This window comes from Cellulosimicrobium funkei, from assembly GCF_004519295.1.
GTDB classification, from domain to species: Bacteria; Actinomycetota; Actinomycetes; order Actinomycetales; family Cellulomonadaceae; genus Cellulosimicrobium; species Cellulosimicrobium funkei.
Genome location: NZ_SOZH01000015.1, coordinates 1 through 42,519 on the forward strand (window position 1 = coordinate 1; position 42,519 = coordinate 42,519).

The window sequence follows — 42,519 nt, forward strand, 5'->3', positions numbered from 1 at the left end:
CGCGGCGGCCTCGCGCCTGCAGCTCGGCGACTACTACCGCCAGACGTACGCGTCCAAGCCCGACTGGCAGGGCCTCTAGCCCGCCGCCCAGGCGGCTCGACACCGCCCGGACTTCACCCGCTCGAGAACTGGACGCCTGTCCAGTTGGGTGTCTAGGTTGAGGCCCAGCCGATGCCCGCACCACAGCCCCCTGCAGGTGCGGGCATCGGCGACGACGGCGGTGCCGCCTCTCGTGTCCGACACGCCCGTGCCCCTGCCGCTCCGGTCCCGCTGGTCCGCGGGGGTACGGCGGCGCCCGTGGACGACGCCCGCCGAGACCCGACCGACCACGACCCGACGGGAACCACCATGAGCACCTCGACCGGGCGCCGCGCCGCCGGGCGGGCCACCGCCGCCGCCGCTCTCGCCGCCACCGCCGCGCTCCTCGCGGGGCCGGCCCACGCGGCGGAGGGCGACACCTACGTGCCGACCGAGCCGTCGATGCGCCTCACGACCCTCGCGCCCGTGTGCGAGAGCGACGCCGCGTACCTCGACTACGCGATCGAGGTGGAGGGCACCGACCACGACACCGCGACGGTCACGTGGATCAACCCGGACGGCGAGAGCGTCGTGCAGAGCGGGCTCCCGCTCTCGGGCCGCCTCCTGTGGCCCGGCGCGGTCGTCGACGACTCCGGCCGCGGAGTCGACTGGCCCGGCTGGCGCCTCGAGGACGGCCGGTGGGTCGAGGGCGACGAGTACGACTGGGTGCGCCCCTCCGTCGACGTCCGCTTCGAGGTCAACCCCCACGTCGTCGTGACGACCGTCTACCCGCCGGCGTCGCCCGACTGCGCGACGAACCCGCCCGGGCTCGGCGACCCGGCCGGCGTCGTCCCCGTCTCGAGCACGGTCAGCGCCTCCGCGGCGAACCCGGGGCTCGCGGAGACCGGCGTGAGCGCCGCCCTGTACGCCGGGATCGCCGCGGCGCTCGCCGCCGCGGGCACCGCCGTCGTGATCGCGTCCCGCCGGACCCGCCGCGGCTGAGCCGCCGGAGAGCTCCGACCCCCACCGACGCCCGTCGGCCGCGCACCCCGCGCGGCCGGCGGGCGTCGTGCTGTCCGCGCGCCGCCCTTGACCCTGCCGACCCGCCGGGCTACCTTCCTGACGTCAGACATCTGACATCATCTGTTCAAGCGTTCTCGGCAGCGTCGCCGCGTTCCCCCGTGACCGTCCGCCCGCGCCGAGCACCGACCGGAAGGAACGGCATGATCGGACACCTCCGCAGACCCGCGCACCGCGCGGTGACCGTCGCCGCGACGCTCGCGCTCGCGGTGGGCGGCGTCGTCGCCCCCGTCACGACGGCGTCGGCCCACCACACGACCCTCGCCCCCGACTTCGACCTCGCGCCCGCCACCGGCGGACCGGGCTCGTACACCGAGCAGCAGCTCGCGACGAACGGCCAGGGCGGCTTCCCCAACTACCGCATCCCCGCGCTCACCGTGGCGCCGAACGGCGACGTCCTCGCCTCGTACGACGGCCGCCCCACCGCGGCCGACTCCCCCGGGCCGAACTCGATCCTCCAGCGCCGCTCCACCGACGACGGCGTCACGTGGGGGCCGCAGGAGGTCGTCGCCGCCGGGAAGACCACCGCGCCGATCGAGGGCTACTCCGACCCGAGCTACGTCGTCGACCGGGAGACGGGGACGATCTTCAACTTCCACGTGAAGTCCTACGACCAGGGCTTCGGCGGCTCCCGGCCGGGCGTCGACCCGACCGCGCGCGACGTCATCCACGCCAACGTCTCCGCCTCCACCGACGACGGCCGCACGTGGACCCACCGCACCATCACCGCCGACGTCACGGCGGACCTCGGGTGGCGCTCGCGCTTCGCCGCGTCGGGCCAGGGCATCCAGCTCCGGTACGGCCCCCACGCGGGCCGGCTCCTGCAGCAGTACACGATCATCAACGGCTCCGGCCAGTTCCAGGCCGTGTCCGTCTACTCCGACGACCACGGCGCCACCTGGAAGGTCGGCACCCCCGTCGGCACGGGCATGGACGAGAACAAGACCGTCGAGCTCTCGGACGGGCGCGTCATGCTCAACTCGCGCGACTCCGCCGGGTCGAAGTACCGCAAGGTCGCGTACTCGACCGACGGCGGCGTGACGTACGGGCCGGTCACCCTCGACACCGAGCTGCCCGACCCGACCAACAACGCGTCGATCGTGCGCGCGTACCCGAACGCGCCCCAGGGGTCGGCCGAGGCGAAGGTGCTGCTCTTCTCGAACGCCGCGTCGCAGACCGGGCGCGTCAACGGCACCGTCCGCGTCAGCTACGACGACGGCGAGACGTGGCCCGTCGCGCGCGTCTTCCAGCCGGGAGGCATGGCGTACTCGACGCTCGCCACGCTCGCGGACGGGACCGTCGGCCTGCTCTACGAGCCGGGCGGCGGCGGGGGCGGCATCCGGTTCGCCAAGCTCGACCACGACTGGCTCCTCGCGGCCCCCAGCAGCACGCCCGGCGAGGTCGAGGTCACCACGGCGAGCGTCACGAGCGCCACGCCGGCCGACGGCTGGAAGGTCGGCGACATCGTCACCTACTCGTTCACGGTGACCAACCTGTCCGACGCCGTGACGACCGTCTCGCCGACGGGGAACCTCGAGCGGTTCGACCCCGCGCAGGGCGCGCCGAACTGCCGCTACCGCAACCTCGGGGCGCGCGCGGCGTACACGTGCACGTCCGCCCGGCACACGATCACGCAGGCCGACCTCGACGCGGGCTTCTTCGCGCCGCGCACCACGTGGACGTCGACGTCCGGCACGACCGTCACCACCGTGGAGCACGAGGGTCCCGGCGTGTACTTCGGCGCGCCCGGGAACATCAGCGTGCGCGGGACGCACGCGAACCTGCAGCAGTCGTACGCCGTGGGCGACCGGCTGAGCTTCACGTTCGACGTGCGCAACCTCTCGACGGCCGCGACCCAGGTGGTGCCGACGGGGAACCTCGCCGGGCTCGACCCCGCGAACGCCGCGCAGAACTGCCGGTACCGGAACCTCCCGGCCGAGGGGTCGTACACGTGCACGTTCGCGCACCACGTCGTCACGCAGGCCGACCTCGACCGCGGGTCGTTCACGCCCGCCACGACGTGGACCTCGACCTCCGGGTCGAGCGTGACGGTCGTCGAGCTCGACGGTCCGACGGTCGAGCTCACCGCCGCCCCGGCCGCGCTCGCGGTCCAGGCGACGAGCCGCTGCCTCGCCGGCGGCGCCTACGTCGCGGTCACGGCGCGCAACACCGGCGACGAGCCCGCCGACGTCACGCTGCGCACGCCGTACGGCGAGCGCACGGTGGCGGACGTCCAGCCGGGCCGGGCGGCGTACCAGTCGTTCGCCGTCCGCGCGGCGTCGGTCGACGCCGGGAGCGCGAGCGCCGGGACGGCCACCGCGGCCGTGGACGCCGACTACGCGGCGACCGACTGCTCCTGACACCCGGAGCGCCCGGCCGGGTGACGCGGGGGCGTCACCCGGCCGGGACGGCGTCGGCGCGTGCCGGGGCACCGGCCGCCCGGCGCGAGAGCAGCGCGGCGGCGAGGAAGCAGACGGCGCCGAGGAGCGTCCCGGCGTCGTCCCACCACGCGCTCACGTACGTCCCCGTGGACGGGTCGACGTACGCCCCGACGGCGGACGCCGCGAAGGCGACGGAGCCGATCATGTTCAGCCACGTGCCGTGCCACGTGCGCGCGTCGGTGTCCCACAGGTGGCCCCGGTCGCGCGTCGCGAGGACCGCGAGCGCCGACGACACGAGGAACGCGACCGAGCCGTAGGCGTCGGGCCTCCACCCCACCCACAGCGCGGTCGGGGCCTTCACGGCCGCGACGAGGGCCGCCGTCGTGCTCACGTTGAAGCACAGCGTCCCGACGAGCTGCACGGCCGCGGACCACCAGTCCCAGCGGTCGGCGGGCGGCGTGCCCGTGCGGGGCGGGCGGCGCCCGCTCAGGCCCAGCTGGACGAACGCCGCGGCCGTGAAGAACACCGAGCCGACGACGAACGTCACCCCGGTCGCCACGGCGCCCACCGCGCCCGCGAACGGCGGGAGCGCGCCGACGAGGAAGCACAGCGACCCGGCCGCGAACCCCCAGGCCTCGCGCCGCAGACGACGCCCCGGGTCGGCGGTGCGGGTCCGGGTCATGCTCGTCCTTCCGCCGTGCCGGGCCGGCCCGCGCGACGGCGGACCGGCCGTGTCAGGCGAGGATGCGGGCCTTCTGGGCCTCGAACTCTGCCGGGGTGAGCACGCCCTGGTCTCGGAGCGCGGCGAGCTGCGTGAGCTGCTCGATGCGCGCGTCCGTGGCCGCCGGGGCGGGTGCCGGCGCGGCGTACTGCGGCGGCGGGGCCGCGTACTGCGGCTCCTGCGCCGACTCCTGGGCGGCCCAGCGGCCCGCCTGGCGGCGCGAGACACGGTTCGAGACGGCGGTCGCCGTCCCGGCGACGACGGCGGTGCGGGCCACGCCGCGGAGCAGTCCTGGCACGGTGGTCTCCTTCCTGGCGCCGGTCAGCCGACCGGCTCGGTGGCGTCCAGCGACGCGATGAGCGCCTGGACCGGGATGCGCCCGCTCGCGACGAGCTGGGCACCGTTGCGGCGCAGCGCGGTCGCGAACGGCGCCGCCCACACGTTCTCGTACACCAGCACGACGGCCGTCATGCCGGGCTCGACGGCGTCCACCGCCTGCGCGAGGTCGTCGTCGTCGAGCAGCCCCGACCGCGCGCCCTCGAACACGGCGAGCTCCGTCGACCCGTCGTCGAGCTCCTCGAGCCCGACGGCCGTCACGCCGCCGTCGTCCTCGCGGCGCACGACCACGAGGTCGAGCACGCGGATGATGCCGCGGTCCACGAGGTCGACGAGGTAGGGGAACGCGCGGTCACCCGTCGCGCGGTCGGTGGGGAGCTCGACGACGAGGAAGTCGACGGGCCCGCTCTCCCGGAGGTCGTCGAGCCCTGCACCAGGCCCGTCGCTGAGTTCCTGCGTCATCGTCGCGTCCTCCCCGCGTCCGTCCCGCGCGGCGCACGGGCTCGACCCCCAGGCTGGCCCCCGGGCCCCGTCCGCGTCCTCACCCGGGAAGTGTGAAGTCGCGTCACAGGTACGCGACGTGCATGCCGTCGATGCGCCCGTCGAGCGCGAACGGCATCCGGTCCGCGTACGCGCGCGACACCGCGCCGCCGTACGCGCGTCCCACGTCGAGGCAGTCGTTCGCGGAGAACAGCAGGGGCGCGCTCACGGGCACCGTGCCGGAACCGACCTCCTCGCCGTCCACCCGCAGCACGACGTCGAGCGGGCCGCCCGGCCGCGGCTCGGCGTACGTCGTGACGATCTCGACCGTGTGGTCGCCCGCGGTGAGCGGCGCGCCCGACCGCACCACGGTCCGCTGGACGAGGAACAGGTTGTACTCGTAGGTGAGGACGCCGTCGAGCAGGAAGCAGGTCAGCCCGCCGCCCGCGCCCCCGAGCTTGTAGAGCACGCCGTTCGCAGCGTCGGGGACGGAGAGCCGGATCTCGACCCGGTTCGGGCGGTTGCCCAGCGCCGGCGCGCAGAACTCCGGGATGCGCACGGTGTCCCCCGCGAAGTCCCACGCGGTGTACGGGGGACTGATCCGGTCCTCGGGGTGCATGACCGGCACCCACAGCCCGCCGCCCACCGGGAGCGCGTCGTTGCGCGCCGCCTCGATCGCGAAGAGCTCCTTGAGCTCGGCGAGCTTCTCGGGGTGATCCGCGGCGAGGTCGTGCGCCTGGCTCCAGTCCTCGTCGAGGTGGTAGAGCTCCCACCGGTCCTGGTCCGGGGTCCACGTCTGGATCCCGGCCGGCATCCCCTGGACCCACGGCAGGCGTGGGCCGGTCGCCGACGCCATCCAGCCGTCGGAGTAGATCGACCGGCTGCCCATGATCTCGAAGTACTGCGTCCGACGGCGGCCCTCGGCCCCGGCGTCGTCGATCGAGTACGCGAGGCTCGTCCCGTCGATCGGGTCCTGCGGGACGCCGTTCACCGTCTCCGGGTGGGAGATGCCGAGGATCTCGTAGATCGTCGGCACGAGGTCGACGACGTGGTGGAACTGGGTGCGCGGCACGGGGTCGGGCTCGATGTGCCCGGGCCAGCTCACGAACATCGGGTTCCGCGTGCCGCCGAGGTGGGACGCGAGCAGCTTCATGCCCTGGTACGGCGACGACCCGGCCCACGCCCACGCGGCGTGGTACTGGTTGTCCGTCGCGGGGGTGCCGAGCGCGTCGAGGCCCCCGAGCTCCTCCAGGGCGGCGATGTGCTGCTCGACCGTCGAGGGGATGCCGTTCTGCGCGAGCAGCTCGCTGATCGTCCCGTTCTGCCCCTCCCCCGACGAGCCGTTGTCGCCCCAGATGTAGACGACGATCGTGTCGTCCGCGTAGCCGAGCCGCTCCACCTCGTCGAGCAGACGCCCGGCCTGCACGTCCGCGTGCTCGCCGAACCCCGCGGCGACCTCCATGAGCCGCGCCTGGAACGCCTTCTGGTCGTCGGGGATGTCGTCCCACCCCGCGAGGCTCTCGGGGCGGGGCGTCAGCTCGGCGTCCTCGGGCACCCAGCCCGCCGCCTTCGCTCCCGCGAGGGCCCGCTCCCGATAGGCGTCCCACCCGTCGTCGAACGCGCCGGCGTACCTGTCCGCCCACTCCTTCATGACGTGGTGCGGCCCGTGCAGCGCGCCGGTGGCCCAGTAGACGAAGAACGGCTTGTCCGGCGCGTTCGCCTTGTGGTCGCGCAGCCACCGCATGGCGTCGTCGGCGATGTCCTCGCTGAGGTGGTACCCCTCCTCGGGGGTCCTCGGCGGAAGGGTCGGGGTCGTGTTGCGCACGAGGTGCGGCTCGTACTGCGACGCCTCGCCCGCGAGGAAGCCGTAGAAGTACTCGAACCCGTACCCGGTGGGCCAGCGGTCGAACGGGCCGGCCGTCGTCGTCTCCTCCGCCGGGGTGTTGTGCCACTTGCCCCACGCGCCGGTCGCGTACCCGTACTGGCGCAGCACCTCCGCGATCGTCGCGCTGCTCTTCGGGATGTGCCCCGAGTAGCCGTCCCAGTCGTTCGCGAGCTCCGCGATCTGGCCGTTGCCCACCCGGTGGTGGTTGCGCCCGGTGAGCAGGGACGCGCGCGTCGGCGAGCACATCGCGGTCGTGTGGAAGCGGTTGTACCCGATGCCGTTCGCGCGCACCCGGTCGAGCGTCGGGGTGCGGACGGCGCCCCCGAGCGTCGTCGGGAGCGCGGGCCCCGCGTCGTCGATGAGGATCACGACGACGTTCGGCGTGCCCGGGGGCAGGTGGCGTTCCGGCGGGCGAGGGGAGTACGTCGACTCCTGGATCGTCCGGCCCGCGACGCTGCCGGAGCGGCGGGGCGGGAACGGCAACGACCGCTCCGTGGGCAGGGGCGGTCCGACGACCGTCCGGCGGGGCTCGGTGCTCATCCACTCTCTCCCGTCTGTCCTGGGCCGTGCGGACCGACGCCGTGGCCCGCCTCGGGTGCGGACCTGCCGAGGTGCGGTGGGCGGGTGCGACGTCGTCGCCGACCGGCGCGCAGCAGGACGGCGCGGCGGAGGGCATCGGCTCGACCGTACGGACGACGAGCGAGGCGCGGCATCACCCGCGGCGGGCGAACCGGGTGGGGTCCACGCCGCCACACCCGGCTCCGCGAGGAGACGCGGACCTGCGGGGACGGGTGCGCACCGCCTGACCGGGCGGCGGATCGGCCATGATGGTCCTCGATGTCGCGCGCGGCCAGGGTCGTCCTCCGCGACGTGCACGGTACCGGGACCGGTCCCGCGACGAGGGGGGCACTCATGGAGGAGCAGGACGTCGACCGGGCGCACCGGCCGACGAGACCTCGGCGCGTGCGCCTGCCCGTCTGGGCGGGGACGAGCCTCGTGGTCGTCGGGGCGCTGGTCGTCGTGGCGCTCCTCGTCTCGCGGCTCTCCGGCGGCGCCGAGGTCTGCCCCGCGATCGCGTACGCCGATCTCCTCGAGGTGGTGCTGACCGGCGACACCGAGGAGGTGCACCATCTTCAGGTGCGCGATGGCGGAGACGCCGGGTGGCAACCACCGCTGCCGACAGGTCCCGACGCGCAGGAGCCGGCCATCGCGACCTCACGGGAGGGTGACACCTGGTCCTTCACGGTCTTCTCGCGGACCAACCCGGTCGGGCTGCGCGCCCTCGACGAGACCGGAGCAGTCCTCGCCGAGACCGAGAAGTCCGTCGACTGGGTCCGCGTCGGAGGGTCGGAAGCGTGCGGCGGCCCGATGGAAGCCCGGGTGGGCTGGACGCTCTGATCACCTCCGAGCACGGACCGGCCGTCGACGGCCCACCCGTGGGGCCCGAGCGTCGTCCGCGTGCCCTGCCGCCGGCCGATCAGCCAGCCAGGCGACGCAGAGCAGGACGGTCGCGATCGCGAACAGCTCGACGGCCGGGCGCGCAGCGCGAAAGCCCCACGTCCAGGCTCGTCCGTCGTCCATGCCTGAGGAGTCTGGCAGAGGCCGGGTGTCGTCTCGGACGGATCGGCGCGCGGGTGTCGGCCTACGGCGTGGTGGGGGTGTCGAGCGCCTTCTCGGGCAGGACCTCACCGGTGCGCGCGCCGCTCCCCCGAGCGACAGGGGTACGGCACGACGACGCCTCTGCTGCTATCCCCTGGGCCGGTCGAGGCTCGTCGCTCCCGGACTCTGCGGCGCTCGTTGGCGTCATCCCAGAGCCACGACCGCCCTTCCCGGCCTTCGCGCGCGAGCCGTCTCAGCTACAGCTGTTCTTGACGTGCTCGGTGACCGCGCTGAACGAGGCCTGGTAGTCGTCGTCGAGCAGGAGCTCGGTCCCGTCGTCGCCGTCGGCCAGGGCGTCCGCCACGTCCGAGGCCGTCGTCGTCACGCGGTCCCAGTCCGCGCTGAGCGCGTCGGGCGCGGTGACCTCGCGCATCGCCTCGGCGTCCTGCGCGAACGCGTCCGCGGCCTCGTCGCGCGTGAGCGACTCCGTGCTGGCCCTGACGGTCGCTTCGTACGACCGGGCGGCGTCGCAGAAGCTCGGCTCGTCCGCCGAGCAGGCCCCGACCGACACCAGCACCACACCCGCCGCGGCGACCGCCGCGACCCGGGACCGCAGAGCTCTCATGACCGTCCTCGCCTCGCACCCTGCCCGGCCTGGCGGTCGGGCCTCCCCGGGCGGGCCGAGGAGCACTGCCGATGATGCCCCAGGCCCTCCGGCACCGCCCCCGGACGCCGCGCACGAGCCGCGGCGGCGCCGTCTGCGTAGCGTGGTGCCCATGACACGCGTCGAGAGCTCGAAGGTCACGGTGGTGGGCGCCGGGAGCGTGGGGACCAGCCTGGCGTACGCCGCGCTGATCCGTGGCTCCGCACGGACGGTGGCGCTCTACGACATCAACCGCGCGAAGGTCGAGGCCGAGGTGCTCGACCTCGCCCACGGCACGCAGTTCACGGGGGCGAGCCAGGTCGTCGGCGGTGCGGACCCGTCGGTCGCGGAGGGGTCGCACGTCGTCGTCATCACCGCCGGTGCGAAGCAGGACCCGGGCCAGAGCCGCCTGGACCTCGCGGGCACGAACGTCCGCATCCTCGAGACGCTGCTGCCGCAGCTCCTCGAGCACGCGCCGGACGCCGTCTACTGCATCGTCACCAACCCGTGCGACGTGCTGACCGTCGCCGCGCAGCAGATCAGCGGCCTGCCGACGTCGCGCGTCTTCTCGTCCGGCACGGTGCTCGACACCTCCCGGCTGCGGCGCCTCATCGCCGACAAGGCGCAGGTCGCGACGACGAGCGTGCACGCCGACATCGTGGGCGAGCACGGGGACACCGGGTTCGCGCTGTGGTCGCAGGCGCGCATCGGGCCGGTGCCGATCCTCGACTGGGTCTCGCCCGACGGCCACCACTTCACGCACGGCGAGCTCGACGAGATCACCGACCAGGTGCGCCAGGCCGCGTACCGGGTGATCGAGGGCAAGGGCGCGACGAACTACGCGATCGGGCTCGCGGGGGCCCGGATCGTCGAGGCGGTCGTCAGCGACCAGCACGCCGTGCTGCCCGTCGGCACCGTGCACGACGACTACCGCGCCATCGGCGGCGTGGCGTTCTCCGTACCGAGCGTCATCAGCTCCGGCGGCGTCCAGCAGGTCCTCGACCTCACGATGTCGGCGGCCGAGGAGCGCCAGCTCCGCGCGTCCGCCGACGCCCTGCACGCCGCGCAGCAGGACCTCGGGCTCGAGTAGCCGCCGGCCCCAGGCCCCTCCGCTTGCGGGTGGAGCCCGGCGCACGGAGCGTGGTGCTCGTCCGGGACGCGCCGTGAGGCCGTCCACCGACGCGAGCGTCGTGCGCCGAGGCGACGCCCACCGAGGAGGCCGCCATGACCGACAGCAGCGGACGCCACGCGTCCGGCACCGCACGGGACGAGGAGTCGCGGCCCGCCCCCGACGCCGACCACAAGCCCGACTCCCCCACGGACCTGCGCAAGCCGTCGTGGGGCTTCGCCGTCAAGGGCGCGGTGCGCGAGTTCATGGACGACCAGTGCACCGACCTGGCCGCCGCGCTGACGTACTACGCGGTGCTGGCGTCGGCGCCCGCGCTGCTGGCGCTCGTGTCGATCCTCGGGCTCGTAGGCGACGGCGAGAAGGCCGTCGAGTCGGTGCTCCAGAGCGTCGAGGGCGTCGTGCCGCAGACCACCCTCGACATGATCAAGCCGCTCGTCGAGAACGCCGCCAACACGGACAAGGCCGGGTTCGCGCTCGTCATCGGTGTCGTGCTGGCCCTGTGGTCGGCGTCCGGCTACGTGGGCGCGTTCTCGCGGTCGATGAACCGCATCTACGAGATCGAGGAGGGGCGCCCGATCTGGAAGCTGCGCCCCGTGATGCTGGGTGTCACCGTCATCACCGTGCTGCTCGCGGGCCTGGTCGTGGGGAGCCTCGTCCTGTCCGGGCCGATCGCGCGCCAGGTGGGCGAGCTCGTCGGCCTCGGGGACACCGCGATCGCCGTCTGGCAGGTCGCGAAGTGGCCGGTCGCGCTCCTGCTCGTCGTCGTCCTCGTCGCGCTGCTCTATCACCTCACGCCGAACATCAAGCAGCCGAAGTTCCGCTGGGTCAGCCCGGGCGCGATCCTGGCGATCCTCGTCTGGGTCGTCGCCTCGGCGGCGTTCGGCCTCTACCTCGGCAGCGGGCTGAGCAACTACGGCGCGACCTACGGCACCCTGGCGGGCGTCATCATCTTCCTCCTGTGGCTCTGGCTGACGAACCTCGCGCTCCTGCTCGGCGCCGAGCTCGACGCCGAGGTCGAGCGCAGCCGCGAGCTGCAGAGCGGCATGCCCGCGGAGGAGCGCATCCAGCTCCCGCCGCGCGACACGCGCGCGAGCGAGAAGAAGGCCGCCAAGCGGGAGGAGGCCGTCGAGCAGGCGCGCGCCCTCCGCGAGTCGAACGGCCGGTCGACGGACACCGACACCGACTCTCCCGGCACCGGGCGCACGAGCGCGGACGACGACGCCACCGACCCGGGCACGACGCCGCGCCGCGACTGAGCTCACCGGCGACGACGGGCCGCCGCGCCCGGCGGCCCGTCGTCGGCCCGCTCCGCCCGGCTGCCTGCGCGCCCTGTTCGTCTTCCCACACGGCCCGACCCGGGTTGGGCGCGCCCGGCGACGCGCCCGCGGTTACGGTCGTGGCGGGTCGAGACGAGGCCCGCCCTCGACCCTCGGGAGCCGCGACATGCCCGACCTCGCCCGACCCACCACGCCCGACCTCGTCCCGCTACACCTGGGGCCGCTGGCGACCCCGCCCGCCGACCGGTCTGCGCTCGTCGGGCCCGACGAGCTCGCCGCGATCGACGCGGCCGGGACCGACGTCGCCGCCCTCCTCGACCACGCGCGGACGATCGGCGCCCGGGCGCCGTTCCCCGGCGACGGGCGGACCGCCGAGCTCTGGGGCGCGCTCGCGTCGCTCGCCGCGACGGACGTGGGCGCCGCGCGCGTCGTCGAGCCGCACCTCGACGCCCTCGCGATCCTCGGTCAGGTCCCGGTCCACGTGGCGCTCGATGCCGTCGGGGCGGGTCCGGACAGCACGTGGGGCGTGTACGCGGCGGAGGGTCCCGGCGTCCGGCTGGAGGCGCACGAGCGCGACGGCGCGTGGGTGCTGTCGGGCACGAAGCCGTGGTGCTCCCTCGCCGCCGACCTCTCGCACGCGCTCGTCACCGCGTGGACCGACGCCGGTCGGCGGCTGTTCGCGGTCGGGCTGCGGTCGCCGGGTGTCGTCCCCGCCGACGGGCCGTGGGTCGCGCGCGGGCTCGCCCAGGTCGTGAGCGCCGCGGTCCGGTTCGACGACGTCCCGGCCGTGCCGGTCGGGGCGCCCGGCTGGTACCTGGAGCGGCCGGGGTTCGCGTGGGGCGGCATCGGCGTCGCGGCGTGCTGGTGGGGCGGCGCCGTCGGGCTGGCGCGGACGCAGCGCGACGCGCTCGCCGCGCGCGAGCCCGACCAGCTCGCGCTCGCGCACCTCGGCGCGACGGACCGCGCGCTCGCCGCCGGCCGGGCGGTCCTCGCGGAGGCCGCGAGCGCCGTCGACGCGGGCGTGGACGGCCCGGACGCCTCCCTGCTGGCGCGCCGCGTGCGCGGGGTCGTCGCGGAGGTCGTCGAGGAGGTGCAGCGCCGCTGCGCCCACGCGCTCGGCCCGGGCCCGCTGACCACGGACGAGCGGTTCGCGCGGCGCGTCGCGGACCTCGGCCTGTACGTGCGCCAGCACCACGCGGAGCGCGACGACGCGTCGCTCGGCCGCGCCCTCCTCGCGCACGGGACGACGGCGTGGTGACGTTCGACCACCGCGAGCCCGGCACGTCGGAGGACGCGTGGGTGCGCGCCGGGATCCTGGACGTCCCACGCCTCGACGTGGGCGAGGTCGCACACCTCGTGGTGCTCGCCGCGCACCCCGACGACGAGTCGTTCGGCGCGGCGGGGCTCGTGCACGAGCTCGCCGGTCGCGGCACCGCGGTCACCGTGGTGGTCGCGACGGACGGCGAGGCGTCGCACGCGGGCTCGGCGACGATCTCGCCCGAGCGGCTCCGCGCCGTCCGCCGCGCGGAGGTGGCCGAGGCGGTGGGCGTCCTGGCGCCCGCGGCCCGGCTCGTGCTGCCCGGCCTGCCCGACGGCGGTCTGCGAGAGCACCGCGGCGACCTCGCCCGGGTGCTCGGCGACGTGCTGGACGACGTGCTCGCCGGACCCGGCGGCGGGAGCGTGGCGGCGTCGTCGGTCGTGCTGTGCGCGCCGTGGCGCGGCGACGGGCACCGCGACCACCGGATCGCGGGCGAGGTGGCAGCGGAGGTCGCCGACCGCCTCGGCCTGCGCCTCCTGGAGTACCCGGTGTGGCTGTGGCACTGGGCGGACCCGGGCGACGACGCGGTGCCGTGGCCGACCCTGCGCGCCCTCCCCCTCGGCGCCGGGGCTCGCGACGCCAAGCGGCGCGCCCTCGCCGCCCACGTGACGCAGGTCGAGCCGCTGTCCGCGGCGCCGGGCGACGAGGCGACGCTCGGCCCGGAGATGCTCCGGCACGCGGACCGCGGGGTCGAGGTGCTCGTCGACGCGTCGGGCCGCCGGGTCGCGAAGGAGCCCGCGGACCCGGGCGCGAGCCTCGACGCAGGGTTCTTCGAGCGCTTCTACGCGGGCCGACGCGACCCGTGGGGGTTCGAGACGCGCTGGTACGAGCAGCGCAAGCGGGCCGTCCTCCTCGCGAGCCTCCCGCGGCCGCGGTTCCGGGCCGCGCTCGAGCTCGGGTGCTCGACGGGCGTGCTCACGGCCGAGCTCGCCGCGCGCTGCGACCGCGTGGTCGGGGTGGACGTCGCCGAGGCTCCGCTGGCGGAGGCGCGGCGCCGCCTCGGGCCGGAGGTCGAGCTGCTGCGTCTCGACACCCCGGGCGAGTGGCCCGACGGCACGTTCGACCTCGTCGTGCTCTCGGAGGTCCTCTACTACTACGGTCGCGACGACCTACCGCGCGCTGGACCGGGCGACGGCGTCGCTCGCCGCCGACGGCGTGCTCGTCGCGTGCCACTGGCGCCACGACGTCGTCGAGTACCCGCTGGGCGGCGACGAGGTGCACGCGCGTCTCGCCGCCCGCCCGGAGCTCGACCGGCTCGCGCACCACGTCGAGGAGGACTTCGTCCTCGACGTGCTCGTCCGCCGTCCGGCGGTGTCGGTCGCGCGCGCGACGGGGCTGCTGTGAGCGCCCCGGGGAGCCGGCCGGTGGGTGCAGTCGAGCGCGTCGTCGTGGTCGTCCCCGCCCGCGACGAGGAGGAGCTGCTGCCGCGCTGCCTCGCGGCGCTCGGGCGGGCGACGGCCGTCGTCGCGCGGGACCGGCCGGACGTGCGGGTCGCGGTCGTCGTCGTGCTCGACGGCTGCACGGACGGGAGCGCGCGCGTCGCCCGCGCCGCGGGCGTGCGCGTGGTGGAGGTCGCGCACGGCAACGTCGGGCGCGCCCGTCGGGCGGGGGTGCACGCCGGCGTGGCCGACCTTCAGGTGCGCCGGGACGGCGCCGCGTCGCGCACGTGGCTCGCGTGCACCGACGCGGACTCCGCGGTGCCCGACCACTGGCTGACGCGTCAGCTCGACCTGGCCGACGCCGGCGCGGACGTCGTGGTCGGCACGGTCCGCCCCGAGCTGGCCGCGCTCTCGCCGGACCGGGCGCGCGCATGGCTCGCGACGCACCGGCCGGGCACGGCCAACGGGCACGTGCACGGCGCCAACCTGGGCGTACGCCTCACGGCCCACGACGCCGCGGGCGGGTTCGCGCCCGTCGCCGAGCACGAGGACGTGGGCCTGGTGGAGCGCGCCCGGGCCGCGGGGGCGCGCGTCGTCGCCGACGCGTCCGCCGAGGTCCTGACGTCGGCGCGCCTCGTCGGACGCACGCCCGGCGGGTACGCCCGGCACCTGCGCGAGGACCTGCTCGCGCACGACCTCCCCGCCTGAGGCGCCACCCCCTGGCGAGCGGGCGAGCGCAGTCCCGACGGCCGGGTCAGGCGCTCGTGCGCCGCACGACGACGGACGGGAACGTCCGCTCGTCGTCGTGCCGCCGCCCGAGCAGGGCCGTGGTCGCGGCGGCCGCGATGCGCTCCACCGGGTGCGTGGCCGTCGTCAGGCCGGGCCCGGCCTGCTCCGCGAACGGCTGGTCGTCGAACCCGGTGACCGCGACGTCGTCGGGCACGCGGACGCCGTCCTCCGCGAGCGCGCGCATCGCGCCCACGGCGAGGGTGTCGCTCATCGCGACGAGCGCGTCGACGCCGGGCCAGCGCCGCCGCGCCTCGCGCGCGGCCTCGGCGCCCGCGAGCCACGACAGGTCGGCCGCGACGACGCGCGCCGGGACCCCCGCCTCCCGGACCACGTCCTCGTACGCCTCGACGGCGCGCCGCGAGCCGGGCAGCCAGCCCGGACCGGTGAGCATGACGACGTCGCGCCGCCCGGCCGCGAGCACGTGCTCGACGAGCGCGGCGATCCCGGCGGCGGCGTCGACGTCGTACGAGGCGACGCGGCCGTCCGCGGGGCCGATCGCCGCGACGCGCGCCACCAGCTCGAGCGGCACGCTCGCGAGCACGTCGGCCGAGTAGTCGACGAGCAGCACGCCGCCCACGCCGGGGTCGCGCGCGAGGCGTCGCAGCTCCCCGCCGGGGTCGCGGCCGAGCCAGCGCAGCGCCACCCCGACGCCCTGGGTGTCCGCGGTGCGGCTCGCCGCCGCGACGACGCGCGCGACGTAGGGGTCGGCGAGCAGGTCCGCCGACGGCGACCCGACCGCGACCACGACGCGCTCGCCCCGCCCGCTCGCGAGCGCCCGCGCGCCCGGGTGCGGTACGTAGCCCAGCTCGTCGACCGCCGCGAGGACGGCGCGGCGCGCCTCGTCCGACACGCGGCCCGCCCCGCGCACGACGCGCGACGCCGTCGACCGCGAGACGCGCGCGGCGGCCGCGACGTCGTCGAGCGTGGTGGTCGGCATGGCGTTCTCCTGGGCGGGGTCGTGTCGGCGGTGACGGGCGACGCGCCCGGACCACCACGCTAACCCGGTGAGCACGCTCCGTGGAAGCGTTCCCACACCGTGTCCGCGCTGGAGTTCCCGTGTCCGCGCTGGAGTTCCCCGGCCGAGGTCGGGCGCGCGGCCGCGTCGTCAGGAGGCGCGGGTCGCGGCCACGCGGTCGTCGTCCGTCGTGCGCGCCCGCCGGGCGGCGAGGCGCAGCGCGACGACGGCGATCCCCGCGCCGACGAGCGCGCCGATCGAGTTGGAGAGCCAGTCGTTCGTGTCGCACGACCGTCCCAGCGCCGGGACGAGCGCCTGGAACGCCTCGACGAGCGCCGACGCGACGACCCCGCCCAGCAGCGCGACGAGCGGCCGGCGGAGCAGCAGCGCCGCGAGGAGAACAGGCGGCACGAACAGCACGACGTTCGCGAACAGCTCGACCCGGGCCGGCGTCGGCAGCACCCAGCCCACCGTGCAGACGGCGTACAGCTCGCGGTCGACCGGGACGAGCGTCAGCAGGAGCAGCGGCACGAGGGACAGGGCGAGCAGCGCGCCGGTGAGCCGACGGCGCCCGACGAGCCACGAACCCAGGAACGGGCCGACGACGACGAGGGCCGCGAGCGCGAGCGGCGACATCCAGGGGTGCGCGACGAGGAGCGTGGAGATCATGGGGGCGACAGTCTGTCAGGAGACGCGTGTCGGCGGGGCACGGTAGACCTGTGCCATGACGACGACGCCCGCGCCCTCGCCCGCCCCGACCCCGGACGCGGGCTGGTGGATCTGCCGCACGTGCGCCGTCGAGCATGCCGAGCGCCCCGCGGTGTGCGCGATCTGCGCCGACGAGCGCCAGTGGGTGCCCGCCACGGGCCAGGCGTGGACCACGCTCGCCGAGCTCGCCGCGGCGGGCGAGCGCCTCGTGCTGGAGGAGCTCGAGCCCGACCTGTTCGGCCTGACGAGCGAGCCGACCGTCGGCATCGGGCAGCAGGCCAAGGTCGTGCGCACCCCGGCAGGCACCTTGCTGTGGGACCCGCCGGGCTACGTGGACGACGCCGCCGTCGAGCAGGTGCGCGCGCTCGGCCCGGTCGTCGCGATCGCCGCGAGCCACCCCCACATGTTCGGCGTCCAGGTCGAGTGGAGCCGTGCGCTCGGCGACGTCCCCGTGCTCGTCGCCGAGGCGGACGCGCACTGGGTCGCGCGGCCCGACCCGGTCGTCGAGACGTGGACCGGCGAGCGCGAGGTGCTGCCCGGCGTCGTGCTCTCGCAGCCGGGCGGCCACTTCCCCGGGAGCGCCGTCGTGCACTGGGCCGCAGGCGCCGACGGTCGGGGCGTGCTGCTCTCGGGCGACACGATCTTCGCCAACCCCGACCGCACCTCCGTGAGCTTCATGCGGTCCTACCCGAACCGCATCCCGCTCTCGGCGGCCGTCGTGCTGCGCGTCGCCGAGCGCGTGGCGCGGCGCCCGTTCGAGCGGCTCTACAACAACTTCGAGGGCGTGATCCCCGCCGACGCGCGGGCGGTCGTGCTCCGCTCCGCGCAGCGGCACGCCGCCTGGGTCCGCGGCGACTTCGACCACCTCACCTGACCGCACCGCCAGCCAGGGCTGCGACCGCGCGCAGCCCGGCCGAGGATGGGAGCCGGAGGTGACGACGATGCCGAGACGTGTCTCAGGAGCCGCGGTGGCTGCGACGGGGACGTGGGTCGACCCGGACGGCGTCCGCATGCCCGCCGGCGAGGTCCACGCGTGGGAGCGCGGCACCAACGCGACGGTGTGCCGCCTGCAGCTCAGCCGCCAGGGTCTCGTCCGGTTCCCCCACGTGACGTGGGCCGACGTCCAGCCCGCGACCGGGCGGGACGCCGACGCCGTCACGTCCGTCTGCCGCCGCTGCGCCGCCGGGACGGGCGCCCGGCGCGACGAGAAGCCGTGGCGCCGGGTCGACCCGCGGCCGTGACGGCGTCCTCCCCGCCCGGCCGTGGACAGGTCGCCCGCAGGGCGCTCTGCGGGCTGGCCGTCGTCGTGGCCGTGGCGTCCGGCTGCGCTCTCGGGACCGGCGAGCCGACGGCGTACTGCCAGCCCGACGACCCGCTGGTGACGCCGCAGCGCGTCGCTCCGGGCGACGACCTGCACGTCGAGGTGGCGGGAAGCAGCGGCAGCACGGGGTGCGAGCGCGAGCTGCCCGCCCGCGCGCGCTACGAGGTGCTGATCACGGTCGCGGGGCCCGCGGACGATCCCGCCACCGGCCGGTACAGCGTCTCGCTCGGCGTGCTCGAGCCCGACGACGAGGGCGACGCGGTCGGCACGTTCCCGGTCCCCGACGACGCGCCGACCGGCGAGGCCGAGGTCTGGGTGAACCTCCGGCACGCCCCTACCGCGTGCGAGGTCGACCCGACGATCGGGTGCGCTGCGCCGCCGTCCGCGCTCGTCGACGTCGTGCCCTGACGCCGGCGCTCGCCGGGACTCAGGCCGAGACGGCCACCGGGGTGCCGGGGACGTCGCGCCGCACGACCGCCGCCTGCGGACCGGTGCGGAGCGCGACGAGCGCGACGTCGTCCTCCCCGTCGCCGGGGAGGACCTGGGAGAGCGCCGTCCGCACCACGTCGTCCAGGCTCGCGCCCGCCAGGCCGCGCAGCGCGTCGGCGAGCGCGGCGACGTCGTCGCGGATGCTGTGCCCGCGGCGCTCCACGAGGCCGTCCGTGTACAGGACGAGGGTGTCGTCGGTGCCGAGCTCGACCGTGTGGTCGTGCCGGCCCGCACCCGGGCGCAGCCCGAGCGGGAGGTCGTTGCGCACGGTGAGCACCTCGACCGTGCCGTCCGCGCGGACGACGACCGGGGGCAGGTGGCCCGCGCTGGACCAGCGGACGGTCCGCACGCCGCGCGAGCGCTCGTCGTCGCTCTGCTCGATGCGGGCGACGACGGCGGTCGCCACGGCGTTGATCCCCAGGGCGAGGCCGTCGATCGCGGCGTCCACGCGCTCGAGCAGGCAGGCCGGGGTCGCGCCGCTGTCGTAGCCGATGGCGCGCACCAGGCCGCGGAGCTGGCCCATCGTCGCGGCGGCGCCGAGGTCGTGCCCGACGACGTCCCCGATGACGAGGGTCGTCACGCCGTCGGACGCCACGAACGCGTCGTACCAGTCGCCGCCGATGTCACGGTCGTTCGTCGCGGGCTGGTAGTGCACCGCGACCTCGAGGTCCTCGGGCTGCGGGGGCTCGGTGAGCACGGCCTGCTGGAGCACGAGCGCGAGCTCGCGTGCGCGCGCCGTCTCCTCCTCCGACCGCTCGGCCCGACGGCGCAGCTCGTCCAGGGTCGTCCGCATCCGCGCGGCGTCGCGCAGCGCCGCACCGATGGTCGTGGCGAGACCCGTCAGGTAGCGCGCGTAGTCGTCGTCCCACGGACGCCCGGGCGCAGCCTGGAGGACCAGCACGCCCGCGGCGCCCCGCGGGCTCGCGTCCCGCAGGGGCTTCACGACGCGGCCCGCCGCGACCTCGCGCTGCCCGGTGGTGAGCGTGCGCCCGACGGCCTCGGCCTCCGTACCGTCGGGCGCGGCGCCCGCCTCGAGGAGCACGCGCGGGCGCGGGCCGTCGATGGCGTAGAACGCGACGCGCGCGACGTCGGCGCTGCGGGCGAGCACCTCGACGACCGGGCGGGCGAACGCGGCCAGGCTGCCGGCCGTCGTCGGCAGGACGGCGTGCAGCTCCCCGAGCGTGAGCAGACGGCGCTGGTTCACGACCTCGCGCGTCGTCTCCGTCACGATGTCGAGGACGCCGGCGATCCGTCCGTCGTCGTCGACGAGGGGGCTGTAGGAGAAGGTGAAGTAGGTCTCCTCGTCGAAGCCTGAGCGGTTCATGACGAGGGGCATGTCCTCGCTCCAGGTGGACCGGCCCTCGGTGAGCACCACGTCGAACAGCGGCTCGATGTCGTCCCAGATCTCCGGCCACACCGCACGGACCGGCGCGCCGAGCGCGCTCGGGTGCTTGTCGGTGCCGAGGAGGTCCCGGTACCCGTCGTTGTAGAGGAGCGTCAGCTCCGGGCCCCACACGATCATCGCGGGGAACCGGGTGGAGAAGCACAGCCGCACCGCGTGGCGGAGGGCGACCGGCCAGGTCGCGGGCTCTCCCAGCGGGGTGTCCGCCCACACGACCTCGCGAGCGAGGCGACCGACGTCGCTGCCCGACGTCGCCTCGTCAAACCAGCTCGCGTCCGCGTTCACCTCCGCATCGTAGTGGGCGCCGGGGCCTCGCGACCGCACCTGGGGCGTGCTGAGACGGGCCGTTAATCGCTGTTCCACGCTCCGCGCACCGCGCAGGATCGGGGCCATGGACGACACGACGGAGCAGGAGCTCACCGGCAGCACCGTGAACGACGTCGTGCGGCGCGGGGACACGGTGCGGCGCTCGGCGGGTCCGTGGACCCCGACCGTCCAGGCGCTGCTGGCGTGGGTGCGTGCGCAGGGCGTCTCGTTCGTGCCCGCCCCGCTCGGGCTCGACGAGCAGGGCCGCGAGGTGCTCGGCTGGATCCCCGGCGAGACGGGCGGCTGGCCCGTCCCGGACTGGGTGTGGACAGCCGCGGCGCGCGAGCAGGCCGCCCGGATGCTGCGCGCGGTGCACGACGCCTCGGTCGGCTTCGCTCCCCCGGGAGCCGTGTGGCGCTCGCCGGAGCGCGAGCCCGCGGAGGTCGTGTGCCTCAACGACGTCGCGCCGTACAACATGGTGCACGACGGCGAACGGGTCGTCGGGTTCATCGACGTCGACATGGCGGCACCTGGGCCGCGCGCGTGGGACCTCGCCTACCTGGCCTACCGGATGTGCGGGTGGTGCGAGGACATGCCCGCTCCCGCGGACGCCCGGCCCGAAGAACGGCTAGCGCACCTGCTGGAGGCCTACGGGCCGGACGCGGCGCCGGGGGCCGCCGTCGTGCTCCGCACGATGCGCGAGCGCCTGCTCGACCTCGCGGACTGGACCGAGGAGCGTGCCCGGACGACGGGCCGCGACGACCTGCGGGAGCACGCCGCGCTCTACCGCCGGGACGTCGAGCGCCTGCCGTGGGGGTGAGGGGGTGGTTGCCGGTGCCGCACCAGCAGGGGGCAGAGATGCGGCACCGGCTGCCCCTCACGCTAGATGCGAACTGGACAAGCGTCCAGTAGCAGGAGCGGGTGAAGTTGACGAAGGTCCCTTCCGCTGACAGCGCTTTCCGCTGAAGATGTGGCCCATGGGGCTGAACTGGGGGAACACCGGACCGGACGTGTACGAGGCGCACGCGCCCGAGGGCGTCTACCGCATCGTCGCGCGGGGCACGGAGTGGTGCCTCGAGAAGCCGTTCCCGACGCCGGGCCGCATCGGCGGATTCCCGTCGACCGCCGAGGCCATGGCCTGGGGCGACGACCTGCACCTCGCCGCGAGCGGCCCGCGCGTCCGCACGCCGCAGCCCGCGTGGCCCACCGTGGACGAGTTCGCGCGCGTCGTCGACGTCCAGCCGACGGTGCTGCGCTCGTGGATCGCGGTGCACGCCGGCGGCTCGACGAGCCCTCGCCGCCGCATCGACCCGGCGACCCAGCAGCGCATCCGCACGTTCTACCAGCTCGACGCGACGCCCTGACGCCGCGGCCCCACCGCCCCGTACCCCCGCGTGACCGCGCGCGGTGACCTGCCCCCAGCCTCTCAGCCACCCAGCAGCAGGGACACCCCGATCGTTGCCATGACGAGGGCGATCACGCCGTCGAGCACGCGCCACGCCCCGGGCCGGGCGAAGACCGGCGCGAGCAGCCGCGCGCCGAAGCCGAGCGCGGTGAACCAGACGACGCTCGCCACCATCGCCCCGGTGCCGAACAGCCACCGGGCGGTGTCGGCGCCTCCGGCCCCCGCCCCTCCCGCGTGGGCGGCGGCGTAGCCCGCGGCGAGCGACCCCAGCAGCAGGACCGTGTCGAGGTACACGTGCGGGTTGAGCCACGTGAGGGCCAGCGACGTGCCCACGGCCGACCGCGCCGACGTCGCCCCCGCGCCCGACGCCGGGTCGAGCCCTCCGGGGCGCAGCGCCCGCCGGGCGGCGAGCGCCGCGAGCGTCAGGAGGAACGCGGCGCCACCCCAGCGCACGACGGTGAGGAGCACGGGCGCACCCGTGACGAGCGCGCCGAGGCCGGCCGTCCCGGCCGCGATGAGCACGAGGTCCGAGAGCGCGCAGACGAGGACGACGGGCACCACGTGCTCGCGCCGGAGCCCCTGGCGCAGCACGAACGCGTTCTGCGCGCCGATCGCGACGATGAGAGACAGCCCGGCGGCGACGCCGGCGGCAAGGGGCGCGAGGGGGGCGAGCACCCCTCGACGGTAGGGACGCCGCTCGGTGAAGTACAGCGACAGATTCTGCAGAACCGTAAGATCCGCTCATGGTGGACCTGCAGCCCGACCAGCTCCGCGCGCTCGAGGCGATCGCCGCGACCGGCACGTTCGACGCCGCGGCGCGCCGGCTCGGCGTCACGCCGTCGGCCGTGAGCCAGCGCATGCGCGCGCTGGAGTCCGCCGTCGGGCAGGTGCTGGTGCGGCGGGGCAAGCCCGCGGCGCTGACGCCGCCCGGGCGCGTGCTCGTGCGGCACGCACGCCACCTCGCGCTCCAGCAGGCGGACGTGCTCGACGATCTGGGCATCGGGCGGGGCGGGCAGGACGCGGGCGACCCGGCCGCGCTGCCCGAGATCACGCTCGTCGTGTCCGGGGACGCCCTGACGACGTGGGCGCTGCCCGCGCTCGCCGAGGCGGCGGGGTGGGCGCGGCTGGAGGTGCTCCGCGAGGACGAGGAGCACTCGATCGGGCTCCTGCGCGACGGGACGGCGGTCGCGGCCGTGACGTCGGTCGCGGACGCGGTGCCGGGCTGCCGGTCGACCCTCCTGGGCCGGATGCGGTACCGGCCGTGCGCGAGCCCGGCGTTCGTCGAGCGCTGGTTCCCCGACGGCCCGACGGCCGCCGCGCTGTCCCGGGCGCCGGTCCTCGCGTTCGACCGCAAGGACGACCTCCAGGAACGCTACCTGCGGCTGCGGGCGGAGGAGGCGGACACCGCGCTCGACCCGCCGCGCCACTACGTCCCGGCGTCGCACGAGTTCCGCCGGGCCGTCGAGCTCGGCATGGCGTGGGCGATGCTGCCCGACCTGCAGAGCGCCCGGGCCGAGCGGGCCGGGCGCCTCGTCGGCTTCGACGACGAGCGGGCGGTGGAGGTGCCGCAGCACTGGCAGCAGTGGCGGCTGCACTCCGCCTCGCTCGACTGGCTCGCGGCGGCGGTCGCACGCGCGGCGCGCGACGCGCTGGGATAGCACGTCGCGCGCCGCGGGCGTCGGTCAGCCGGCCAGCGCACCGGCCGGTTCGTCGGGCGGGGGCACCTCGGGGCCGACGATCTCGACGAGGTCGAGGGCGTGGCTGAACTCCAGGATCTCGAGCACCTGGGGCGGGACACCGAGGAGCCGCGGTCGCGACTCCTCGGTCACCTTCATGAGGAGCAGGTGCAGCCCCGACGAGTCCATGAACGTCACGGCCGAGAGGTCGACCGTCTTGGGGCGGCCGTCGATCGTGGCGGCGAGCCGGGCCTTGACGGCGTGCGTGACGGCGAAGTCGATCTGACCCCACATCACCCAGCGACGGCCGCCGTCCTCGATGCGGACTCCCCCGTTGCCAGTGCTCCCCACGACGCTCCCGTCCCCGACGTCACCGACGGTGCGCCGTGCGCACGGTCAGCCCCGGTTGTTCCGGGTGACCGCACCGTACACGCCGAGGGTGATGAGCGAACCCAGGATGGCGAGGAGCCAGGTGCGGAAGTCGCCCAGGTCGCCCAGCGAGGTCCCGAAGAACACCGAGCCGAGCCACCCACCGAGCAGCGCGCCCAGGATGCCCAGCAGGATGGTGATGATCACCGAACCGGTCTGCTTGCCCGGCAGGACGGCACGGGCGATGAGACCGGCCACGAGGCCGAGGACGATGTACGCGATCCAACCCATGAGTACTCCTCCGATACGTCGGTTTCCCTGCGGACGTGAACACTCCCAGGCTCCGGCACTCCTCGCACGCGCTGGCGCCGTCTCACCCGCACCCCGTTGCGGACGTCACACCGCCCGACGCGCGGGCGTGGCCCTCGCTGCCCCGGTCAGGGGGCGGTAGGCCGAGGGCCGCGTCGGGGCGACGACGGGGTCGGGGCCCGGGACGCCGCCAGGACCGTGCGCTCGACGTCCCGCACCACGGACGCCGCGGTCGCGTCGTCGAGGCGCGCCGCGTCCGCCGTGAGCACGACGTCGACGCCGCCGTCCGGCGCGTCCACGAGGTGCAACGTGAGCGTGACGCCGCCCTGCTCGTCGGACGCGTCGGCGCACGCCAGCCGCCGCGACCGCGTGGGTCGTGCGCGCAGCGTCCGGTCGGGCCCGGTGCCGCGCCGGTCGTTGTACCAGCACGTCCCGTCGTGCACGGTCGTCGGGTCGGCGGCGGCCTCGCGTCGGAGCAGGTCCTTGTCGTAGTACGCCGAGCGGTACGCGGTCATCGCGGCCCGCCAGACGCGCGGCCCGACCTCCTCGAACGGGGCGTCGAGGCCGTCGACGTGGAGCAGCCCCTCCATCGCCGTCGTCACGACGGCGTCCGCGAGCGCCGGCCGGAACCGGTTGCTCACCATGACCTGGAGGGCGAGGTCGTCGCGGCCCGCGGCGGCGGCCAGCGCCCGGCACGACGCCGCGAGCAGCACGCCGGACGTGCTCGTGCGCCACCGCGCGGCCACGCGCTCCGCGGCGGGCACGAGGCGGAGCGAGCGCAGGACGGTCTGCCGGTAGTGCGGCCGCGCGGCGGCCACCGCCTCGCCCGCGCCCCCGGCCTCCTCGCCTACGCCTCCTGTGCCCTTGCGGACGGTGCTCCCGCGGTCTGCGTCCCCGCCGTCCGGGCCCTCGGCGTCGGCGCTGCCTCGCGGGAAGACGACGACGGGCGCCGCCCGCATCGTGCGCAGGGTGCGGGCTCGGGCGGCGGCGTCGTGCCGGCGGCCGTCGTGCGACGTCTGCCAGGCCGCCTCGTCGAGCGGCGTCCATGCGGCCCGCTCCGGCGGGGCGCTCCCCGCGGCGAGGGCCGTGAGGTCGGCGTCGAGCACGGGCAGGCCCCAGCCGTCGAGGGCCGTGTGCGCGACGACGAGCACGGTGTGGTGCACCGCGCCGTCGACGGTCACGAGACCGGCGCGCACGGGCAGGTCCGTCGCGTAGTCGAACGCCCGGCCCCAGAGCTCGTGACGCATCCGTGCGCTGCGCACGGCGACGGCGGCGAGGTCGTCGACGCGCTCCTCGACCACCTCGACCGTCCCGGCGCCGCAGAGCTCCTGGGCGTAGCCGTCGCCCCGCGCGTGGATCCGCGTCCGCAGGGAGTCGTGGCGCTCGACGAGCGCCCGCACCACCTCGACCGCCGCGGCGGTGGGCAGCGGTCGGTCGAGCGGACCGCCCCACACGAGGTTGAACTGGTGGTCCTGCGGCGCGAGCGCCACGAGGGCCCGCCGGATGGCGGTCTGCCCCCACGTGGCGGGCCCCTCGCCCGCGCTCCCGCGGACCTCGACCCGGTGCACGACCCTCATCGGGCCCCCTCCCCTGCGACGACCGGTCGTGGCACGCGGACCGGGCGGTCGCGCTGCTCCCCCGGCCACGCCCGGACGCGGCACACGTGCGGGCGCGCGCCCGGCGTCGCGCACGCGGCGACGGCTCCGTCCGGGGCCGGCACGTCGGACACCCACCACTCCTGCCCGCGCCACGCGCCGTCGTCGGCCCGCACGACCCCGGGGGTGGTGACGTCGAGCCCGAGCACGTCGAGCAGGCGCCCGCCGACCGCCTTGGCGCACGCCTCCAGGCGCGCGAGGCGACGCCAGTCGTCGGCGGCTCCCGCGGTCCGTGCCGCGGGGGCGAGGTAGCGCGCCGCGACGCGGGCGACGTCCACGCGGGGGTCGCGCACCTGCACGTCGACGCCCACGTCGTCGGCCGCGAGCGCGACGAGCGCGTGCCCCCCGCTCCGGCTGAGGTTCCACCGCTGCCCGACGACGGGCCCCGGCTTCCCGTGCGGCCCCACCTCCCACCGGACGTCCGTGGGCGCCAGGCCCGCGCGTCGCGCGAGGATCACGCGGGCGGCGACGTGGGCGTGCACGTACCGGGAGGCGTCGACCGCGGACACGAACCGCCGGGACCGCGTCCGCTCCGCCGCGCCCAGCAGGGCGTCCCCGCCGAGCACGGGGACCGTCGTGTCGACGTACCAGGCCTCGACGTCGAGGGCTCCGCTCATGCCACGACCTCCAGGCTCGCGACGCGCAGGGGGCGGTCGGCCCGCACGAGGACCTCCAGCCCGCCGCGCAGGGGTCGTGCCGCCACCGGCCGCAGGTCCGGCACGCGGTGGTGCGCCCCCGGCACGGGCTCGGGCCCGACGGCGAGCACGGCCGCCGTCGCCTCGCGCCCCGCCGCGACGCCCGCCGCCGAGTCCTCGAGCACGAGGCACCGCCGCGGGTCGACGCCGAGCAGCCGGGCCCCGGCGCGGAAGCCCTCGGGGTCGGGCTTCCCGCGCGTCACGTCCTCCGAGCACACGAGGCGCCCCGGCACCGGCAGCCCCGCCGCGGTGAGGCGCGCGAGCGCGACCTCGCGCGCCGCCGACGTCACGACGGTCCACGTGCGCGGGTCCAGACCGGCGAGCAGCTCGGCCGCGCCCGGCACGGCGACGACGCCCTCGGTGTCGTCGCACGAGAGGCGGTGCAGCCACGCGACCTCGCGCGCGACGGCGGCGCCCGGCGCGACGAGACGGACGACCTCGACGTCGCGCCGTCCGTGCGACGCGGCGACGACGGCCTCGCCGTCGAGCCCGAGGCGGGCGGCCCACGCGAGCGTGTGGCGCTCGATCGCGGCGGACGAGTCGACGAGCGTGCCGTCGAGGTCGAGCAGCAACGCGTCACCGCGCCACCGCCACGCGCCCGCCGGGCCGCCGCTCACAGCAGCTCCGCCGCACGCGCGGAGAGCACCGCGGCGTACCGGTCGGCGTACTCCTGCGCAGCGCCCGTCGCGTGCTGGAGACCGAGCGGCGCGCGGCTCGGGCGGCCGAGCGGCTCGCCCACCGCGCGGGCCACGACGGGCAGGCCGGCCGCCTCGTCCGCGAGCGCCACGAGGAGGTCGGCGGCGTCGAGCCGCTCCCCGCCCGCGGTCGATGCGCGGCGTGCCGCCCACAGCCCGCGCGAGACGTGCCGTCCGCCCGGCACGAGGCCGAGGAACCCGCGCACCTCCAGCCGCTCGCACGCGAGGACCTCCACCGTCGCGCGGGCGTCCGGGGTCCGTCCGTCGCCGTGCACGGGGTCGGGGCCGCCAGGCGCCGGGCGAGGGCAGCCCGTCCCGTCGACCGCAGGGGACGCGTTGTCGTCCGACCCGACGGCGGTCGCCGCTACGCCGTGCTCGTCCACGACGCCGTGCTCGTCCACGACGTCCTGTTCGTCCGCCACGAGGTGCTCGGCCGCGCCGTCGAGGTCGCCGTGCGCGGCGAGGTCGGCGACGGCGTCCGCGGCCTGCGCGCCGCACGACGCGCAGCCGTGCACGACGACCCGGACTGGCACCGCGGGACCGGCCGCGCGGCAGACGACGACCGCGTCCCGCTCGGCCAGGACCCGCACCGCGTCGAGCGCGGCCGGGTCGAGCCGGTCGTCGCGAGCGGCCGGATCGAGCCGGTCGTCGCCAGCGGTCGGGCCACGACGGTCGTCACGTGCGGCCGGGTCGGGCCGGTCTCCGCGCGCGCCGGGGCCCGGCCGGGCGGGCCCGGCAGGAGACGCGTCGTCCGCCCTGGCGTCCCGCGCCGTGGCCGCCCAGGCCGCGCCCGCGGCGAGCGCGTCGAGACCGAACGCGACGAGCTCGTCGACGCGGTCCTCGGGGCGGTCGGCGGGGAGCAGCCCCGAGAGCACCCACGTCCGCACCGCGGCTGCCCGGTGCGCCGTCGTCCCGGGGCCCTCAGGCGGTGGCCAGGCGGTCCGCGCGACGTCGGACCCGAGCAGCCAGCACGCCGCGCCGAGCTCGACGAGCGCGGCGGGCGCGACGCCCCCCAGCCGCGGGCAGACGCCCGCGGCGAGCGCCGCGACGTCGTGCGCGACGACCGCCGGGTCGACGCCGAGCCACCCCGCCCAGGCGTCCCAGGCCCACCCGAAGGGGTGCTCGAGCGGCTCGCCCGCCGCGGGTCGCAGGACGCGCAGCGTGCAGCGCGACCGCTCGAGCGTGACGGCGACCGGCCGCAGGGTCGCCGGGACGCGCGCCGGCGTGCGCTCCGGCCCGGGCCGGTCCCACGCGTCCGGGTCGACGACGTCGTCCGCCGGGACGGTGGCGTGCCGGGCGCCGTGCGCGTCGTTGCCCGCGAGGCTGGGGCCGTCGCCGTGCTCGAGCAGGTGCGGCAGCGTCGCGACGACCGGGTATCGCTCGCGCGCGCAGAAGGTCACGACGGCCTCGTCGTCGTCGCGCGCGTCGTCGGGCAGGGTCGTGAGGTGCGCGGCGAGCCGTCGGGCGCCGTCGGCGGGGAGCACGAGGCCGAGCGTCGGCACCCACTCGTCGTGGCCGAGCGGCGCCCAGGCCTGGCCCGCCGCCGCGGCGGCGCGCACGAGGTAGGCGTTGCGCGGGCTGTTCCAGTTCGAGTACAGCGCGACGGCGTGCCGCGGCCGGGCCCGCACCGCGCGCCGGACGAGCTCCGCGAAGCCCGCGACGGGCGTGACGTCGTCCTGGAGCACGAGGTGGTGCGTCGCACCGGGCGCGACGGCGGCCCAGGCGCGCTTCGCGGTGCGCAGCGGGCTGGGCGGACCGTCCGGGTCGGGGTCCTCCACGACGCGGACGTCCAGCGGCGCGCACGCGCGCACGAGGGCGGACACGTCGCCCCGCGCCGGGTGATGCATGACGACGACGCTCAGCACCGGGTCGCGGACCTCGCCCCGCGCGGCCACCCGCCCCGGCCCGGGTTCCCCGGTGCGCACGACCACCGGTCCGGCCGTCACGACGTGACCTGCCGCGCCCGGCCGCCGCCCGCGCGTCGTCGCACGAGACGCACCGCGACGGGGAGCAGGACGGCCAGCCCGACGACGTTCGCCACCGCGATCGTCGCGTACAGCGCGGTCGGCCCGCCCCCCGCCCGCGCGAGCGCCCCGCCGACCCCGAGCGACACCGCGTGGTAGAGCACGTTGAGCGTCACGGCGACGCGCCCGTACCCGAGCTGTTCCAGCAGCGTCACGAGGTACAGCACGAGGCCGACCCCCGCGTACGACGGCCCGACGACCCGCAGGTACAGCGCCGCCTGCGCGGCGACCTCCGGGTCGGCGGAGAGCTGCCCTGCGAGCAAGGGCGCCGCCGCGAGGACGAGGGCGCCCACGACGACGTACGTCCCCGCGACCACGACCGTCCCGGCACGGAACGTGCGCGGGAGGAGGCCGAGCGCACCTGCGCCCCACTGCTGGTTCATGACGATGCTCACCGCGGCCGCGAGGCCGATGGCCGGCACGACGACGAGCGTCTGCACCGTCGCGGCGCCGCCGAACCCGGCGACGACGTCGGTCCCCGACGGCCCGAGCACCCACACCATCACGAGGTTCGTCACGGTGAGCAGGAGGTAGGACAGACCCACCGGCAGGCCGACGCCGAGGAGGAGCGCGCGCACGTCGACGCCCCGGCCGTCCCCCGCGCCCGGTCGCGAGGCGCCGCGCGTCGGCCGCCCCGGGCGCGGGAGAAGGCGCGCGCGCACGAGGAGGGCCCACGCGACGCCCGCGCCGACGAGCGTCGACCCGGCGATCGCGACCGGGACGGCGAGGACGCCGAACCCGCCGACCAGCCCGACGAGCCACACGACGAGCACCTGGAGCCCCGCGACGAGCAGCGCCACGGTCGCCGACGCGCCCGTGCGGCCCCAGCCGCGCAGCGCGGCGGCCGCCACCGCCGTCGGCACGGACAGGACGCTCGCGAGCACCGTCCAGCGCGCGAACGCCACGAACTCCGCGACGAGCGGGCCCGGCACGGAGAGCACGGTCGCGAGCGCCGGGGCGGCGAGGACGACGAGGAGCGCCACGGCGCCGAGCACCGCACCGCCCGCGGCGACGAACCGCCCCAGGAGCGCCGTCGTCGCGGACGCCGGTACGTCGTCCCGGCCGCGCGCGCCGCGCAGTCGCGCGAACCCGACCTGCGTCGAGACGTCGAGACCCTCCTGGACGGCGAGGACGAGGAACGTCACGGGGATGAACAGCGAGCGCACGTACAGGGCGTCGTCACCCATGTGCCCGAGGAGCGCCGCGACGACGAGCTGCGCGAGCGCTCCGACGACGAGCGCGGCGCAGATCGGGCCCGCGAGCCGCAGGACGCGTCGGCGCAGCTCCGCGACCGACGGCGCCGACGCGCCCGGCAGCCCCGACCCGCCCGGCGGCGCGGCGTCAGGATCGGGCCCGGGGACGGGCAGGGCCGGTGCCGTTCCTGCCTCCCTAGACGAGCTCGACATGCCGTGCCCTGCCCTGCAGCCAGCCCTGGGCGAGCGTGAGCCGCTGGACGGTCCGCGTGCCCTCCATCATCTCCAGGCCGGGCACGTCGCGGACGAGCTTGTCGAGGTACGGGTGCTCCCACCGCGCGCCGGGGCCGAGCAGCGCGGGCACCGCGCGCGTGACCTCCTCCGCGAGGTCCAGCGCCGTGGCCTTCGCCGCCGCGGGCAGCGTCCCGTCCGCCGCGTCGGCGTCGGCGCCGCGCGCCGCCTGGAGCACGAGGGCCCGGGCCGCGTGGAGACGGTCGTCGAACGTCTCGAGCATCAGGCGCTCGTCGGCCAGGAACGACGACCGCGCGGCCCGCACGTAGTCGAGGGCCGCCTGCGTGACACCCACGGCGAGCGCCGCGACGACGGGCCGCAGCCGGTTGAACGTGCGGACCGCGCCGAGGAGGCCACGGCGCGACGGCGAGAGGTGCCGGCCCAGGGTGTCCTCCGGGCGGAGCGGCACGTCGCGGAGCCGGACCTCGCCGAGCTGCACGGCCCGCATGCCCGTCGTCACGAGCGGCGCGGCGTCGAAGCCCGGGCGCGCGGTGTCGACGAGGTAGACCCCGACCCCGAGCGGGCCGGGTCGGTGCCGCGCGAACACGACGCCGAGGCTCGCCCGGGCGACGTTGCCGACGTACTTCTTGTGGCCGCGCAGAACGGCGCCCGGGCTCCCGTCGTCCGCAGCTGCACCGCCCTCGGTCGCGCCATCCGCCGTCGCGCCGCCCGTGGGCACGCCTCGCGCGACCACCGCGGTCTCGAGCGCGGCGGCGTCCGAGCCGCGGTCGGGCTCGGTGAGCCCGAAGAACGTCCAGGTGCGCGGCTGCGCGACGTGCCGGTAGAAGCGGTCGCGCTGCTCGTCGTCCGCGAGGTCGTCCACGACGACCCCGGACATCGACGGCCCCGGCGCCCCGACGACGACGGACGCGTCGCCCCACGCGAGCGTCTCCGCGACGACGGCGCGCTCGACGCACGTCCGCACGAGCACGGGCACGCCCCGCACGCGCAGCGGGTCGTCGAGATAACCGGGCGGGAAGCCGCCGAGCTGCCGGTACGGCAGCACGCCGGCGTCGAGGAGCGCGTGCAGCGCGCCCGGGTCCGCGTCGACCGCGAGCGCGCGCTCGCGGAGCGCGACGGCCACGGGGCGCAGGTGGTCCCGCAGCGCGACGAGGTCGACGGTGGTCATGCGTCCTGCCCTTCCCCGCCGCGGGTCGCCCCGGTCGGCAGCGTGCCGCTCGCGTGGCCGAGCAGGTCGATCGTGCGGGCCAGCCGGGCCGCGTCGCCGTCGACGAACCCGGAGGCGCCGAACAGGTTGTGGACGGTGCGCGACGTGCGGTCGAGCACCGCGGTGACGCGCGCGAGCGTCGTGGCGGGCACCGGTCGGTCGTCCGCCCGCTCCCCGGGTTCCGCGGTCACGCGCGCCAGCAGCGCTTGCGCCTCCAGGTGCGCGAGCGCGGCGTCCGCGAGGACGAGGCGGACCGGCGGCAGGTTCACCGTCGCCGTGCCGCCGACGCTCCGGCCGCGCAGCCGGTCGACCGCACGGTCGGCCAGCCGTTCGCACAGGCCCGTCCGCGCCCAGGCGACCCCGACGCGCCACGCGGCGTCCGCGGCGCGGCCGCGCCGGTCGTCCACCGGCCCGGACGCCGCCGCGCGCCAGGCGAGCAGCGGGCCCGCGTCGGACACCACCTCGCCCAGCAGCACCGACCCGGGCGGCGGGGCGACGTCGTCGGGCAGCAGGACGCACTCCCCCGGCAGCACGGCGACCGGCAGCACCGCGGCGAGCGCGACGAGCGCCGCGACCGCGCCCTGCTCGCGCGCGACGTCGCGCACCCCGGGGACCCCGGTCGCCACGACGTCGGCACCCACCGCGCCCGCGTCCCGCGAGACGACCCCCGCGCTCATGCGATCACCACCTCGCGGGCGCGGCCGCCGGCCTCCAGGGCCGTCGCGGCCGACCGCGGACCGAGGGCGAGCGAGCAGCGGTAGCCGAGCTCGACGCACCGCTCGTGCAGCACGACGGGCGCGTCCGGGGCGTCGTCGTCCGCGAGCACCTCCCAGACGCCCGTCGCCGCGGCCCCGGGGTCGGCGTGCCGCACGACGTCGCCGTCGAGCAGGGGCACGTCGGCCGGGTCCACGTCGACACCGAGGACGACGCGCCGGACGTCCGGGCCCGCCGCGCGGGGCGCGTAGGACGAACCCGTCGGCGCGCCGCGGCCTGCGTGGCGCGGCCCCCGCGGGGCGCGCGCGACCGTCAGCTCCTCGACGGGCCGCCCCGCGCCGTCGCGCGCGACGACGAGCGCCACCACGCGGTCCCGCGCCGGGACGCGCGTCTCCGTGGGCGGGAGCGTGCACTGCTCGAGGACGAGCACGACGGCCGTCCCTGCTGGCCCGGCCCCGTCCGGCCCGCCGCCCGGCCCGCCTCCCGGTCCGCCTCCCGGTCCGCCGCGCGACCCGACACCCGACCCGCCGTCGGCGAGCAGCTCGCCCGCGAGGCGCAGCGCGGTGAACGGGCCCGCGAGCCCCTGCTCCGTGACGCAGAAGGTGGACGGGCCGCCGTCGAACAGGTCCGCGACGAACCCGCCGAGGAGCCGTTCGTGCTGGAGGTCGGGCGTCGTCACGACGAGCACGACGAGGCGCACGTCGTCGAGCAGGCCGCGCCCGCCGAGCGCCGCGCGCGCCGCCCGGATCATCGTCGGGTAGTCGCGGCCCGGCCCGTCCTCGAGCCAGTCCGTCGGCTGGTCCTCGCCGTAGACGTACCGCAGGTCCTCCGCGACCGACCGCCGCGTCCCGTCCCCGACGGGCGCGAGGTCGTCGACCGGAACGTCCACGACGGCCCGCACCCGCAGCGCGTCCTCGCGCGGACCCGACACCGGCGAGGCTCCGGGCCCCGCCCCGCTGCCCCCGAGCGGCACGTCAGTTCCGGGTCGAGTGCTCGACGACGAAGTCCGTCAGCGAGCCGACCGTCTCGAGGTGGTGCTGCTCGAGCGACTCCGGGTCGACCTCCATGTCGAGGGAGTCCTCGAGGGCCATGAGCAGGCCGAGGACGCTCGTGGAGTCGAGGTCGAGGTCGTCGAACAGGCGCGTCGCCGCGGTCACGTCGGGCAGCGGTCGTCCGAGGACGCTCGACAGTGCCTCGACGACGGCCCCGACGACGCGCTCGCGGCCGAGGGCCTCCTGCGGCTCGGTGCTGGTGCTCACGATGGTTCCTCCGGGTGGTGGGTCGGCGCCCGCGGGGCGGGCGGTGGCTGGACGACGGCGGACGGGCGGTGGGTCAGGGGACGGCGCCGACGGCGACGGGCTCGACCCGCGCGCCGAGGTCGTGGAACACCTGTCGCGCGAGGAGGTCGTCGGGCGTGTCCGCGTGCCGGACGAGGAACGTCTCGTCGCCCAGGGTGAGCACCTCGGCCGGGTACCCGTGGCTGAGGAAGTGCACCGGCGACGCCGTCGCGCCGTACGCGCCGGAGCGGTCGACCGCGACGAGGTCGCCCGGCGCGAGGTCGGCCGGGAGCGGCACCGCCTTGCCGATCGTGTCGTTGGGGGTGCACAGCGGGCCCGTCACGTTCCACGCGACGTCCTCGGCGGTCGACACGGGCCCCACGCGGCGCATCGGGAAGTTGCGCTTGACGAACGACCCGATGCCGACGGCCGCCATGTGGTGGTTCGTGCCGCCGTCGGCCACGGCGAACCGCTCGCCCATGGACTCCTTGACGTAGCGCACGCGCGCGACGTACGTGCCGCACAGCGCCACGAGGTAGCGGCCGAGCTCCATGACGAGGTCGGTCCGGGGGTGGCGCTGCACGAACGCCTCGACGACGGGGTTGAGCGCCGCGGTGAGGACCTCGACGTCGAGGTCCCGCTCGCGCTCGAAGTACGCGACGCCCAGGCCGCCGCCGACGTCGACGAGCTCGAGCGGGAACCGCAGGCGCTCCGCGAGCCGTTCGGCGAGCTCGAAGATCCGCGTCGTGTTCTCGACGATCGTGCCCTCGTCGAGGATCCGCGTCCCCATGTACACCTGGACGCCCACGACGCGGACCGCGGCGAGGCCGTCGCAGAGGTCCGGTGCGTCGAGGAGCTGCTGCTCGTCGATGCCGAACTGGCGCGGCTTGCCGCCCATGGTGAGCCCGGAGCCCTTGACCGAGAACGACGGGTTGACGCGCAGCACGACGCGCGCGGGCCGTCCCACCGCCTGCGCGAGCTCGTCCACGAGCGCGAGCTCGGGGAGCGACTCGACGATGATCGCGCGCACGCCCGTGTTGAGGCACGAGACGAGCTCGTCCCGGCTCTTGCCGGGACCGAGGAACAGGACGTCCTGCGGTGCGACGCCCGCGGCGAGCGCGGTGCGCAGCTCGGCGAGCGACGACACCTCGGCGTTCGCGCCGAGCGCGTGCAGCAGCCCGCAGACGCTGACGTTCGGGTTCGCCTTGAGCGAGTAGAAGATCCCCAGCGCGGGGTGCAGCCGCTCGCGCAGCGCCCGGTAGTTCGCGGCGAGCACGTCGCCGTCGTACACGTACACGGGGGTCCCGTACCGCTCCGCGACCGCGGCGAGGTCCGCGCTCCCGGGCGTCGTCGGCCGGGTCGGGGTCGTGGTCATCGGGCGTCTCCTTCGGTGGGGCGGCCGGTGGGCCGCGAGGCCAGCCGCTCCGTCACGGCGCGGTCGAGGCGGGTCAGGGTGTCGTCGTCGGGCGCGACGAGGAGGCCGTGGAGCCGTCCCGCGAACGTCGCGCCCGACGTCGGCCCGGACGCGCCCGACGCCCCCGCGTTGACCGTGCCGGTCCCCTGGACCACGAGGCCCGCCTCGCCGGGGGCGCCGGGCAGCAGGTCGCCGAGCAGGCCGTGGAGCGCCGCGAACGGGAGCGGCGCGTCGAGCACCAGCGGGTACTGGCGCGCGAGCGCGACCCACCCGTCGGGCTGGAACCGCTCCTGGAGCGGGACCGTGTACGTCGACATGTTGCTGCGCGCGTTGATCTCGAGGACGGGCAGGAGCCGGCCGTCGGTGCGCACGAGCGCGTCGACCCCGACGAGGCCGTGGAAGCCGTCGGCCGCGAGGCGCGCGCCGAGGCGGCCCGACAGCTCGGCCAGCGCGTCGACCTGGTCCGCGGGCAGGCGCGACGGGATGCGGTGGCCCTTGTGGACGCCGCCCTCCGTGATCGCCTCCTTGACGAAGTCGAACGCGACCGAGCCGTCCCGCCCGACGGTGAAGTGGTAGTTCAGGTCCGTCGCCTTGTCGGCCCAGACCTCCACCACGACGGCGAGGCGGTCGTCGCCCGAGCGCGCGGCCCGGCGCGCGACCATGCGCACGAGCTGGTCGAGCCGGCGCGGGTCGTCGACGACGAGGATCCCCTTCCCGGAGACGCCGTACGCGTCCTTGACGCCGACGGTCGCGCCGTCCGCGACGAGCCGCGCGGCCTCGGCGCACGCGCGCTCGAAGTCCTCGACGGTGCGGCACGCCCAGCCACGCGCCTGCTCGACGCCCAGCTCGTCGCACAGACCGCGGCTGTAGACCTTGCTGTTGACGGTCTTGGTCGTCGCCGCGTCGGGGAGCACCGAGCGCAGGCCCGTCGCCGTCGCGAGGTCCTCCTCGGCCGACGACGTCCCGTGCGCGAGGAGCCGCACGCCGTCCGCCGCGAGCTCCCCCAGGCGCGCGAGCAGCGCGGGCGAGTCGAGCGCGTCGAGCGTCACCGTGCGCAGCGGGTCGCTCGACCCGGCGACGTGCACCGTGGGGAGCCCGACGCCGAGCGCGTCCAGGTGCGCGAGGTGGTCGGGGTCCGGCTCGGCCTTGAGCACGACGTGGTCGCGCGGGCCCGCGAGGAGCAGCGCGAGCTCGTCCATGCGGTGGACGAGCGCGGCCGTCGCCGACGCGCCGCCGACGGCGGGCAGGCCGACCTCCCCGGCCGCCCACGCGTCCTCGACCTCGATGTTCGCCAGCAGCACGAGCGGCGCGTCGGGCGCGCCCGCGAGCGCGCGCTTCGTCCGCGCGAGGAACGGCTCGCGGTGGGCCGTGGTGGTCTGCGGGGCTCTCCTCGTCACCTGGTCGACCGTCATACCCGCTCCTTCGTGTCGTGGGCCGTGGCGCCTTCGGAGCCCTCGGAGAGCCCGGAGACCTCCGAGGCGTCGTGGCGCAGGACCATGGCGGAGAACGTCGCGCCCAGCCCGACGGCGACCATGAGGAACGGGTCGCCGGGCCGCAGCCGACCCTCGGCGCGCGCGGCCGCGTAGCCGATGAACGAGTCCGCCCCGAAGCAGTGCCCGGTCACCGGGACGTCGTCGAGCCGGACGCGCGCGAGCGGGAGGTCGAGACGCGTGCACAGCCGCCGCCAGGACACGCGGTTGACGTTGTGCGGCAGGACGAGGGCGAGGTCGTCCAGCGTGAGGCCCGCGCGTCCGACGGCCTCCAGCACGACCTCGGCGAGCACCTCGGTGTACGCGACGCCGAACGGGCCCGCGAGATCCTCGGGGAGCGGCACCTGGTGGTACTCGCCCAGCGTGCGGGTCGCGTAGGCGAGGACGGGGCTGCCCAGCGCGGGCCCGTCGGCGGACGAGCCTGCCGGTCGCGACGCCGCGACGAGGCACGCCGCCGTGCCCTCGCCCATGATCGTCGTGCCCTCGATGAGCCGGGAGCCCGGGCTGAACGCCTTCTCCCCCGTGAGCACGAGGGCGAGCGCGTCCGGGTCGCCGTCCGACGCGAGGAGGCGCCCCGCCAGGTCGACCGCGAGCAGCGCCGACGCGCACGCGTGCTGGGTGAGCGTCCACACGACCGCGTGGTCCAGGCCGAGGCGCGTCGCGGCGTCGTGCAGGGGGTTCACCCCGACCGGGGCGACCGTCGCGATGGTCCGCGCCCCCAGCACGTACCGGACGCGGTGCTCGTTGCCCGCGAGCCCGGGCACCGCGCGCGCCGCGGCGACGAGCAGGTCGGTGAGGGTCTGCCCCGGCGCCGTGCACACCTCGCGCAGCCCGAAGAACCGCTCGAACACGCCGAGCTCGAGGTGGTCGAGGCCGAGCTCGTCGGCGAGGTCCCGGATCGGCACGCGCGTCGCGGGCACGTGCGCGCCGACGTCGACGAGGGTCGTCATGCCGCCGTCCCTGGGACGTCGACGACGCTGCGTAGGTGCGCCGCGAGCGCGCGCGGCGTCGGGTTGTCGACGACGGCCTCCGGGTCGAGGTCGACGCCGAGCGCGTCCTCCAGGTCGCCGAGCAGCGCCAGCACCTGGACCGAGCCGAGGCCGAGCCCGGCGAGGTCGGCCCCCGCGTCCACGTCGGCGGGGGCGACGCCGAGCGCGGTGGCGACGTGGCGCAGCACGAGGTCGTCGAAGGCGTCGGGGCGGGGTGCGGTCATGGTCGGGTCCCTGCGAGCTCGGGGTGCGCGCGGTCCCGGGCAGCGCGCAGGGAGCGGAGCGCAGCCAGGTCGCCCCGGCCGTGCAGGTCGCGCGCCCGGCCGCGCTGGATCTTGCCGCTCGTGGTCCGCGGCACCTGGCCGGGACGCACGAGGACGACGTCGTGCACCGCGGCGCCCGAGACCGTCGCGAGGTGGGCCGCCATCTGCCGGACGACGGCGTCCAGCTCCTCCTCGGCGCTCGCCGCCCCGCCCGCCCGGGCGCCCGGCGTGGGGCGGAACTCCTGGACCGCGCACAGCGCTCCCGGTCGGCCGTCCGCCTCGAACACCGCGCCCGGGCGGCCCTCGGCCCCGGGGTGCAGGCGGCGCAGCTCGCGCTCCAGGTCGTACGGGTAGAGGTTGCGGCCCGCGACGATGAGCAGCTCCTTGATGCGGCCCGTGACGACGAGCTGGCCGCCGTGCAGGGCCCCCAGGTCGCCGGTCCGCAGCCACGGTCCCGTGCCGTCCGCGGCGACGGCGCCGAAGGTCTCCGCCGTCGCGGTCGCCGCCGCCTCGCCCCAGTACCCGGCCGCGACGCTGTCGCCGCGCAGCCAGACCTCGCCGACCGCGCCGTCCGGCACGGTGGCGCCCTCGCCGTCCACGACCCGCAGCTCCACCCCGCTCGGCACGCCGCAGCACACAAGGCGCGTGCCCGGCCCCTCGACCGCCGCGGCGTCGGGGAGGGCGGACAGATAGGAAGCCTCCTCCGTCACGACCAGGCGGCCGTCGGCGAGCGCCGTCTCGTCCGCCGTGACGACGAGCGGGAGCCGCCTGTCGGGGTACGTGGCCGTCAGCGTCGCCTCCGCGAGGCCGTACCCCGGGCCGTGCGCGGACCCCCGGAAGCCCACGGGCTCGAACCGGCGCGTGAACGCGTCGAGGACGGCCGGGTCGACCGGCTCGGCGCCGCCGAGCGCCCACCGCAGGCGGGACAGGTCGAGCTCGGCGAGCTGGTCGTCGCGCACGCGCCGCGCGCACTGGTCGTAGCCGAAGTTCGGCGACGCCGTGACCGTCGCCCCCGTCTCGGTGATGGCGGAGAGCCAGCGGACGGGGCGCTTGAGGAACGACGTCGAGGGCACGACGACCGCCGTCGCCCCGAGGCCGAGCGGCACGAGCAGCATCCCGACGAGGCCGAAGTCGTGGTACCCCGGGAGCCAGCTGCAGAAGACGTCGTCCGGGACGAGGCCGAGCGTCGTGGTGAAGGTGTCGTGGTGGTGCAGCACGTTCGCGTGCGTGACGACGACGCCCTTGGGGCTGCTCGTGGACCCGGAGGTGTACTGGAGGAACGCGACGTCCTGCGGGTCCGGGCGGTCCCGCCGCGCCGGGCCGTCCGTCGCGCCGTCGACCACGGTGACGGCGACCGGTCCGCCGTCGGCGCGCCGCAGCGGCACGGCCCACTCCGTCGTCTCGATCGCGGCGGTCGGGTCGACGAGGACGACGGCGGCGTCGCAGTCCGCGAGCATGCCGCGCACGCGCTCGCGCTGGTACGCCTGCCCGCCCGGGAGGGGGGACGGGACGGGCACCAGCCCGGCGGAGAAGCACGCGAGGAGCCCGACGACGAACGACGCGGTGGCCGAGTAGAGCACCAGCGCGCGGTCGCCGGGCTCGTGGCGGGCGGCGAGGCGGGCTGCGAGCGCCGCCGCCTGCGCGTCGAGCTCGGCGTAGGTGAGCGTCCGCCGCTCCCCCACCTCCGGCACGACGACGACCGCGGGGTGGTCCGGGCGCTCGCGCACGTGGTCGCGGACGAGGTCCACGAGAGTCCGGTCGTCCGGCAGCACGCCCACGTCGCCCCCTGCTCGCCGGCGCCGGGACCGTCCCGACGCACGCGGACGCCAGGAAGCACACGCCCCACCCCGGCGGTCCGGGGGAAGCCTCGCAGCGGTTGCTCGCGGTGTAAACAAATTCACGTGGCCGGAAGAGGACAAATGCCTTCTCTCGACCGCAACCCGTCACATCGGTCCGCACCGCGGGACGGCCCGGGACCGTTGCCGGGGTCGACTACAGTCACACGGCGTGACCTCGACGGAGCGGGACCCGGTCCTCGGGGCCCGCCGTTCCGCGCGGGCCCTCGCGCTGCGCCGCGCGCACGACGTCCTCGTCCTCGACGACGGCAGCGAGGCCTGCCCGGAGCCCCTGTGGCTCCGGGTCCGCGAGCGCGCCCGCCACGCCGCACGCCTCCGCGTCGTGACGCTCGGCGCCGGCGCCGTCGGTGCGGGTCGCGGCGAGGGCACGGACGGCGCACCCGCGCAGGACCGCGGCCCCCACCGTGCGGCGGGTCGGCCCGGTGAGACGAGCGGCGGCACCCCCGCGGTCGAGCGACGGGTCGCGACCTCCCTCCCGGTGTCGCTCGTCGCCCTCGACGACACCGTCGTGCTCGTGGCACGCCCCGGGCGCACGCGCGCGGTGACGGACCGCGACGCCGTCGCCGCGCTCCGCGCCCTCGCCGAGTCCGAGTGGGACCGCGCACGGCCCGACGGCGACGCCCTCGCCCCGAGCGAGGACACGCTGCTGCGGCTGCTCGCCGAGGGCAAGACCGACACCGCCGTCGCCGTCCGGCTCGGCGTCTCGCCCCGCACCGTGCGCCGTCACGCCGCCGGCCTCATGGGACGGCTCGGCGCCACCAGCCGGTTCCAGGCCGGCGTCCGGGCCGCGCAGCGCGGCTGGATCCGGATGACCGACCGCTAGCGCGCCGCGTCCGCCGCGACCTGGGCGTCGCTGCGCAGGATGCAGAACTCGTTGCCCTCCGGGTCGGCGAGCACGACCCAGCCCATCCCGTCGGGCGTGCGGCGGTCGGCGACCTGGGTCGCGCCGAGCGCGAGCAGGCGCTCGACCTCTTCCTCGCGCGACCTGTCGGTGGGCCGCAGGTCGAGGTGGACGCGGTTCTTCAGCTGCTTGTCGTCGGGCACCTCGACGAACAGGACGTGCCCACGGCTCTCGGCGGGCGTCGTCGCGTCGGCCGGCGGGACGATCATGCACTCCTCGTGGCCGGGGAGGTTCGGGTCGCCGGGCACGTCGGTGTACCCGAGGACCTGGGCCCAGAAGACGGACTGCGCGTAGGCGTCCCGCGCGTCGAACGTGGTGTGGGAGATACGAGAGGTCATGGCGCGACCCTGCCACGCGCTCGCCGCGCGGGCACCGGCTTTTCGGCCCACACTGACCGGCGTGAGCCCACGGACGAGGCACGTCGCATGGACCGGCTGGGACGACGACCCCGACCGCCTCGAGGCGGCGACGGTCACCGTCCGCGGCGACCGCCTGGCCGCGCTCGGCACGTCGCGCGCCACCACCTACGCGACGGCGTGGGCGCTGCGCACCGGGCCGGGCTGGGTCACGGAGCACCTCGACGTGTCGGTGCGTGGCCTCGGGTGGTCGCGGCACCTCGACCTCGTCCGGGTGCCCGACGGCGCGTGGCGGGCCGACGTGCGCGAGGCGGGGACGCCGCCGTCGGGCCTGGCCGCGCCCGGCGTGGAGGACCCGGCCACGCTCGACGGGGCGCTGGACTGCGACATCGCGCTCTGCCCGGTGACGAACACGATGCCGATCCTGCGGCTCGGGCTGCTCGGGGACGACCCGCCGGCGCACGAGACGCACCTCGTGATGGCCTGGGTCGAGGTGCCGTCGCTGCGCGTCCTGCGCAGCGACCAGGTCTACGCGGCGCGCGAGCCGCTCGACCCCGCGACCGGGCGGGGCGTCGTCACGTACACGAGCGCGACGCGGGACTTCACGGCCGACCTCACCGTCGACGCCGACGGTCTCGTCGTGGACTACCCGGAGCTCGCGCGCCGCCTCTGACCCCGCCGACCACGAGGTTGCTGTCGCTCTCGCGTCGAGGACGACAGGAGGCTCGTGCTCGACCGCGCGCAGGGTCGTGGTCGGTGAGGCGTGCCCGCCCGGTCAGTCCTGCGGCGGGCGGCGCAGGCGCTTGACGTCGGTCCGCCGCTTCTTGGCGGCGATCCGCCGCTCGACGGACCCGCGCGTGGGCCGCGTCGCCCGCCGCGACGGCCCGGGAGGCGCGACGGCCGCGGCCAGCAGCGCGGCGAGCCGGGTGCGTGCGGCCTCGCGGTTGCGCCGCTGCTCCCGGTGCTCGGACGCCGCGACCGTGACGACGCCCCCGACGACGCGGCGACCCAGCCGGTCGAGCAGGCGCGCGCGCTGGGCCTCGGTGAGGACCGCCGACCGGGCGACGTCCCACGACAGCTCGACGCGCGAGTCCGTCGTGTTGACGCCCTGCCCGCCGGGGCCGGACGAGCGCGAGAACCGCCACGACAGCTCCGCCTCGGGGACGACCAGTGCGGTCGTCACGCGCAGGCCGGGGCGGGCGTCGTCGGGCATCCGTCCATCGTGCCCGACGAGGACCCCCCAGCCCAACGGATTCGGGCCCCGGCCCCCTGGCCGACCACCGTCCGTCGAGCACGGGACGAGCGACCGGAAAGGGGCCCACGCGGTCGCGGACCGCGTGCTCGGCGCAGCCGTTCGACGGGCGGGACGACCCGTCCGACCTGCAAGATCACAGCGCGCCCTCCTTGACCTCAACCGTGGTCGAGGTCCTAGCGTGGCTGCATACCGACGGAAGGAACCTGAGGAACCATGCCTGTCTACACTCTCCCCGAGCTGTCCTACGACTACGGTGCGCTCGAGCCGCACATCTCCGGGCGGATCATGGAGCTGCACCACTCCAAGCA

At 76.4% G+C, this 42,519-nt stretch carries 42 protein-coding genes and 1 pseudogene; 16 read left to right on the forward strand and 27 right to left on the reverse strand.

The window, feature by feature from the left end; translation table 11 throughout:
• Window positions 1-348: 348 nt before the first annotated feature.
• A complete protein-coding gene (locus E1O70_RS19470; RefSeq protein WP_128957659.1) occupies window positions 349-1,020 on the forward strand; it encodes a peptidase in 672 nt (223 codons plus the stop codon).
• 221 nt (window positions 1,021-1,241) lie between these two features.
• Window positions 1,242-3,458 (forward strand): sialidase family protein, encoded by a 2,217-nt coding sequence (locus E1O70_RS19475; RefSeq protein WP_061268851.1) that lies wholly within the window; start codon window positions 1,242-1,244, stop codon window positions 3,456-3,458.
• Between the two features lie 34 nt (window positions 3,459-3,492).
• Here E1O70_RS19475 and E1O70_RS19480 read toward each other — a convergent pair whose 3' ends face one another.
• The 4 genes from E1O70_RS19480 to E1O70_RS19495 form a co-directional block, all read right to left on the reverse strand.
• On the reverse strand, window positions 3,493-4,161 hold the full coding sequence (locus E1O70_RS19480; protein ID WP_061268852.1) for a YrhK family protein: 669 nt from the start codon (window positions 4,159-4,161) through the stop codon (window positions 3,493-3,495).
• A 52-nt stretch (window positions 4,162-4,213) separates the two neighbouring features.
• Window positions 4,214-4,498, reverse strand: coding sequence for an SHOCT domain-containing protein (locus E1O70_RS19485; RefSeq protein ID WP_043653548.1), 285 nt, complete (start codon window positions 4,496-4,498; stop codon window positions 4,214-4,216).
• Window positions 4,499-4,521: 23 nt separating this feature from the next.
• Window positions 4,522-4,998: a DUF6325 family protein gene (locus tag E1O70_RS19490; RefSeq protein WP_061268853.1), complete on the reverse strand. Its 477-nt coding sequence runs from the start codon at window positions 4,996-4,998 to the stop codon at window positions 4,522-4,524.
• A gap of 103 nt (window positions 4,999-5,101) precedes the next feature.
• Window positions 5,102-7,441, reverse strand: a complete 2,340-nt coding sequence (locus E1O70_RS19495; RefSeq protein ID WP_061268854.1) for an arylsulfatase — start codon at window positions 7,439-7,441, stop codon at window positions 5,102-5,104.
• A gap of 372 nt (window positions 7,442-7,813) precedes the next feature.
• Between E1O70_RS19495 and E1O70_RS19500 the strand changes: the two genes are divergently transcribed.
• The gene (locus E1O70_RS19500) at window positions 7,814-8,299 is read left to right on the forward strand and encodes a hypothetical protein (protein WP_061268855.1); all 486 of its coding nucleotides are present in this window, start codon (window positions 7,814-7,816) and stop codon (window positions 8,297-8,299) included.
• A gap of 454 nt (window positions 8,300-8,753) precedes the next feature.
• On the opposite strand, the gene E1O70_RS19505 is transcribed toward E1O70_RS19500, so the two are convergent.
• Complete coding sequence (locus tag E1O70_RS19505) at window positions 8,754-9,125, reverse strand: hypothetical protein (protein WP_061268856.1); 372 nt, start codon at window positions 9,123-9,125, stop codon at window positions 8,754-8,756.
• A gap of 151 nt (window positions 9,126-9,276) precedes the next feature.
• On the opposite strand from E1O70_RS19505, the gene E1O70_RS19510 reads away from it, so the two are divergent.
• From E1O70_RS19510 to E1O70_RS20535, 4 genes are all read left to right on the forward strand, one after another.
• A complete protein-coding gene (locus E1O70_RS19510) occupies window positions 9,277-10,233 on the forward strand; it encodes an L-lactate dehydrogenase (protein ID WP_061268857.1) in 957 nt (318 codons plus the stop codon).
• Window positions 10,234-10,367: 134 nt separating this feature from the next.
• Complete coding sequence (locus E1O70_RS19515; protein WP_061268858.1) at window positions 10,368-11,528, forward strand: YihY/virulence factor BrkB family protein; 1,161 nt, start codon at window positions 10,368-10,370, stop codon at window positions 11,526-11,528.
• Between the two features lie 187 nt (window positions 11,529-11,715).
• Window positions 11,716-12,807, forward strand: a complete 1,092-nt coding sequence (locus tag E1O70_RS19520) for an acyl-CoA dehydrogenase family protein (protein WP_240696782.1) — start codon at window positions 11,716-11,718, stop codon at window positions 12,805-12,807.
• Window positions 12,804-14,954 (forward strand): PIG-L family deacetylase, encoded by a 2,151-nt coding sequence (locus tag E1O70_RS20535; protein ID WP_240696783.1) that lies wholly within the window; start codon window positions 12,804-12,806, stop codon window positions 14,952-14,954. Before E1O70_RS19520 ends, E1O70_RS20535 begins: the two co-directional genes overlap by 4 nt.
• A gap of 46 nt (window positions 14,955-15,000) precedes the next feature.
• Here the strand turns inward: E1O70_RS20535 and E1O70_RS19535 are convergent, their stop codons facing one another.
• Together E1O70_RS19535 and E1O70_RS19540 are read right to left on the reverse strand one after the other, a co-directional pair.
• Window positions 15,001-15,972 (reverse strand): LacI family DNA-binding transcriptional regulator, encoded by a 972-nt coding sequence (locus tag E1O70_RS19535; RefSeq protein ID WP_061268860.1) that lies wholly within the window; start codon window positions 15,970-15,972, stop codon window positions 15,001-15,003.
• 168 nt (window positions 15,973-16,140) lie between these two features.
• On the reverse strand, window positions 16,141-16,659 hold the full coding sequence (locus tag E1O70_RS19540) for a VanZ family protein (protein ID WP_061268861.1): 519 nt from the start codon (window positions 16,657-16,659) through the stop codon (window positions 16,141-16,143).
• A gap of 55 nt (window positions 16,660-16,714) precedes the next feature.
• On the opposite strand from E1O70_RS19540, the gene E1O70_RS19545 reads away from it, so the two are divergent.
• From E1O70_RS19545 to E1O70_RS19555, 3 genes are all read left to right on the forward strand, one after another.
• A complete protein-coding gene (locus tag E1O70_RS19545) occupies window positions 16,715-17,572 on the forward strand; it encodes an MBL fold metallo-hydrolase (RefSeq protein WP_061268862.1) in 858 nt (285 codons plus the stop codon).
• Window positions 17,573-17,666: 94 nt separating this feature from the next.
• The gene (locus tag E1O70_RS19550) at window positions 17,667-17,939 is read left to right on the forward strand and encodes a hypothetical protein (RefSeq protein WP_144681188.1); all 273 of its coding nucleotides are present in this window, start codon (window positions 17,667-17,669) and stop codon (window positions 17,937-17,939) included.
• A complete protein-coding gene (locus E1O70_RS19555) occupies window positions 17,936-18,427 on the forward strand; it encodes a hypothetical protein (protein ID WP_134724207.1) in 492 nt (163 codons plus the stop codon). Before E1O70_RS19550 ends, E1O70_RS19555 begins: the two co-directional genes overlap by 4 nt.
• A 19-nt stretch (window positions 18,428-18,446) precedes the next feature.
• Here E1O70_RS19555 and E1O70_RS19560 read toward each other — a convergent pair whose 3' ends face one another.
• Window positions 18,447-20,195: a SpoIIE family protein phosphatase gene (locus E1O70_RS19560; RefSeq protein ID WP_061268864.1), complete on the reverse strand. Its 1,749-nt coding sequence runs from the start codon at window positions 20,193-20,195 to the stop codon at window positions 18,447-18,449.
• A gap of 106 nt (window positions 20,196-20,301) precedes the next feature.
• Here E1O70_RS19560 and E1O70_RS19565 point away from each other — a divergent pair, with 106 nt between their 5' ends.
• Complete coding sequence (locus E1O70_RS19565; protein ID WP_061268865.1) at window positions 20,302-21,036, forward strand: phosphotransferase; 735 nt, start codon at window positions 20,302-20,304, stop codon at window positions 21,034-21,036.
• A 157-nt stretch (window positions 21,037-21,193) separates the two neighbouring features.
• Entirely contained in the window at window positions 21,194-21,580 is a 387-nt protein-coding gene (locus tag E1O70_RS19570) for a hypothetical protein (protein WP_021482779.1), read from the forward strand.
• A 62-nt stretch (window positions 21,581-21,642) separates the two neighbouring features.
• On the opposite strand, the gene E1O70_RS19575 is transcribed toward E1O70_RS19570, so the two are convergent.
• Window positions 21,643-22,296 carry a LysE/ArgO family amino acid transporter gene (locus E1O70_RS19575; RefSeq protein WP_061268866.1) on the reverse strand — a complete coding sequence of 218 codons (654 nt, stop codon included), beginning with the start codon at window positions 22,294-22,296 and terminating at the stop codon, window positions 21,643-21,645.
• Window positions 22,297-22,364: 68 nt separating this feature from the next.
• Between E1O70_RS19575 and E1O70_RS19580 the strand changes: the two genes are divergently transcribed.
• Complete coding sequence (locus tag E1O70_RS19580; protein ID WP_061268867.1) at window positions 22,365-23,279, forward strand: ArgP/LysG family DNA-binding transcriptional regulator; 915 nt, start codon at window positions 22,365-22,367, stop codon at window positions 23,277-23,279.
• A gap of 24 nt (window positions 23,280-23,303) precedes the next feature.
• Here the strand turns inward: E1O70_RS19580 and E1O70_RS19585 are convergent, their stop codons facing one another.
• The 16 genes from E1O70_RS19585 to E1O70_RS19660 form a co-directional block, all read right to left on the reverse strand.
• Window positions 23,304-23,648 (reverse strand): STAS domain-containing protein, encoded by a 345-nt coding sequence (locus E1O70_RS19585; protein ID WP_128957660.1) that lies wholly within the window; start codon window positions 23,646-23,648, stop codon window positions 23,304-23,306.
• 45 nt (window positions 23,649-23,693) lie between these two features.
• A complete protein-coding gene (locus tag E1O70_RS19590; RefSeq protein ID WP_009863124.1) occupies window positions 23,694-23,957 on the reverse strand; it encodes a GlsB/YeaQ/YmgE family stress response membrane protein in 264 nt (87 codons plus the stop codon).
• Between the two features lie 146 nt (window positions 23,958-24,103).
• Window positions 24,104-25,552 (reverse strand): condensation domain-containing protein, encoded by a 1,449-nt coding sequence (locus tag E1O70_RS19595; protein WP_061268869.1) that lies wholly within the window; start codon window positions 25,550-25,552, stop codon window positions 24,104-24,106.
• A complete protein-coding gene (locus E1O70_RS19600) occupies window positions 25,549-26,247 on the reverse strand; it encodes a 4'-phosphopantetheinyl transferase family protein (RefSeq protein WP_061268870.1) in 699 nt (232 codons plus the stop codon). The genes E1O70_RS19595 and E1O70_RS19600 overlap by 4 nt, the downstream gene beginning before the upstream one ends.
• A complete protein-coding gene (locus E1O70_RS19605) occupies window positions 26,244-26,942 on the reverse strand; it encodes an HAD-IA family hydrolase (protein WP_061268871.1) in 699 nt (232 codons plus the stop codon). Before E1O70_RS19605 ends, E1O70_RS19600 begins: the two co-directional genes overlap by 4 nt.
• Entirely contained in the window at window positions 26,939-28,966 is a 2,028-nt protein-coding gene (locus E1O70_RS20025) for a hypothetical protein (protein WP_061268872.1), read from the reverse strand. Before E1O70_RS20025 ends, E1O70_RS19605 begins: the two co-directional genes overlap by 4 nt.
• Complete coding sequence (locus E1O70_RS19615; protein WP_061268873.1) at window positions 28,963-30,450, reverse strand: MATE family efflux transporter; 1,488 nt, start codon at window positions 30,448-30,450, stop codon at window positions 28,963-28,965. Before E1O70_RS19615 ends, E1O70_RS20025 begins: the two co-directional genes overlap by 4 nt.
• A complete protein-coding gene (locus E1O70_RS19620; protein ID WP_061268874.1) occupies window positions 30,434-31,657 on the reverse strand; it encodes an acyl-CoA dehydrogenase family protein in 1,224 nt (407 codons plus the stop codon). Before E1O70_RS19620 ends, E1O70_RS19615 begins: the two co-directional genes overlap by 17 nt.
• A complete protein-coding gene (locus tag E1O70_RS19625; protein WP_061268875.1) occupies window positions 31,654-32,373 on the reverse strand; it encodes an acyl-CoA dehydrogenase family protein in 720 nt (239 codons plus the stop codon). Before E1O70_RS19625 ends, E1O70_RS19620 begins: the two co-directional genes overlap by 4 nt.
• On the reverse strand, window positions 32,370-33,341 hold the full coding sequence (locus E1O70_RS19630) for a hypothetical protein (RefSeq protein WP_128957661.1): 972 nt from the start codon (window positions 33,339-33,341) through the stop codon (window positions 32,370-32,372). The genes E1O70_RS19625 and E1O70_RS19630 overlap by 4 nt, the downstream gene beginning before the upstream one ends.
• A gap of 43 nt (window positions 33,342-33,384) precedes the next feature.
• A complete protein-coding gene (locus E1O70_RS19635) occupies window positions 33,385-33,669 on the reverse strand; it encodes an acyl carrier protein (RefSeq protein ID WP_061268877.1) in 285 nt (94 codons plus the stop codon).
• Window positions 33,670-33,742: 73 nt separating this feature from the next.
• The gene (locus E1O70_RS19640; protein WP_061268878.1) at window positions 33,743-35,062 is read right to left on the reverse strand and encodes a type III PLP-dependent enzyme; all 1,320 of its coding nucleotides are present in this window, start codon (window positions 35,060-35,062) and stop codon (window positions 33,743-33,745) included.
• Window positions 35,059-36,513, reverse strand: coding sequence for a preATP grasp domain-containing protein (locus E1O70_RS19645; protein ID WP_061268879.1), 1,455 nt, complete (start codon window positions 36,511-36,513; stop codon window positions 35,059-35,061). Before E1O70_RS19645 ends, E1O70_RS19640 begins: the two co-directional genes overlap by 4 nt.
• On the reverse strand, window positions 36,510-37,541 hold the full coding sequence (locus E1O70_RS19650; protein WP_082774729.1) for a 3-oxoacyl-[acyl-carrier-protein] synthase III C-terminal domain-containing protein: 1,032 nt from the start codon (window positions 37,539-37,541) through the stop codon (window positions 36,510-36,512). The genes E1O70_RS19645 and E1O70_RS19650 overlap by 4 nt, the downstream gene beginning before the upstream one ends.
• Complete coding sequence (locus tag E1O70_RS19655) at window positions 37,538-37,804, reverse strand: acyl carrier protein (protein ID WP_051028423.1); 267 nt, start codon at window positions 37,802-37,804, stop codon at window positions 37,538-37,540. The genes E1O70_RS19650 and E1O70_RS19655 overlap by 4 nt, the downstream gene beginning before the upstream one ends.
• Window positions 37,801-39,621 carry a fatty acyl-AMP ligase gene (locus E1O70_RS19660; RefSeq protein WP_167496909.1) on the reverse strand — a complete coding sequence of 607 codons (1,821 nt, stop codon included), beginning with the start codon at window positions 39,619-39,621 and terminating at the stop codon, window positions 37,801-37,803. Before E1O70_RS19660 ends, E1O70_RS19655 begins: the two co-directional genes overlap by 4 nt.
• A 229-nt stretch (window positions 39,622-39,850) precedes the next feature.
• Here E1O70_RS19660 and E1O70_RS19665 point away from each other — a divergent pair, with 229 nt between their 5' ends.
• Window positions 39,851-40,522 (forward strand): helix-turn-helix transcriptional regulator, encoded by a 672-nt coding sequence (locus E1O70_RS19665; protein WP_061268881.1) that lies wholly within the window; start codon window positions 39,851-39,853, stop codon window positions 40,520-40,522.
• On the opposite strand, the gene E1O70_RS19670 is transcribed toward E1O70_RS19665, so the two are convergent.
• Window positions 40,519-40,938 (reverse strand): VOC family protein, encoded by a 420-nt coding sequence (locus E1O70_RS19670; protein WP_061268882.1) that lies wholly within the window; start codon window positions 40,936-40,938, stop codon window positions 40,519-40,521. The two genes, E1O70_RS19665 and E1O70_RS19670, sit on opposite strands and share 4 nt — an antisense overlap.
• A 61-nt stretch (window positions 40,939-40,999) precedes the next feature.
• On the opposite strand from E1O70_RS19670, the gene E1O70_RS19675 reads away from it, so the two are divergent.
• Window positions 41,000-41,629, forward strand: coding sequence for a putative glycolipid-binding domain-containing protein (locus tag E1O70_RS19675; RefSeq protein WP_061268883.1), 630 nt, complete (start codon window positions 41,000-41,002; stop codon window positions 41,627-41,629).
• Window positions 41,630-41,731: 102 nt separating this feature from the next.
• Here E1O70_RS19675 and arfB read toward each other — a convergent pair whose 3' ends face one another.
• A complete protein-coding gene (arfB, locus tag E1O70_RS19680; RefSeq protein WP_061268884.1) occupies window positions 41,732-42,169 on the reverse strand; it encodes an alternative ribosome rescue aminoacyl-tRNA hydrolase ArfB in 438 nt (145 codons plus the stop codon).
• Between the two features lie 255 nt (window positions 42,170-42,424).
• Here arfB and E1O70_RS19685 point away from each other — a divergent pair.
• A pseudogene (locus E1O70_RS19685) lies at window positions 42,425-42,519 on the forward strand (superoxide dismutase); the annotation flags it as partial.

Excerpts from the sequence above, each read along its gene's own strand:
- E1O70_RS19470 (WP_128957659.1), top strand. The coding sequence starts at position 349 with ATGAGCACCTCGACCGGGCGCCGCGCCGCCGGGCGGGCCACCGCCGCC.
- E1O70_RS19475 (WP_061268851.1), top strand. The coding sequence starts at position 1,242 with ATGATCGGACACCTCCGCAGACCCGCGCACCGCGCGGTGACCGTCGCC.
- E1O70_RS19480 (WP_061268852.1), bottom strand. The coding sequence starts at position 4,161 with ATGACCCGGACCCGCACCGCCGACCCGGGGCGTCGTCTGCGGCGCGAG.
- E1O70_RS19490 (WP_061268853.1), bottom strand. The coding sequence starts at position 4,998 with ATGACGCAGGAACTCAGCGACGGGCCTGGTGCAGGGCTCGACGACCTC.
- E1O70_RS19495 (WP_061268854.1), bottom strand. The coding sequence starts at position 7,441 with ATGAGCACCGAGCCCCGCCGGACGGTCGTCGGACCGCCCCTGCCCACG.
- E1O70_RS19500 (WP_061268855.1), top strand. The coding sequence starts at position 7,814 with ATGGAGGAGCAGGACGTCGACCGGGCGCACCGGCCGACGAGACCTCGG.
- E1O70_RS19505 (WP_061268856.1), bottom strand. The coding sequence starts at position 9,125 with ATGAGAGCTCTGCGGTCCCGGGTCGCGGCGGTCGCCGCGGCGGGTGTG.
- E1O70_RS19510 (WP_061268857.1), top strand. The coding sequence starts at position 9,277 with ATGACACGCGTCGAGAGCTCGAAGGTCACGGTGGTGGGCGCCGGGAGC.
- E1O70_RS19515 (WP_061268858.1), top strand. The coding sequence starts at position 10,368 with ATGACCGACAGCAGCGGACGCCACGCGTCCGGCACCGCACGGGACGAG.
- E1O70_RS19520 (WP_240696782.1), top strand. The coding sequence starts at position 11,716 with ATGCCCGACCTCGCCCGACCCACCACGCCCGACCTCGTCCCGCTACAC.
- E1O70_RS19535 (WP_061268860.1), bottom strand. The coding sequence starts at position 15,972 with ATGCCGACCACCACGCTCGACGACGTCGCGGCCGCCGCGCGCGTCTCG.
- E1O70_RS19540 (WP_061268861.1), bottom strand. The coding sequence starts at position 16,659 with ATGATCTCCACGCTCCTCGTCGCGCACCCCTGGATGTCGCCGCTCGCG.
- E1O70_RS19545 (WP_061268862.1), top strand. The coding sequence starts at position 16,715 with ATGACGACGACGCCCGCGCCCTCGCCCGCCCCGACCCCGGACGCGGGC.
- E1O70_RS19565 (WP_061268865.1), top strand. The coding sequence starts at position 20,302 with ATGGACGACACGACGGAGCAGGAGCTCACCGGCAGCACCGTGAACGAC.
- E1O70_RS19570 (WP_021482779.1), top strand. The coding sequence starts at position 21,194 with ATGGGGCTGAACTGGGGGAACACCGGACCGGACGTGTACGAGGCGCAC.
- E1O70_RS19580 (WP_061268867.1), top strand. The coding sequence starts at position 22,365 with ATGGTGGACCTGCAGCCCGACCAGCTCCGCGCGCTCGAGGCGATCGCC.
- E1O70_RS19590 (WP_009863124.1), bottom strand. The coding sequence starts at position 23,957 with ATGGGTTGGATCGCGTACATCGTCCTCGGCCTCGTGGCCGGTCTCATC.
- E1O70_RS19595 (WP_061268869.1), bottom strand. The coding sequence starts at position 25,552 with ATGAGGGTCGTGCACCGGGTCGAGGTCCGCGGGAGCGCGGGCGAGGGG.
- E1O70_RS19600 (WP_061268870.1), bottom strand. The coding sequence starts at position 26,247 with ATGAGCGGAGCCCTCGACGTCGAGGCCTGGTACGTCGACACGACGGTC.
- E1O70_RS19615 (WP_061268873.1), bottom strand. The coding sequence starts at position 30,450 with ATGTCGAGCTCGTCTAGGGAGGCAGGAACGGCACCGGCCCTGCCCGTC.
- E1O70_RS19620 (WP_061268874.1), bottom strand. The coding sequence starts at position 31,657 with ATGACCACCGTCGACCTCGTCGCGCTGCGGGACCACCTGCGCCCCGTG.
- E1O70_RS19625 (WP_061268875.1), bottom strand. The coding sequence starts at position 32,373 with ATGAGCGCGGGGGTCGTCTCGCGGGACGCGGGCGCGGTGGGTGCCGAC.
- E1O70_RS19640 (WP_061268878.1), bottom strand. The coding sequence starts at position 35,062 with ATGACCACGACCCCGACCCGGCCGACGACGCCCGGGAGCGCGGACCTC.
- E1O70_RS19645 (WP_061268879.1), bottom strand. The coding sequence starts at position 36,513 with ATGACGGTCGACCAGGTGACGAGGAGAGCCCCGCAGACCACCACGGCC.
- E1O70_RS19650 (WP_082774729.1), bottom strand. The coding sequence starts at position 37,541 with ATGACGACCCTCGTCGACGTCGGCGCGCACGTGCCCGCGACGCGCGTG.
- E1O70_RS19655 (WP_051028423.1), bottom strand. The coding sequence starts at position 37,804 with ATGACCGCACCCCGCCCCGACGCCTTCGACGACCTCGTGCTGCGCCAC.
- E1O70_RS19670 (WP_061268882.1), bottom strand. The coding sequence starts at position 40,938 with ATGACCTCTCGTATCTCCCACACCACGTTCGACGCGCGGGACGCCTAC.
- arfB (WP_061268884.1), bottom strand. The coding sequence starts at position 42,169 with ATGCCCGACGACGCCCGCCCCGGCCTGCGCGTGACGACCGCACTGGTC.